We start from the raw sequence: 57,671 nt of genomic DNA, 5'->3' as shown, positions 1-57,671 counted from the left end.
GGGAAGCGAACTTAAGATTAATATTAGAAAAAAGCGTGGTACCAAACGGTCCTAAGGATGCAGCAAAAACTACCGGATAAGCGTCTGGTTGAATTTTGTGCACTGTTTGGTGATTGATGCAGGGCTCCTAGCTTGAACTTTTCCCGACTGGCCGGAACCTTTATAATCCAGACAGGTTCAGGGACAACGCCCTTTTCTTTCCGGAATCCAAGAAGGCATATCAGAAACTATTATCTCTCGGATGGACAGATGCAATAATAACCCTGTATCCCGATGAAATTATATATACCCTTTAAGATTATCTCCGGAATGCATTTGGAACAAATGCTGGTTTGAGATTGGACCATTTCTTACTGTCTACAGATTTAAAAGGAAGTTTGGTTGATGGCGGCGTTGAGGCATGCTAGAGGATGGAAAGGAGCCAGCGATCATTGCCCGGTTTGGATTGAAATCTAATCTATGTATATCAAAACATCAAATTGTATTTTGGTTAGTATTAGCAACTTCCAAAATTACTTTAACATCAAAATAGTTTTCATCTTTCTTACCATAAGTCATTGAAAACTTATCACCATAAGCCAAACCTAATCGCTTTTCAATATTCTCCATTCCTTTATTAAAACCTGAATGGTGGATCCTGGTGTTGATTAAATTAGAAGTACTTATTGACAATTCGTTATTACTCAATTTAATATCTAAAAATCCAGGTTGGTTTGGCTTTTGTAAATTTCCATGCTTAAGCATGTTTTCTAACAATGTAATTATGACCAATGGTATAAAGCGAAAATTCTTAACTTCTTCTGGGTAACAAAGATTGATATACTGTTCCTTGTCTTTCCTTATTTTATTAAGGGATATGAGGTTATCAATTTGACGGAGTTCCTCCTCCAGCTTGGGAAATTCTTCAGGGGATTCCTTCGTTTCAAGACTAAACCGCATCAATTCAGCCAAATTAAGAACAGCTTCTCCGGCGTCCTCATTAAATTTTCGAATGCTATCATATAAAAAGCTCAATGTGTTGAATAATAAATGTGGATTGATTTGGGCTCGCAAATAATCATACTTCGCAACATGCAATTCATTTTGCATCTCTTTATTTTTCAAATCGTTTAGATATTCCATTCTTTCTGAATGTTCTCTTTTTAAACGTTCCTCTTTGAAACGCAAGAATAAAAAGTAAAAGCAGGAAAGAACAATAAAAAATAAACCTCTCCAGAGCGATTTAAAAAAACTTTTATGGTTAGTGATAATTGTTGGGATGTTAAATCCTTTATGAGTTCCTTCCAGTAGGTAATTAAGATAAGACCTGAAAAAAATATATAAGCCGATTTGAATTATCATGAGGATGATTACCCTTGTCCAGGGTTTTGGCTTCGTAAAACTCTTCTTAAGCACAAAATGCGCATTCGTATAAAATAGAATAATATTAAGAATATAATGGAGGGCATAATTCAAAGCTTTTCCAAAAAAGCCCACTGAAAGTCCGATCAGTACGACCTCTAATGTTATGAATATCGCCCATCCAATTAGGTGCAAGCGCTGCACTTTTCCCCATTCGAAAATTTTCTTAGTCATGCTATAATTGCTCTTGGTGTAACCTCATTTTATCGCGGTGTAATAACTTTTTTTACGCTAAATAATGGCTCTAGTTTCAAAATAAAAACATGAAACAGAACCCTAAAAAACTGGTCAAAAAAACAGTATTTGTTTTTAGATCGCAGCAAACAATTCGAAGGTCCGAAACTGATCCGACTACTTCCAGCATCATCATTATTTCCAATGAAACGTTGATTAGCCATCGTTGAGTGTTGGTTTCAGATTTGAATCCTTAAGACTTCCGGCCGGATCTTAATGTTTTATTTTCAGAAAATTCAATAAAACCTTGCTTATAGTTGTTGCCCATCGGAATGATATGTGCTCCAAGCTTTAATGTGTTCCCAGCTATTTTTTCAACCCTTTCTTCATTTACGAAATAACTGCGGTGAACTCTGTAGAACAATGTGCCCCAAAACTCCTTTTCAACTTCCTTCATTGTCAAATAAACGGTGTAATCTTCATCCTCAGTGACAATTTTCATATAGTTTTTCAAGCTTTCGAAAAATAATATTTTAGATTTCTTTATCTTCAGTTTCTGTCCCCTTTCGCCGATGCTGACATAGAAATATTTTTTTTGGGCAATCCGTATCCCTTCAATTCTTTTTCTTTCCGCATCTAAAATGTCCCAAACGGTTTTAATGAATTTCGGTTTTGAGATTGGCTTAACCAGATACCGAGATGCATTTACTTCAAATGCTTCTATTGCATATTTTGTAAATGCTGTAGTGAAGACGATAAATCGAGACCGATTGACTAATTTTTTTGCAAGCTCAATGCCGGTAATTTCTGGCATGTCTATATCCAAAAAAATAAAGTCTATTTTGTCTCTGATACTGATTCCTGATAGTGCAATAAGAGGATCAAGAAAAGTCTTGACTAATTTTAGGTTGGGGTTCGTCTCAATGTAATCTGAGAGAATCGAGATTGAATGTTTTTCATCGTCGATTACGACGCAACGAAGTTGTTCCATATGTCAAAGTTTAGGGTAATCTCAAAAATGATCCCTCAATTACTTTGCATATCCAAATTAACTTTTTTCTTTTGGTTCGATTTTAATCACCTCAGTGGATTTCTTTTGGGATAGGGAACCATCCTTGTTAATTTTGTTTGTCCTCCTTAAAGTTAAAATAACCATGTCATATTTTGGTTGCTCTAAGGGGAGGATATCTTGTATTGTGCAATTGAGAGCGCTTGCTAACAAGTTAATATGTCTGATACTGTATTTTGCTCTTTCAGTATAAAGTTCAACTTTTCCTACAAAACCTTCCGACAAACCCATCTTTTGGGTTAGTGAAACCTGAGATAAACCAAACTTTGTCCTTAAGTTTCTTACATTAACGATAATCAAATAATCCAAATGAGAAATTTCTATGGTAACAATTTCATGGTCGGAATTTCGGCTCTGCATTATAATGCAAGGAACAATAAAATGAAATTTTTATCACAGGTGCATGTGGAAGTAAACTTTTTTATTTATATTTACGTAATAAAATTTATTGTTGGTTAAAAGACATTTAACCACAAGATTTGATTTTTTATTACCGAAAAACCTTGTGACGAAAAGTAGGACGTTTGAACACAAGCAGTAGGTGAAAACTCAAATCCTGTGCTATCTTTGCATAGCATAAGGACTTGGGTCGCCTGCTATTCTGTGTTCGGCCGCTGCGAAGCGGTTGGTGGTCCTACACCTTCGTCTCAGAAAAGCTAAGGGCGACCCTTTTTATTTTCTAAAGGTTTTTTGGTACAAACCAAAAAACGTGAGACATCAACTGAAATTTTTTTATTTATCTACACTTTTCCATAGGAGAGGTTTGGAGAAATATGTTCTAAATTTCAAGACGAACAAATTTGTTTATCATGGTTTTGCGTTAATAATTCTAATTAGCCTTGTCATCTGTTCTCCTGAATAGAAGGCCAGGCTAAGGCAGGTTACCCCCTACAGTTAATGATAGAAAATAGGTTCTTTAATAATGCGCCTGCCTTAGTTTTCTTCACTATTTGAGATTCCTCATTTAATTTTCCGATCAACTAACTTTAACCAACAAACAATGAAAAAAACGATATTTTTTATCGCTAGGGCACTGCCATGGCTTTTTTTTGGAATCGACCTTATCAAGAAACCCAAGATATATGATCCCTTTTTTTACGGAAATTCAAGCGTAAGCTGTTTTCAATTGGATGGTCAGACAACAAGGAATGTTGCTAAATTGGCCAATAGAGAGATAAATCTAGAAAGACTACTTAGAAAGAAAATCATTCGGTTAACCACGGTTTTATTTTTCTTCTCAACTACTCTATTCGCACAGGCGAAGGCAACGAGCTACCAACTCGCAATCAACGATAAAGTACCTAATCTTACCCTTTCTCAAATCCTAAATTTTAACCAAAAAAGCGCTGAATTTTCAAGCTTTAGAAATAAAGCACTCGTCCTTGATTTTTGGGCGACATACTGCTCGCCGTGCATAGCTGAATTTCCGAAAATGGATGCTATGCAAAAAAAATATGGTAAAAATATTCAGTTTTTACTAATGAATACTTATGCAAGTGATACTGTAGAAGTTCTAGAAAAATTTTTAGCTGTGCAAAGAGCAAAGATTAAAGACTTCGCTTTACCCATAGTGCTCAACAGCGCTGAAATAAAGAACGTTTTTCCAATCAATACGATGCCCCACTATATCTGGATTGGTGCGGATGGACGTATTAAAGCGATTACCCGTGCGGAACAACTTACAGAAGAAAACGTCTCGCGACTTATTGCGGGTTTGAATCCTAACCTAAAAACTAAAAAAGATTAATATGATGGCAAATCAGTTCAACACTAGAAAAGTGAAGTGGAATTTTCTACTGTTTTGTATGGCTCTGATAATCATTATCCTCTCTGCAATAACAGCTTTTGCTCAGGAAGCAAATGTGTTAAAAGGGAAGGTTACTGACTTTGATGGAAATGTAATCCCGGCCAGCGTTCGTTCCAGAAAGAATATGACAATAGTTGATGAGGCTGGAAATTTTACTTTAGGAAAAGTAAACCCTGGAGATACAATTCGTATTACTGCAACTGGATATAAAACAATTTTCAGGATTTATTCAATAAATGAAAAATTCATTTCAGTTAAAATGACGGATGAATCCCAGCAGTTAGAGGAGGTCACCGTTCAGACAGGTTACCAAACATTGAAACCCAATGAAGTTAATGGAACAATATCCTCGATTAGTGAGAAAGCGCTGGGAGAACGTACAGGGTCGAATATTTTAGAAAGGTTAATTGGTCAAAGTAGCGGATTAATGCTGCAGGCAGGAAAGAGTAATAACAATCCGCAAAATAAGACCAATATTTCGGTACGTGGTCTTGGAACAATCAATGGTCCGCTAGATCCGCTCATCGTATTGGATGGTTATATATATGAGGGGGATATCTCTAATATTAACCCCAATGATGTAGAAAATGTATCTGTATTGAAAGATGCAGCAGCTGCATCAATTTGGGGTGCAAGGGCTGGTAATGGTGTAATCGTGATTACAACCAAGAGAGGCAGGCAGAACCAGCCTATGCAAATTGCCTTTAGCGCAAATGTATTAGTACAGGATTTACCAAGATTTAATTCGATTAGGCAAATGAATAGCAGCGATTATATCGCTTTTGAAAAACAACTTTTCGAATCGGGCTACTTTAATGATCGGATATCAACCACACCATGGTTGGCACTAACCCCTGTGGTAGAAGTTCTTCTAGCAAGAAGAAACGGGCAGATCTCGCAGTCAACGGCTGATGATCGAATAAATTTATTAGCGGGAAATAATACACAACAATCCTACCTGGACAATTTCTACACTCATGGGATTCTCCAACAGTATAGTTTAAATCTTAAAGGCGGGAGTGACCGGAATACCTATTTGCTTTCGGCAGCTTACGATCAAAATAGGGGGGAAGTCTACAATACCTCGGGGAAATTAAACCTGCATTTTGCCAATGATTTTAAGGTGCTGGAAAAATTAAATCTAAGCACTAATGTTTATTATACAAATTTTACTGGAAAGACTGGCCGCCCGGCATATAGTTATCTTAGCTCTGGGGGAAGGTATCCGCCGTATCTGAATTTTGCACAAACTGGAGGACTTGCTACGGAGTTTCGTTCAGCATATACAGATACACTGGCGAAAGGTAAACTTTTAGACTGGAAATTTTATCCCACAGAAGATTATAAACATGACTATACCGATTCCCGCTCTCAGGACTTATATGCGAATGTCGGACTTAGGTATCAAATTGTAAAAGGGTTAAACTTCCAGGTAAATTATCAATATCAACGGCAGAGTTCCGATACTGAGCGTACTTCCGATGAACAAAGTTATGCAGCAAGAAATCTGATCAACTCTTTTAGCCAGGTAAACGCATCAACGGGTGTAATAACTTATCCTGTGCCAAGAGGCGGAATTCTGAATTCTTCTTCTTCAGTAGTAAATTCCCAAACTGGAAGAGCGCAATTGAACTATAACAATGTTTTTGGATTGCATAGTATCACTGCGATTTTGGGTGCTGAGGCAAGAAGTGCAAATACTTCTTCCCAAGGAAGTAGAAGATTAGGGTATCAATCTGACCCCCTATATTTTACGCCCGTCGACGAGGTGGGACTTTACCGACAATACCTTACGGGGTTCACAAGTCAGATTAGTAGCGTGAATACTTTAACTCAGACCGCATACCGTTTTATAAGTACATATGCCAATTTCGCCTATTCGTTTAAAGGACGTTACCTTTTATCGGGAAGCATAAGGCGTGACGGTTCAAATATTTTTGGTGCTGATATAAATGATAAATGGAAGCCCCTATGGTCGACAGGCCTTGGATGGAAAATTTCAGATGAATCTTTCTATAATTTAAAATGGCTGCCCGTTCTGCGGCTAACTACTACATTTGGCTATAGTGGCAATGTAGACCTGACGAAAACGGCGTCCCCAATCGCCACCTATGGCACGAATGCTTTAACTGGATTTCCAATCACTAGAATAAACGCGATAAACAATCCAGATTTGAAATGGGAACAGCTTTCCCAAGTCGATGTGAAATTGGATTTTGAACTTCCAAAGCAAGTTCTGACCGGATCATTTTCTTATTACGTCAAAAAAGGAACGGATTTATACGGTATAGCGGGCTATGATTATACTGCATGGGGTGCTCGCGATGTGATCACAAAAAATGTTGCTAATATGAAGGGACAGGGTATTGACGTAGATCTTCATAGCAAAAATATAAAAACCGAGAATTTCAGTTGGGGAACTGATCTATATTTTAGTTATAACACAAGTAAAACAACCAAATATAATAGCAGGAACAATTCATCTGCATTTTACAATTTGCTTACTGCTGGAAATGTAATCACTCCTATCCAGGATTATCCGCTTTATGCCATTGCAGCATACAAATGGGGAGGGTTGGATAATAAAGGAAACCCTCAGGGCTTTCTCAATGGCAAGCTCAGTACTGACTACGAGGCCATCGCAGATGAGTCTTTTAACACTGGGAATAATGTTACCTTACTGGGATCTGCCAGTCCAACTTACTTTGGCTCTTTGATTAATACCTTTTATCTTAAAGGTTTTAGCTTATCGATGAACATCAATTACAAATTGGGCTACAAGGTGAGAAAACCAGCACTCGGTTACTCAATGCTAATAGAGAGCGGACAGGGAAACTATGAATATGAGTCCAGATGGCAAAAGCCTGGTGATGAGAATTTTACCAATGTTCCCTCGTTCATCTATCCGGCGCCAAGTGTTCGGGATGCATTTTATAGTAAATCTGAAATTAATGTGATGTCGGGAGACCACATTCGCCTTGATTATATTCGATTAGGTTATACTTTAAATACTGTTCAGTGGAAATTTCCATTTCGGAATCTTGAAGTATACGCAGGTTTACAAAATGTCGGAATACTCTGGAGAGCAAATCGTTTCGGCTACGATCCAGATTATTTAAATGTATTGCCACCATCACGCCAGCTCTCATTTGGTATAAAGGGAGCATTCTAAAACCATGATATAAAAAAAACATTATGAAGAAAAATAATATTGCAATAAGCATTGTACTCTGTGCTGCAATGCTACTCATCTTGAGCTGTGAGAAATATCTTGAGGTTAAATCGAATGCCAAATTGGTAATTCCTCATACTTTATCTGATGTGCAGGGACTTCTAGACGACGCCAACCTGATGAACCTTAAATTGACCCCCTCGTTTGGCGAAGCATCAAGCGACGATTTTTTTCTCCCATTGGCCAGTTACAATGCGCTTAGCGTAAGGGCTCAAGAAGCTTATATATGGAAGCCAACTGCTTACAGGTATGCCAATGACTGGAGCCTGGCGTACACATCAGTGTTCAACAGTAACCTTTGCTTGGAATTGTTGGAAAATATAGACAGAACGTCAGTGAACAGTTCTCAATGGGACAATGCGAAAGGAAGTGCCTTATTCTTCAGGTCCTTTTATTTTTTGATGTTGACCAATCAACATGGACTGGCCTTCGATGAAAAAACCTCTGGCAGTGATCTGGGTATTGCCCTTAGAACATCATCTAACTTTAACATTCCCTCGGTACGCTCTTCGGTAAGCGATTGTTACCAAAAAGTAATTGATGATGCGACTTTGGCACTGGCGTTGTTGCCCGACTATCCTCAACATGTGCTCAGACCATCTAAAGGAGCCGCGGCGGCCTTACTGTCAAGGTGTTATCTCTACCATCATGAATATGAGCTTTCGTTAAAATACACTTTGGAAGCACTAAAATTCAACAGCAAGCTAATGGACTACAATGGTGATAGTGATCTCCTGGCGCTGAGCAGTACAGTACCCATTAAAAAGTTTAATAAGGAGACGATTTGGTATGCAGAACTCTCCAGCAATTTTGGGGTTAATAATACCACAAATTCCAGAGTCGATACTACCTTGTATGCTAGCTATAACATAAATGACTTAAGAAGAACTGCATTTTTCAGGGCCTCTGCTCCATATCAGCAGTTCAAGGGAAATTATACTGCAAGCGGGACGGTTTATTTTTCAGGCCTTGCAACCGATGAGCTCTACCTCACCAGTGCCGAATGTAAAGCGTGGTTAAATGACCTGCCCGGGGCGATGGAGGTATTGAATGTTTTATTAAAGTCACGTTGGAGAAATACAGTGCCATTCTCACCTGTAACTGCGACGGATAAGTCTGATGCCATTAGAAAAATCCGTGAGGAAAGAAGGAAGGAGTTGTTGATGAGAGGTCTACGTTTTGCTGACCTTAAAAGATATAACAAAGAAGGAGCAAATATCATCCTCCAACGGGTCCTTGGAAGTCAGGTATTCACCCTTGCGCCAGATTCACGATATTATGCTTTGCCGTTGCCCACTGATATTATTGAATCTACTGGCATGTCGCAAAATTAAACTATAAGGGGGGTGTTCATTTCCCCCTCATAGTTTACCCTTAGGTTATTGGGCAGTTCTGTTTTCAATGTCCATGTCTCCATCATCACTCGATGTAACATAGGCTTTGGTAGCTGTGTAAGGCGCCGCTAATAAATTTAGGGATGGATCCAATGTTGGAGTTCCGCTTGTATTTACAAAAGCCTGATCAACGTGGATGATACATGCTTCTTGCTGAACTTGATTGCAACCCGCTGAGCTAGGACTGTAAATCCAGTTGGATTCTTTTTCAACCTCAGCCTGAGACTTATCGGTACTGTTATACCTAAAAGTATATTGAACCCTTTTACTGTCTGCTTTAAAAGCAGAACCACCAAATACTAATACTAATCCTAAAGCGGCGGCCATTAGGCCTTTGCTTACATTTTTTATTGCTGTATACATAATTTAAGGATGCTTTTTACTTTGAAAAAACAAGCGAAAAAGTTTGTTTAAGGTTTGGGCACCATGCCCAGGTTGATTGCGTTAATTTTTTTATAATTTATATTTACTCTTTGCCGCTTAACCTCCTTTCCTGTCTGGTGATTTTAATAAGACAACCCATATTTATAAAAAACAAAAGCATATTGAAATAGAGATGGCTTTTCCAGCTCATCTTGGAGATGAAGCCACCGCAGCTGCATGGAGCATTAGGAAAAACATGGGTCAGGATCAGTGTGATGTATATCGTAAATCCCAATATCAGAGTTAAGGAAAGCCAAAGCCCCCATTTGTGTTTATTAAAAATCAGCAGCGTAGCAGCGGTTAGCTCAAGAATCGGGACAAGAAAAGTCAGTAACTGCTGTATTGAATAAGGAAAGGGTTGCTCCTTCATCTGGAGCTGGTAAAGTTTTAGATCAGCGAGCTTTGCAAAAACTGCGTAAGACCATAGCAATGTTAACAGGAATATTCCAATGGTATTTAGATTTGATACCAAGCTTTTATAGCTTATATGTGTCCGTTTATGTGAATAAATATTTTCCATGTTTTGTTCATTAAAAACCCATCTGATTGTAGATTAAAGTTCGAAACAACAGAAATAATATTTACTACCCGAATTCGGCAATTTTTACTCTTTTTGCACCCCTTTGTAAAAGAAATATTGGTATATCTATCTGTCTAATAATGCGCTTGGTTACTATGTCATCTGCGATATTTCCTTTTTATTTTGAAGAGATATTTTGATTCGATTGCGAGAAGGGAAGCCAGAATCTTATGAATGGGAAGATTAATTAATTCTGGATACCTCGCTTGAAAATATAAAAATCTTGTTTCCGCATGTCTTATCCTCAGCATCTGCTCTCTCTGCGTAATTTCCTGGTAATGTTCCTCATAGATTTCCAGAAGTGCCATTAAAAATTGGGGATTTGCTTTGGCAAGTTCACTCCATTGGGATAGACTTATTGAATATCCGGTACTGTCTTTTAAAAAATTTACGTACTCATTTGTGTGACTGACAGAAAAAAACGAAGTAGTCGGAAAAATAAACCCAGTCTGTAATATCCAGGATGTATTTTCCTGCCCCTCGAAAATAAAATACCCTCTTGCAAGACCTTCTTCGATAAAATAAAGTTCCGGGTATGAATGATCTGGTGTACTAATAAGTAAGCCCTTATTAAAAGTTTTAGCAACAAAGATTTCCGCCAGTTGGCTTACAACAGGTTCGCTTGCATTTTGATGACTTCGCAGTTTTTCGATGAGTCGTTTCATTTGAATATGATTTAGGGTAAACTTTAAGGTGTGTCAAATATGTAATTACACATCAGGAATTTTATTGTTGCCCAATAGAAGTTCCAACTGTATGTTCAAATGCCAGGCGGTATATGAAAGATTCAAAAGGTACGCATCAGGGAATAATTTCATAAGATTCGAATAATGCTTTTCGCTAAACGCTACCAAATAAGAATCCTCCAAAAACTCTACATAAAGTTTAAATCTTGACCTTGGCATAACGTTTGGAAAATGGTATAGGAATTCTTCAGCTTTATAAGTTCTGATAACAATTTTTTCGTCATTATCCTTATCGATTGCCATTAGCTGTAATGACCCGCTTTGAATCAGGGGATAAAAGTTATAATCTTCTCTAGTCAGGAACACCGTCTGGCCACCCTTGTATGCGGTTCCTTTGGCTATGGTTGAGATGTATGCTTTGAGTCCAGGCGAGAGTGAATGAAATGCGTTTAGTTTTTGTGAATATTTTTCGACGTCCATAATCTTTTTAGGGATAAAGAACGGCAATTTGAAAACTTTGTCAAGTTGCAGAAATTTTATGGTCTTGCAACCCCTCATCAATTTGCAAGATTCGCAGTATTCTCACAATTTCAATATCTTTCCTGAGCTAATGCTAGCATTTCACTGAGCTTTGCGATCACTTTCTTGATATCCTCACTAGCATGATTATAGTGGGCGTTTCTAGCACTTTTTTCAGATATTGAATCGCGTTCCACCGTGCTGAAGTGTCTGGCAATATATTGGTGCGCGAATTTTGCCCTTTGCCATATTATTATACCGGTCTCCATCTGAAGGTGGACGAAAAAGGCCAGCTGTTTAACTGAAAAGGAAACTTTATAGTTTGCGTTCATAATTCCCGCTTCCTCAACTTCATGATTCACAAATTCCATAGCCCGGAGTAAAAGGAGTTCTTCTCGAAGGAATTTTTTTATAGTGCGCCGAATATCGGGTTTTCTTGTAAACTGGAGCATTTGGGTTTCTCTGTATAACACTCTTATCTCTTTCCGATAGGAACAGACTGCAGAAATTTTTTCCCCTAATGTTGTCTTATGCTCAATCTCTTTTGAAATATGCCGTTTAGCATAAAAAAATAAGTCAGGATGATTTATTCCAAGCCCCATTAGAATTTTTATAATGCGAAATTCATCAATCGAATCAAGCAACATAAGATCTTGATGGATTTTGTAGCAGGATTCTCTCCAAAATTTCAGATCTTGAAAACTGATTATCTGACTTATATCCAATACCGATCTTGTGACCTGCATCAGTTTAGCATCCAATTTCTTCTTTTCAAATTCTCCAATGATTAAGTTCAAATCATTCTCAATTTCGGAAATTTCGGACTCAATCATTTTTATAGGGACCCTGCCTTTATAGTCGAAGATCTCCGGAAAGATTTGTTTCATCCAGATTAGTAATTCTTCCATTATGTCCAGCAATGCTTCCAGAGTACTTATGATAATCTTGTGCTCCGGATCTTTTTCCCTAAGCTTTTTTTCTGTGCTAGTCTTATCCATTAAAAGGGTTAAGTTCTGTTGGTGAAAATTGAAATATGCTTTTGACTTTTCATGATTATTTAGTTCAACGGCCATATCCCTGAAGGATCTGGTCAGTCGGGAATGCTCCCGTTCCAGATTTTTTTTTGATTCCATTGCAAAATTTTTTGCAAAAGTTTTTTTCGTCTGCAGGCTGGTGAGATGTTCCTCAAAAAAAATAAATTGGTAATTCATAGCTGATTTTTAGCACAATTTATGACTGAATTTACCTGTCAAAAAGTTTTTTACACCGAGGCCTTTGGTGGTTACACGAATAGTTTGATTAGGCTGACAAACATATTCTCAAAAGTAAAATTTAACGGATATTGTCCTTAGAATTTATCTGCAAATAATGTATTCAAAGGGGGTTGATCAATTATGCAACTGATAGTTAACTTGATTTAGAGTGCGAATTGGCGCAACTTGCGAAAGTTCCTGTAGGATTATCGCAGGTTCAGTCAACCAACTTTTTACCTAAATCCTTCTCTATGCTAATCCAAACTTCTGAACAGCTTTATTTAGAAATGACCGCAAAACTGCATGCTGTAAAACAAGAACCCATCAGTGACCTAACCAGATTTTCATCCTCACTAGACATTATCGAAAAGGATATCACTCGTTTGAACACGTTGGTAAACCAATTGGGTTTCTCTTCTGAAATGGAAGAGATATTATTCTTTAAAGAACACAAACCGAAATTCTATTGCTGTAAAATTTTGATCGTGGAGCAATTCAATATTCTATCAAATATTCCGATTGATACGGACGAGGCAATTAGGAGTTATTATGTTCTGGAAATAGATTTCCTGAGAAGATACTTTGAGCAAAATAAATTCCTTTACCAATATTACCTCAACAATCAAACTGCCCTGGACCAGGAATATTTTCTCAGAAAAAACAAGCAGGGGATTCTTCCGGCGTTGAAATACGACGAATTTGATACCAATATAGATTATACTTTTGCAAAGTTCTGTGCATACGAGCAGCTACGAGAATTTTTGCTGACTTGGATTCGTTTGATTTATACCAATCCCGATTCCTCTCTCTATCACCTTCTTGCGAAAAATTCGGAGCTGAAATGGACCAATGACAAAGTTAATCTGGTTGAACTCGCCTATGGCGTATACTTTTTGGGTTCTTTAAACAATGGAAAAGCTGACATTTCCCAAGTCTTGGATATTCTTCAGCGAAGCTTGAATATAGACCTGGGTGTTGCCTACCGAAAATTCATCTATATATCCAGAAGGAAGAGCAAAGGGTATACAGTTTATCTTGGTGGTATGAGAAGTGCAATCAACAATCATATTAACAGTAAACAGCGCTTCAGTTAAGATGATTCTTCTGGGATTTGTCCAATAAATTCAATGTTAAACTATGTGTCCGGGAAGAAATTTTCAAAATTGTTTAGTAGTGAAAGTATAACACAAGTTGGAAAAAGTGTTAAAATCTTATTGCCAGGATTTGTAGAGATTTTAGCAAGTTCTAAAGTTTTGTCAATAATTTACTCTAGTATTTGAGGATTTTACGGCAATATCGGTTAAGCTACAGCATCTCCATTCCGAAAACCGTTGCAATTAAGCTACGTTAAAAGAATTAAAAAATCGTAACCACATTTTGAAAAGTGTCAAATGCTCGCAGCATACTTCCTGAATTTTGAGCCAACAAAAAAGTTGGTCTTTGACACTCAGGAATGAAACATTACCTATAAACTATGGCAATTTTGTGAAGCTTTGAGATCACGTCAGAGGTGATGGCGCATTTGCAGACGAGAGTCCGTTTGTATAAACTGAGGTTAGTAGTTCCGAATTGTTTAATATAGAGACACTTCTTTAAGGAAGGAAACCTGTGCGGAGAAAGTAAAGTGTTCCGTGCAGTTTCCACTGGTCTGAGCAGCAGTTTACTGATGAAAAAGTGAATCTAAATGAGTTGGAGCATTCACCGGTTGTTTTTGATTGAGAACGGGAAGGTCTGAATCAAAGAGCTTTTTGAGCAGATGTGGAGGTGTATGAAATTGATCTTGGGATACCCAAACGAACGCACTGATATGTTATCATCTTTTTGAAAAGTAGAATTTTAATGTCAATTATTATTATCATTTATCTCACTGGCTAATGGAAAATCTCCTCAATGCTATTTTACCTAAGGCCGGTTTAACCTAACCTGTAATTATATGCTAAAACAAAGATGTCAAGACCTGTATAAGAAGATGGAAAAGGATTTAGAAATGCTAAAAAGAGATCGGCTTTCAAAATCAATGATGTTGAAACAAGCGATGCTCACCGTTCAGCAATATCTGGACGATTTAAGGGGATTTGTCGAACATTACCAATTCACTGATAAAGAAGAAGAAATCTGGTTTTTTAAAGTCGAAAAGCCAAGGTTCGCCCGCTGGCTGATATTTTATTCAGAACTGCTTAACATAGATACTACAAAGCCCTTGGGAATAAATAATAAACTTAAAGATCATTACAATGAGCAGATACGCTATATCAACCGTTTTTATAGGACGCACGAATTTCAATATCAATATTACAGGTTAGGCACTGACGAACTCGACCACCTGTTTTTTCTCCGGGGAGCATCTTCAAAAGATATCCGCTTGAGTTCAGTGCCAAGAGTCGACCCCTCATTTGGTACTGGACACGAGTATCTTTTCTCCAGATTTATGGCTTTTGAAATGTTACAAGGGCATTTGAATGATCTGATGGTTGACCAACATCATTCTCTTGGTTCCAGGCAACCTGCAAATTTTGACACTGGGAAATTAAAATGGACCGGAGAAAGCCTTAATCTGATAGAGATTGTTTATGGACTATATAGTACAGGTCAGATCAACAATGGGAAAACGGAACTTTCTGAAATTGCTGAGGTTTTTCAGCGTGTTTTTCAGGTAAACCTAAACAGATATTATAGGCGTTTTGTTGAAATCAAACAGCGTAAAGGAATGAGCAAAACCAGGTTTTTGGATGAAATGCGTGAAGCATTGCGGAAAAAAATTGATGATGCAAACGGATTTACCACCCGGGAAGGTTAGAATAAGTCTTAAGCTGAAATTTGTAACCTTATTTTACCGAATGATGTAGCGACTTTGACATTACTTGCGTTTATACTTCTGAATTAACACCAAATTACTAATGAAAAGATTATTGCCGATTTTACTCGTACTGTTCACGCTTGTGGCATGCAAAAAGGAAAAACAGGGAAACTATTCTGAATCCATAACAAAAGGGGAAAAATGGGGAATACGGATTGGCAGTTCGCATTCGGAAGTATTCGCCCAGCTGCAGAAGGCGGGGCCTACACTTGATTTTCAGTATGTGTCGATTTTTGGCCATAAGCCTTTCACTTCGCCAGAGGCACTAAATCCGCTGCTCCCTTATTATTACGCTTTGACTATTTACAATAATACCGGTACGCTGGACCGGGCAGTATTGCTTTTTAGCGGAAATAAAATTGAGCAAATCGCTGTTGGAGGGGGGCTTACCACAGGGGTAACCAGATGGCCCGCCAACGCCGCAGATGATACAGCAATCAAAGTGGATGATCCTGTTTCAGCATTGGCTGCAAAACTGATCAAAATCCATCAGTTACCAGTCTACTCATCTTACGGTTTTGTGCTTTCTGACAAACCCTTGAACAAGCCATATGATCCTGACATGGATAATCAGGATGAGTGGCAGTTTGGCTTTTCAGACTTTGTCAACGCGAGCGTCACCGGAGCCTCGACTGTAACCCTGCATTTCAAAGCAGGTAAGCTCGAACGCATTGATCACGACTACCGCGAGGGGCAGATATTCAATTAAATTCTGATAATTCCATGGTATAGTAGTTTCTTTAAATCATTTAATAAGAATAATGAATTCTTGCAAACTGATCCTCTCGTCAATTGATCCTTTAAAATTAGTTATCAGTATAACCAAGATTGGCATTGTTAATATATTTGTTTACATTTTTTGGTGGTAATTTGGAGCGAGCAGTATAGACGAAATCTCCGCTGCCAGCTGATTTTTAATTAAGCTTTCCGAGCGTTATTTTAATCCCATAGTCCTCGTTCTTTCGGCTAACGGTTGAAATGAAACTTTTTGAATTAATCATTTTCAGCTTAAAAGTTTAATTCATTTTTCGGATTAATCTTTATTGATTGTGTGGCGTTGTAATAATTATTATCATTGCTTTAAGGAAACTTAAACTGATTACTCTTAACATACATGATGCGATGGTAAAAATGACAATAGTCTTCGTTCTTTTGGTTTCTGTACTGATTGGTAGCTGTAAGAAAGATAAGGTTGAAAATAATTTTAAATGTAAGGTAAATGGTGTGATTTGGCGGCCCGGTAATTCCGATCTTAAATATGGTAAGGAGGCTGAAGCGCACCTGATCGATGGAGGAAAAACATTTTTTGTTTCAGCCTACCAGCAAGGCTCCAGGCAGACAATTTCTTTTGCAATATTTTTGGAAGGAAAGGTGGTATCTGGAAATTATAATTTAAATGGGGTCAAAAATATAGCTGATTACCAGGACAATAATGAAAACCTTAAATTTACTGCCCAGTCAGGGTATACCGGGACCTTACAGATATTAACCCTGGACGAGCAGGCAAAAATCGTTACTGGGAGATTTTCTTTCAAAGCTCTGGAAAACAATACCAAAGCAGTTGTAGATATCTCTGATGGGGAATTCGACCTGGTCTATAAAACCTATTAGTCAATTCAATAAATAAACATCCTATAACAAACTCAAAGAATCGATCCTTGAGCGCTCATCAAAATTAAATTGCTCCTTTCCGCAGGTAGGGGTCTACCTTTGTGTTTTTGTGGGTAAGCTTGCGGCACACACCTATGAACGAAGTGCTGATTCAACAACGCTTTACCCAAACAACGCCGTTTCGACGACAAAGGTGCTTTACGATCGACTATTACCACTTTACCCGTCTTTAGAATTATACCGGGCAGGATGGGCAGTGAGTTGACCAGTTCAGCCTAATTTTATTAGGCTTATTATGGGTTGTACAACAGTATGAGCTCAATGGCGCTTATCAGACACAGGAGGAATTTTAGTCCCATTTTGACGTCAGTAACACTGGAGATGGCTTTGCACATCGGGAAGAAGGTTTGAGATGTATTGATTTTTTACCTGCTTAAGGGATGAAACCCTTAATAAAAAGAGGTGGCCCCAAAATTTCCATCGATCTTTTGGGGCCACCTCAATAATTTGCTTTGCAGCAGATGCTGAATTGAATTATTTCGCTAGTGAAGCTGTCTGTATCATGGATTCAGGAGTGTTCATTTCTGTTTTTAGGGCAGCAAATTTATCAAGGTTCAGTTTTTGTGTTTTACCCATCACCAGGCTGTGGCTTTTGGTGTCGCCCGATAACTTAAGATCTGAATTGTCTTCGATCACAGTATATAAACTTTCAGAATGTGAGTTTATTTTGGCGACCGCGTTTCCTTTAAGAAAAACCTGAAGATATTTTACATCCAGTTTGCCATCTGTTTTTACAACGGCGTCATCTGAGGCCTGAACACGGTAGATGTTTTTTACATATACAGTTATTTTTGCCGTACTTTTATCTTCTGAGCTGATCTTTAAAGCATATCCATCCTGAATCACTTTAACCTTTCCGTTATTGTCATCATTGTAGCTGACCCCTTCTCTTCCATTCTGGATTAGTGTAACTTCTATGTTTCCACTTACGATAAGTTTGTTAAAGTTGCTGGGTGCAGATATTTTAGCGGGCTGTTTCTCATTTGCTGAAACGTTTGTCGAGAAGATTAAAGAAGTTAAAACGATTGCTGCCAATAAAGATTTTGTTAGGGTTTTGATTGAGGTTTTCATGATGCTGTTGTTTTATATTTTAAATATTTTGTTTCTGTTTTAATGATAAGACGCAGCAAAGGTGGAAACGTTGCAGCAGAAAATTGCTTAATATACCAACGCGGGGTAATTATCGACGAACAGCTTTTAAAATCGGGCGAACAACTGTAATAATTTTGGTTTACACCTCCAACATTTGATTTGATGAATTTCCCTCGCCGGTATATGTGTAGGTGTTGATATGCGAAGCAATAAATGCTAAAGATTTGAAAAGACCTGTTATCAAAATCATAGTTGTGCAGCTCAAGGTTCCGGAATGACTTTGATTTAGAGTCTTTTATAAACAGAAAAACGGGAACTATCCAGTGGATAAGTTCCCGTTTATATAAAATATAAATTAAATTTTTGTTGATGAAGCGTGATTTCAAGGTTGCTCTTCACAATCCACGCTACCTAGCAGCTGGCTTTTTATAGCTGATGGCGGTTGAAATTTGCCCGGTCAATCTCTACAATTTCATCTTCAATCCTCAAGGCTGCCGGACTTCCGATAACGCGCCTGATTTCATCCTCGATCTGCGGGGTTACCTCGCCGATGATATATCTTGGCATTGCCCTGAACTGATCATGGTGAATATCGGGTAGAACAACCTCTTTTTTGTCTTCGGCTAAATTTGCAAGAGCGATCGGGATCAGCACAGCTTTCTCTTCAAGATCTTCACCCATATCTGCAAGTTCTACAATAACATACCTTACCGCGTTCTGCTCGGGATCAAACAGCAGATCGCGTACATTTCCAACCGCATCTCCGGCTTCGTTCCGCACCGGCCAACCTTTAATGTCAGCCTCGCCATCTGTTAACTGATAAATACTTTTTGAGAGTTCTTCTAAATTGCTGTATACAATAGTTCCTGAATCCATAAGTCGCTTTTTTTAAAAGGGCAATTAAATATTGCTCCTGTTTTTACAACAAGTTTATGGTAAGATGGTTTTCATACAATTCTCAGCTTCAATGAATTTATGAGTGATAAATGGGCTGTCATAGAGTATTATTTTTTGTCATAAATGACTCTCTTTTAGTCATTTGTTAAAGTTTTGGACTTTCTGCTAAAGAAATGGAATATGAGTGGAATTTTTTTTTTTTGAGATGTTTTTGACACTGTTTTTATTCTTTCTCGAACCCGTTCCATATGGTCATTTACGAAAATTCAGGCTTTGGGTTACCAACTGTAACTGACGAGATTTCTTTTAAAACTTTTGCGCTAAAAGGATGTTTGCCGATCAGCCATCTTTTGATCTCATCGGGATTGATGTCCAGCATGGCAGCTAAATCATCTTCGGACAGCCCCTTTTCAGACAGGATTTCTGCAGTTTGAGCTGCAAGTTGATGATTCATTTGCGTTAATTTCTCGATGGCCGGGTTTCCGGTTTCTCGAAGCCATATGGAGACAAAGTCGTTTTCTTCCATTTTATGGATGTATTGATTGGGTCAAGGATCTGTTGAAACCATGCTATGGCTCAACTTTAATTATTGGCGCAAATTTAAACATTAGCCCTGTTTTTGCAAATCAGCCTCTAAAATGTTTCCTGCGATAAGCTTTCCCTGATTGTACTGTAAACAAATATATCGGGCTATTCTAGTACTTTGAAAATCCGATTGATGAAAGTTGGGTAAGGGTTAGTCGCCCGCACGTCCACAAAAAAGATTCAGTACAGCCCCATTTTTAGAACGCTGATTTATTGCGGTGTTGATTTTCATCTGCCATTTTACGCAACTTGGTATTTCGAAGGATTCTTTAGAAAAGTACCCATCAATTATTTTGAAAAAACAAGCTATCCAATGTTAAATTTGTACGGGTAACATTTACGTATGCCAAAAATCTTGATATGATGAAACATTTCCAAAATTTACTGATTATTTTCTTCTTGTTGTTGTGCGGACAGGCTTTGGCGCAGGATAATGCGATCATAGTAGCCATCCGAAAGGAATATAATAGGATAAACGGGCTTAAGCTGAGCAAGCAGAATTATAAATATGAAAAGGAAGGGTGCGTGGAAGATGGAAGGGTGAATTATTTTTTTGAAGGTAAAAGCATTGTTAAAATAACCGAAGCAGGATCAATCGGTGATGGTTCATGGACGGCCAATTATTTCTACCATGCAGGAAAACCCATATTCTGTTATGAGTTGATTGAAGGCGGGCCGGCTGCGGGACCCGATATCAAAACCGAACACCGGATCTATATCAAAGATGGCCGGGCATACCGCGTAATGGAAGGGAAGAAGGTGATGAAAAGTGAGAATATATCAAAAGAACAGATCCAGCGCGCAAATAACATTTATAAGGCATATGCAACCAAAAAGTTTGCAGATGCACTTTGCTTTTAATACATAATTAGTAGTTAGCGGCATATGACAGCGCAGAACAATTATCTTTTTGAACCCGAGCCTGCCAGGTGGGGGCTAAGAGGAGACCCTTATTTATGGCAGGAGCTGAAAGAGGCAGCAGGGCAAATCGAAAAGATCATATCTTGTGAAGAGCTTGCTCATTTTTTATCATCAACTGTCGATAGAATTGTTGAGGATAAGTTAAAAAGTAAGGAAACGCATTACCTGGCGCGTTATGATCCCGGTAGTGGTATCTCAGGAGGAATGATCAGCTCGGAGTTTTGGCTTCATACCGCTTTCCCGTTGATCATGAGCCGGTTTCAATATAGGCAGAGAAGTGATTCGATCTGAAAAAATGATGAAGAATATACGATGAAACCCCTGCTGCCCGGTCAGCGGAACGCATCAAAGGATGAGGAAAGGATCTGTGCCACAGCTCGAGGGCAGGCTCTCTGGCGGTTTACATTTTCGGTCCTTTTTATATCTTTGCCTTAGATATGAAAACAGTTCAGAACCTGCTCGAAACCTTTGGGGATATTGATATCTACTTATTTGACCAATTGTTGAAAGGTACTTATTCCAACTGTGATACGGTGTTGGATGCGGGATGTGGTACGGGGAGAAACCTGATGTACTTCTTGAAAAACGGGTATCAGGTCTATGGAATCGATAGTAGTGCTGATGCCATAGCCCAGCTGCAGGTAAGTGCGGAACAGTTTTCAGCTACAGTTGGAAAAGACCGTTTTCAGGTATCACAGGTTGAAAACATGCCCTTTGAAAATGAAAAGTTTGATCTGGTTATCAGTAGCGCAGTGCTGCATTTCGCCGAAAGTCTGAAGCATTTTGAGGCCATGCTTGAGGAAATGTGGCGAGTGCTGAAGCCAGGAGGTTACTTTTTTTGCAGGTTATCTTCCGATATCGGTATTGAATCCTCAGTCCATTTTATCGGTAATGGAAGGTATATCATTCCCGATGGTTCCGAACGCTTTCTGGTCAATCAGGAAATGCTGATCAGGATGACCAATAAGCTGGGGGCCGCACTCCACGAGCCCCTCAAGACCACCAATGTACAGAATATGCGCAGCATGACCACCTGGTGCATCAAAAAATAAAAATTAGCTTAACTCGTTTATCGCATTTACCTAAAAAAATATCATAAATTTTAATTGCTATGGCCAGCATTACGCCCAACGAACTTGCACAGGTGGCAGAAAAACTGGAAAGTCTGTTAAAGAACTTTAATATTTCCCTCAAAGTCGGCCTTCCAAACATCATTGCCCTCCACTTGCCCGTTGATCTTACTTTTAAAGATGAAACTGCTATGGTAGAATTCGGTTACCAATCCCTTAAAGCCGCCGGGGTTCATCTGCATACCCAGCTTGAAATGGTTTTTATCGGCGCTGCTCAAAGCCCTGTCAGTATTCTTCTAAAGGGTACGCCCAAAATAGATATCAACTAGAAGCTATTTAAAGTTACGTGCAGGCGGAAAAACTGTGCCATCAGCCTGTTCTCTTTTCTGCGTACGTTTGTTTTCTGCAGGGAATGGCGAGCGTTCGTCTGCCCGCGAAAGTGTCAGCAGCGGCAGTTCTTCCTGTCCGGCATCGGTCAGCCCTTTCAGCATCCCAGTGAGATCAAAACACCGCTTGACAATTATATGCACTACCTCGCCCTCACGTTGCAGTTTTCCCTCAACCATCAACAGTCTTGCGCCTAAAATTTCCTTTCTGTACTTTTCAAAAAGCTGTTGAAAAACCACCAGATTGGCTACACCTGATTCATCCTCAATGGTAATAAAACATACCCCTCCGGCCGTTCCCGGACGCTGGCGCACCAGGACCAGCCCGGCGACTTTCACCAGCCTTCCGTCCCAGGATTCTGCTGATTCTTTGGTGGAAAGAATCTTCAGCAGACTTAGCTTTTCCCGCACAAAACTCACCGGATGTGCTTTGAGTGATAGCGCTGTTGTGGCATAATCCTGCACCACATGCTCCGAATCGCTCATTAACGGCAGTGACAGCTGTGGTTCCTTTTCGCTTTCAGAGGCCTGCTTTTCAAAAACGCCAGCGGGGCGGTCTGCCAGCGCCGAAACTTCCCAAAGTGCCTGCCGCCTGTCCATTCCCAATGAACGGAACGCATCTGCATCAGCCAGCCTTTCCAGCGTATTCTGGGATGCCCCGGCATCCATGATCTCATGTATGGTGCGGTATGGCTGCTTTCTTGCCTTGACAAGCAGTTCCATTTCCGCTGTAGCAATCCCCTTGATCTGCCTGAAGCCCAGGCGCAAGGCATGGTAGGTTCCGCTTTTTTCCTCTAGCAGGTTGTCCCAGGAAGAATAATTGACATCAATCGCCCTTACTTCAACCCCATGGTTCCTGGCATCGATCACGATCTGTGCCGGTTGGTAAAATCCCATGGGCATGCTGTTGAGCAGCGCTGCTGCAAATACATCGGGGTAATAACATTTCAGCCAGCAGGAGACATAAACCAATAATGCAAAGCTTGCTGCGTGGCTTTCTGGAAAGCCGTAACTTCCAAAACCCTCGAGCTGCCTGAAGATCCTCTTGGCGAAATCCTCGCTATAACCCCTTTCGAGCATCCCGTTGATGAGCTTTTTTTCAAACTGGTTAACCAGTCCCTTGAACTTGAAAGTGGCCATGCTCCGCCGTAGCGCATCAGCCTCGGCCGGGGTAAATCCCGCGGCTACAATGGCTATTTTCATGGCCTGTTCCTGGAACAGGGGTACGCCGAGTGTTCTTCCCAATATCTCTTTAAGCTCGGGTGAGGGGTATTCAATATTCTCCTCACCGTTCCGCCGCCTTAGGTAAGGGTGCACCATATCGCCCTGTATCGGCCCGGGACGCACAATGGCCACCTCGATCACCAGGTCATAAAAGCAGTTTGGCCGCAAGCGTGGCAGCATGGACTGCTGTGCCCGGCTCTCTATCTGGAAAACCCCAATGGTGTCGGCTTGAGTGATCATCTCGTACACCTTGGGATCATCCTCCTGGTTGATCCTGGCAAGGGTCAGGTCCAGATCATAATGTTTTTTGGCCAGATCAAATCCCTTCCTGATGCAGGTAAGCATACCCAGGGCCAGCACATCGATCTTAAGAAAGCCCAGCGCATCGATATCATCCTTGTTCCATTCAATGTTGGTACGGTGCGCCATACGGGCATTCAGGATAGGGCAAAGGTCGGTCAGTTTTCCACGGGTAATGACAAATCCGCCGGTATGCTGACCGAGTTGGCGGGGAAAACCCATCATCTGGCCGGTAAGCTGCAGCACTTTTTTCAGCAGCGGATCCTTTGGGTTGAGGCCGGCTTCCAGTATACGCGCCTCCTCGAACCATTCATCGGTAAATTCCCAGATTGCCCCTGATAATTTACTTACCGTGTCCACCGAAAGCCCCATTGCCTTGCCCACATCGCGGATCGCCCCTTTTTGATGCTGCTGGGTGACCGTAGCGACGATGGCAGCGCGGTCACGGCCGTATTTGCCGTAAATGTACTGGATCACTTCCTCCCTTCGCTCATGTTCAAAATCCACATCAATATCAGGAGGCTCGTTACGGGCCGAGGAAATAAAGCGTTCAAAGAGCAGGTCAAACTTGGTGGGGTTGACCGAGGTAATGCCAAGGCAATAACATACCGTGGAATTGGCAGCAGAACCCCGGCCCTGACAAAGGATGCCCTTTGAACGGGCAAACTTGACAATATCATATACGGTGAGAAAATAGGAAGCATAATTCATTTCCTCCATAAAGGCCAGCTCATAATTGATATTGGCCGAAATTTTCTCCGGTATCTCATCCCCGAACATCTCTCTGGCCCCTTTCCAGCTCAAGTAAGTGAGCTCCTGCTGGGGCGTACGGCTACCGGAGGTGATCTCCTCTGGATAAACATACTCCAGGCTGTCCAGAGAAAACCGGCAGGATTCTGCCAGCAGTACGCTGTTGGTGATTGCATCAGGATACTGCCTGAAGAGCCTGGTCATCTCTGCCTTGTCCTTTAAATGCCGCTCTGCATTTTGGTGGAGCAGAAAACCTGCGTTCTGGACCGTGCATTTTTCCCGGGTACAGGTCAGTATATCCTGTAGTTCCCTGCGCTGTGGATGATGATAATGCACATCATTGGTGGCAATAAGGGGAATGCCCAGCCCTTTGGACAACTGGTCGAGCCTGAAGAGCCTTTTATGGTCATCCCCTGTATACCCCCGGGTTGCAGCCAAAAAAAGATTATCCCCGAGTTTTGACCTGAAATCTGCCAATTGCGATTTAAATGCTGCTTCATAATCAAAAAGCGAATTTAATCCCTCCGGTGGGATCACAATAAACTTCATTCCCTGGCAATAATCAAATACATCGGCCTGATAAAGGTGGCAGCTGCCTTTTTCCGCGCGCATATTTCCCAGGCTCAATAACGCAGAAAGACGTCCATAGGCTGCCCTGTCTGTTGGATAGGCAAGCAGCGAAGGTGCGTCAAGCAGATCAAGCCTGCAGGCTGGGATCAGTTGGATGTCATGATTCCTGGCGGCCACATGCGCACGCACAATCCCCGCCAGGGTATTGCGGTCGGTAATGGCCAGTTTCTGATAACCCATCTGAGCTGCCTGATCGATGAGTTCCTCGGGATGAGAGGCGCCGCGCAAAAAACTAAAATTACTGGTGACCTGAAGCTCTATATATTCCATCCTTATTTAAGCAAAAAAACCATGTATAAACCATCCCGAGGTTTTCTCTGAGCTGTAGTGCCCGGACCTGAACAGCCAGTAGCGTTTTCCCTCAGCGTCCTCCAATTGATAATAATCCCGGTGCTCGCCTTCTTCCAGCCACCATTCCCGCTCAATGCGCTCAGGGCCGTCCGCCTTTTTCACCTGGTGGGTGATGCCCTGATAGCGGAAGAGCATTGGCGGATAATCAGGAATGGGCGCAGAAACCTGGACCGGTTCGGGTATGTTCAGCAGCTGTACCGGCCTGGGGCGGTCCGTCCGCCAGGGCAAAGAAAGCGGCTCAAGGAGCGAATCCACTTTTTTGATCGATCGTTCCGGCCAGTGATGGGGCTGGGGCAGGTAACGCTGAATGGCCTGGGGACCGACTTTTCCGGCAAGCCTATCCAAGAGTTCACACACCTTCTGATCTTCCATACCTTTTTCTGCCATCCATAAAGCTTCCTGCCGTGGATCCAGTGTCTCTACCTTTGCAGCATCCATGGTGAAAAGCTCAATCCCCATTTTAGGCTCAATCTGATCGATCTTCAATGAAAAAAGCTTGAAAAGGTGGCTGATATTTGCGCTTGGGCCATTGGTGCCGATCACGGTCCTGATCAGCTTTCCATCGATCCGGTAGCTTTGCAGCAAAGCGGACCGGATGCCCATGCCATCCTTTTTAAGATGGGCACAAAGCTGGGTCAGTAGTTTTTCAATGGCCAGCTCAATGCCTTTGCGCGTGCGGATCGGCTCCATGCTTTCCAGGCGGGCACTGTACACTTCGGGCAGGGCGATTGGGGAAAACCGCTCTTGCTTTTGCCCGAGAACCTGTTCGATCCTTTCCATGCTTTCCTCTCCGATACGTCTGCGCAGCACCGACCGGGGCATAGAGATAAAGCTCTCCACGGTCTTCAGCCCAAGCTTGATCAGCTTTTGACTGGCAAGGGGTGAAAGCCGGAGCGCCATCGGGGGCAGGGATAAAAGTGCGCTGAGTTCTTCACCGCTTTTAACAATGGGAGTGGTTTTACCGTAACGCGACACCGCCCATGCAGTTCCCATGGTATCCGATACAGCAGCCCTGACATAATAACCGAGCCCCCGCAGACGGTTCACAATCTCACGCAGGTATTCCCTTTCTCCTCCCCAGAGGTGAGCGCAGCCGCTGATGTCCAGGGTCAGGCCCTGGTCTTCCTCTATGGCGACCAATGGCGAGTACCGTATGCACCATTCCCCAATTGCCTTCAAGAGTTTTTCTGATTTATGGCTCTGGTTTTCGATCACTTCCAGACCGGGAACAATAGCCCTGGCGTCAGCCAGCGGCATGCCCTGATGAATACCGAGCAAAGCAGCCTCATGACTCACAGCGGTAATAATCATGCGGTTAGCAGCCTTGTCCGAAAAGACAAGCGGCAAAGCTTTAAGCGCTGGCCGTTTGATGCGGATCCAGTCCGTGAGCAGCGTAGAAAACCATATGGACATATATCTTTTCTGCATCATACCGCCTTTCTGATTTCTCCGGTATGGATAACCGTTTGGTTTAAAATATTAAAACTTCCCCCGCAGTATTCAACCGTCCAGTTGCCCGGCAACCCGTTCTTGATTTTTAGCAGCTCGACATTCCACTTTGGAAAGCCGAGTCCGGGCATGCCGTCAATTGCCCCGCTCGGCAGAGCTGAGATCTTCCACCTGGCCGCCGCCAGTGTGGAACTGAGTTTCTCCGCGTTTTTCCGGATGATAAAAGAAGTTACACGGCTTTTTTCAATCACCAGTTGCAGTCTTCTGCTTTGGGCAAAATTGAGCTCATCCAGTTCGGTGACCACTGCAGCAAGGCTTTCGCACTTTAAAGCCTCCTCGCTGGCCCACAATACATCCCTTTCACTTGAGAGGTCAATAAAGACGATGCGTTCCGGGGACAGCCCAAAAGTGATCATCGATGGGGGAAAGATTTTTCTCTGGGTACTGATCCACAGGCACAGGCCTCCCTTTTGCATCAGAGTGGAGAGCAGTGCAGAAATAAATCCGCCACTTGCCGCAGCATCCTCAAGGTTTGTGCTCAGGAATTCATGGATGGCAGCAAGGGGAAATACCTTGCCGGGAAAAGAGGCACTGATCTGGCCAAGGCCAAAGTCCATGGCAGGGCCATCTCCAATAGGCTTACAGCCCTGAAGGCTCAGGATCTGTTCCTGAAGCTTGCTAATGATATCCCTTTTAACTGCTGTCATTGCTTATCTCCCATTGCGCTGATAAAATGCCCATGCAACAGATGCAAAATTAAAACTAAAAATATTAGTAATTATAATTGTTAACAAAAATAACCTGAAACGGTTTAAAAGTCCTTTAAAGCCAATAAAGTTGTTGTAAAAATGTGGATAAATGCTAATTTAATTAGTAAAAAGAATTATATTTGTACTTTGAAAAGAAGAAAACATCCTGATTATGATCGAGCTGGAATATTTTTTTTGTGGTGAAAATGGTGAAGTGGAGGTTTATCAGCTGATCCGGTTTGGAGCAGGTGAGCCCTGGAGGATTGTGCTGGATGGGGAACTTCTTGGCAGTCTGGAAAATCTGAATGGCATATGGAGACAGCTGAGCGGTGATGAGCTCACGGCAGAGCTTTTTAAAGCACTGACCGGGCACATTGAGCATGGGTACTTCAACCGGTTGCCTGAAGAAATCTGCTCAAGATGGCCAGACCTGGTTGAAAAGGTGGTATTAAGGTGTGATGCAGATTATATGGTGATATGTAAGGAAGGTATCAGCTTTAAAAGCTTTGAACAGGTATTTTCAAAATTCATACCTGGCCTGCTCAAAGATGAATGGGCAGTAAAATTCCAGGTCTTCAGCCATGATTTTTGTGATGATTTCCTTTTAGAGGCCAGACCACTGGTGTATAAAAAACAAAAATTTGGCTGGCAAAAGGTGATCAGGTAATGGAACAGTTGAGCTTTTTTGGATATAGCGGGCAGACCCCGGGATTGCCTGCAGATGTGCTGGACTACCGACCGGGGTTTATTCATCAGTACAAAAGCGATTTTTTGCTTGAAACCCTTATTGATCGCACACCATGGCAACAGAAGCTGGTGAAGATGTATGACCGTGAGGTGCTTACCCCAAGGCTGACTGCCTGGTATGGGGACATGCAAGGGATAGATTATGATTCCCTTGGAAAATCCACCCCACTAGAATGGACACCAGAACTTTTGGAACTTAAAAAAATGGTTGAGCCCGTCTCGGGCATAACTTTTAATAGCGTACTGCTCAATTATTACCGTGACGGGCTGGACTCGGTCGCCTGGCACAGCGATAAGGAAACGGTCATGGGATCACACCCCATCATCGCCTCAGTTTCCTTTGGCTCGGTCAGGAGTTTTGATATCAGGAAAAAACAGGATCACCGGGAAAAGCATTCGGTCCGCTTGGAGCATGGCTCTTTATTGATCATGAAGGGGGATCTGCAAGCTCGCTGGGAGCACCGGATTGCCAAGACCACCCAAAAAACCGGTCCTAGGATAAACCTCACCTTTAGGAAGATTGTTGGCTGATGCTAAATCTGCCATCTTATCAGTATATCACCGGAACCGGGCAAATAAGCCTTTTATTGAAAGGCGATGCTATCGATGTAACGAATCTGATCGGATTTGATTTTCTTGAGCAGAATTTGGGAATTTTTGGATAAGTTTATCTATTCAAAATAGCGCCATTCTGTGATAAGGTGATATCATCAATGGAGCATGATATAAATTTGGAAAAATATGGTAGAGTTAGCTGGATTTGAGTTTTCACAAAGTGATGAGGATAAGCGGTTGAATACGGTGGAGCGTTATAAAACAGCAAGCAGTCCCTCTGAACATAGTTTAAAGGATTTCGCGGAGCTTGCTTGCCAGATTTTTGATCTGGATGGCTGTCTAATTGCTCTCATCGGTCAGAAAGAGATAATTTTCAGGGCCAATATCGGGTTCAGTAAGGAGAATTCAGAACCTAGATCGAATTCCCTGATCGGCCGGCTCCTGCCTGCAGAGACTGTAAGCATTATCGTCCAGGACAGTCAGGACATCAACTTTTCCCAGCTTGATACCAGCCACATCAGGTTTTTTGCAGGTGTTCCGCTGATTTCTCCGGACGGTGATAATATTGGGACACTCTGGATGATAAACCATGCCCCGGTCAGATTCAATCAGAAAAAACAGGGGTTGCTCGCCAAATTTGCTAAGGTGGTGATGGACAGGATGGGTTTATGGCTGGTTGCAGCAGAGGAGATTTCTTTAAAGGAGAACAATAAAAAGCTGGCCTCTGCTCACGAAAAGGCCGTTGAAAAAATGTCCCACCTTATTGCCTACCAGGAAGAGATTGCGCATGCCAACGTGGTGCTTGAGAAGGTGCTGGACAGTTTTGAAATGATATTTCTTAAGGCGCCGATGGCAATGGGGATATGCGCTGCAGCCCATAAGAATCTTTGGCAGGCCAATGAGGCATTAACCAGGCTGTTTGGAACAGAGACCATGGTTTTGGGTGAGCGGCTGGATAATCTGATACAGGATATAGACGGCCAGGATTTTATGAGGCTTTTGGAAGAGGTACGTCTTCAAAGGAAACCCTATCAGGCAAAGGAGGCCAAGCTGCTCATTCGGCATGGCGACGGGCAAAGACACATCTTTGCCAATCTTTCCCTGCAGCCCGTCGGCAGAATGGGGGATGAGCATGAGAATATCATGTTTATTATTGACGATGTCTCTGATCAGGTATTCCTTAGGCAGGTAGCCCAAGAGGCTAATGAAGTGCTCATCAACGCCATTGGTGATGCCGATCTGGGCTACACTGTAGTTGAATTCTCCACCGGGAAGATGAGCTCGAATGCCAGGCTTAAACGGAATTACGGATTTCTTGCTGACCAAGAATTCACTTATCCGGATCTGTTCGAGGCGATGTTGCCACAATACCGGGATCCCATTAAGCAAGCTGTGCAAAAGGCCATTTCCAATAAAAGTATCTATCAGGCAGAATACCAGGTGAGGTGGCCCGATGGTTCAGTGCACTGGGTTAGGGGCTACGGCAAACCAATGTATGATGCCAATGGAAATGCGACACATATTATCGGCTTAAACAAGCTCATCGATTCCACGCATCACAGTTAAGGATAAGCTTGGCTTAGAAGTTTTTGTTTCGATCATTATCATGCATTAGCCCTGTTTGTCAGGCTCGTAAAGCTGGATCATCGGGACGCAAAAGATCTCTGCAATTCGTGTTTTAAGATTTATCATCTCAGCACAACACCTCAACCAGGGATCTGATCCCCAATGGAACCACCAACAAAATCCCTGTCGCTATAAATGCAATTGCACTTATCCTCATTCTTGGGATAACTTACACTTCGGATTCTGGTCTGCTGGAATGAAAACGCCATGAATGTGATTTCTGAACTTCACCTCAATTCCTCCACACCGGCCGGTCATGCCTTTTTCAATCCGGGAGCGGATTTACCTTGGTTTTATGCGCTCGGTTTTCCAGGCGATCTCCGGAAGAAAACAGGCTCATGTTAAATCAATTCTCAGCGGATTTATGAATATATATATTCCGGTCCATTTCCTTTTTGGGGCAGCAAACCCCGGTCAGGAAAAGACTGCTCAATCATTTAAGCGCCGGATACTGTTGCGCCCTTTATTTTATTTCACCGGCATTTGGAAGGATGGCGGCAAGGAAGTATCCTCAGATGCCCAAAGTTTGTTCGGACGTTTTCCCATTACAAGTTCCAATTTTCCACCTTTCATTAAATCCTCATGGGAAAACCACGACTTGTTCCATACCTGCCCGTTCAATTTTGCCGATTGGATATATTTGTTTTCAGGCGCATAATTCAGGCAGTTCAGCTCGAATTTTTTACCATTCCCCAGATCAAGCGTGACATTTGCAAATGTGGGGCTGCCGATCACATACATGGGAAGGCCTGGGGTAATCGGGTAGAAACCCATCTGCGAGAACACCACAAAAGAAGTCAGGCCCCCACCGTCCTCATCACCAGGGATACCCATTAAATCATTACGGAACCATTGTGCAAGTAAACTTCGGACCCTTTTCTGCGTGCGCCAGGGCTGTCCCGCATAATTGTACAGGTAAGGGATATGCATAGCCGGTTCATTACCCATGGAAAACTGCCCTACATTGCCGGTATGATCGGGCAGCTGTGAATAAAAATCAAACCTGCTTTTGCCAAGCGGGGTATTGTACATTTTTTCAAGTTCATCGACAAAGGCCTGTTTGCCTCCGATCATATTCACCAAATCGCCCAGATTGTGCAGCACATCCCATCTGTATAGCCACCCGTTATTTTCATCATACGTTTCCCTTGCACCAAGCCCGCCGGAGAAACGGTAATCCAAAGGCTTAATAAAATTGCCCTGGGCATCCTTTGGATGAAAAAATCTTGTTTCGCTATTGAATACGGTGTGGTAGCTAGAGCTTTTATTCAGAAAATATTCTGCCTCATCGTTTTTGCCCAGTTGGCGGGCGATATTGCCCAGGCACCATTCATCGTAGACCGTACCGAGGGTTACCGCGATAGGCTGGCGTTTTTCAAAACCGTGGACTTCCGGAGCGGTTTCTTTTTGCCCCTGTGGCAAAGCCGGGAAATAGCCTTTATCCTTAAAGAACTGATCGAGAACCCCTGCTTTTTTTGATGACCATGGGGCAAGGGTTTTTTCGGTAATACCAGCTTTGCAATACTGGTAGGCCTCCTCCAGGTTAAAACTTCTCAATCCCTTGCTGTAGGCATCAATAATGGTCGCCACACCATGGTTACTGTTCATCCTGCGGCTGTCCCCGGTTACCTCGGGAAAGGTCGGCATCCAGTGGTCGCTCATCTGCTGGGCCATCCGCAGATAAGAATTGATCATATTGCCTTCCATTTTAGGCTCGATGATCACTCTCAGCGGGTGAGTTGCCCTATAGGTATCCCAAATCCAGTCGTCGGTAAAAAAAGGTATTCCGTTATCGGCATGTACTTTCCCGTCAAATGCACTGAAATATTTTCCGTCCTCGGATAAACTGATCATGCGTTCATAGGTACGGTAAAGGGAGGTATAAAATATGGTTTTGGCCGTTTCATCCGTTCCGCTTATCTGGATTTTTCCAAGGGTCGTATTCCAGATTGTCTTTCCGGTCTGTGCCACCTGATCCAAATTGTAATCCCTGATTTCCCGGCGCAGATTGTTTTTAGCCTGCTCTACACTGATAAAAGAGATGCCGTAACGTGCTTTGACCTGTCTGGTCTGAACCGGATATTTTAAAATCAGGTAAGCATCCCCTCCAGATGTGGACTGCTGCTTTAAGTCGATTGAGGAACCTTTCTGTGTGCCCGATTCAACAGGAGCCAGGTCGGTTTCGAAATAAAGGTAAACTTTGGTGTTATTGTCCAGTTTCTGAAAACCGCTCACCACATTCCCTTTAACTTCAAGTTCGCCGTCTCTGGTATTTACTACCAGATAGGCCGGAAGCGAACCTTGCGAAAAGTTGATCGCGTAAATCCCCGACTGGTGGGAAGGGGCAAACTGTACGTTTATGCCATAATCATCCAGGTCGACCTGGTAGTAGTAAGGCTTGATCACCTCGTTGTCATATCCGTAAGAGATAACATTCCGGGAATTTTTCAGATCGCCCTGGAAGGGACTGAGGTTAAAAGCAGAACTTCCCCTGTGGCTGGTGATCACAATGGGCAGGCCATCGATGGTGTTGCTTGTGAAATTATCGCGTTCGGGATAAACCCTTAACAGACTGTTTGGTAAATGAACGGTAGGATAGGTAGGAACAAGCAGATGGCTGATGTTTCCAATATATGGATTGACATAATCCACAGGTTGTTTTTTCCCCTGTGCGTGTGCGGAATTGATACTGATGGTGAGCAGGATGATCCCGCTCAGTAAGGAATTTATATATTTTTTCATGTCGGCAGTTCCATCGGATGTGGCAAACATAACATTTTTTGAAAAAGATTTGCAGTCACCGGCAAATTCTGAATGTATTATTCGTGATGTAGTCTGTTTACAGGTATAGAAAATCACTAAATCGATTTATCCTAAAATATTACAAGCAAAAAAAAGAGCGGTGGGAACAAGTCTCACCGCTCTTGAAAATTTATTTTTTATTGACTACTTTGCTAAAGAGGCAGTTTGTACGGTGCCGGTTGCAGGTGCGGTCATTTCTGTTTTTAATGCAGCAAATTTATCCAGGTTTAATTTTGGCGTGTTTCCCATTACTACGATGTGGTTTGCTGTTTTACCGGTTAATTTCAGGTCTGCGCGTTCTTCCATTACAGTATACAGGCTTTCTGTATTTGAGTTGATTTTTGCAGCCGCATTTCCTTTTAAAAATACCTGAAGATATTTAACATCAAGTTTACCATCTGTTTTTACCACAGCATCATCAGATGCCTGTATGCGGTAAATGTTTTTTACATTGATGGTGATCTTTGCAGGGCTGTCATCTGCAGAGGTGATTTTTAAGGTTGATCCGTCCTGGATCACTTTCACTTTTCCGTTGTTGTCATCGTTATAGCTGACGCCTTCTCTTCCGTTCTGGACCAAGGTCACCTCTACGTTTCCACTTACCATTACTTTGTCGAAGTTTTTCGGAGCGGAGATTTTAACCGGTTGTTTTTCTTCTGCTGATACGCTGGTAGAAAAGATTGAAGCGCTTAATACTACAGCTGCCAATAATGATTTTGTTAGGGTTGTAATTGAAGTTTTCATAATGCTTTTATTTATATGTTTATAAAATGTTTTTGTGATTGTTTTGATAATGAGACGCAAGTAAAGGCAAAACGTTGCAGCGGTATTTTGCGCATTATACCAACGCGGTGTATTTCTCGACCAACTGCTTTTAATATTCGTCCAAAAACGGTTCATTTTTGATTAAATGTTTTCTTTGGCATTCGCTATGCAAAGTTAATGGGCGGATTCTTATTGCATCTAGCATTATTATTATCAATGCGTTAACAAATGATCAGATCCTGCATAGCGTTCTGTTGCCTTTGGCCGGATCGCGGACATTTAATTAACATTGAGTAAACAACTGCTTAAAGCATGTTTGATACCTTTGAGCCGACAGGCTTTTTGGTCTGACTGATCCATTATGAAAAACCATTACCGCATACCTTGCAATATATTGTTGCTCTTATTCTTTACTTCTGCCTGTTTTGCGCAGTCCCCGGCCGGAAAGCTTAAGGCTGTTTTCCAACAAAAATCCAAAACAATACTTGTGGCCTCGCATAGGGGCGACTGGAGAAATGCACCTGAAAATTCCATGCAGGCACTCTCCAACAGTATTGAAAAAGGATTTGACCTGATGGAGCTTGATGTAAAAATGAGCCGGGATAGCGTAATGGTTGTCATGCATGACAATACCATAGACAGGAGTACCAACGGTAAAGGGAAGGTAGGGGATTATACCCTGGAAGAGTTGAAAAAGTTCAGGCTTAAAAACGGTCTGGGACGCGTGACCGGACACCAGATCCCTACCTTAAGCGAGATGATGCTGGCCGCCAAAGGCAGGATACTGATCAATGTGGACAAAGGAAATGATCACCTTGATCTGGTATTCAAAGTGCTCGGTGAAACTTCAACGCTCGATCAGGCAATCGTTAATGTTGGTGATGATATGCCTTACGCAGCACTGAGGGCAAAAAATAACATTCCCAAAGATGCTTACCTGATGGTGGTGGTGAATGCAAAAAATAAAGACATGCAAGCCCTGATCAATTCCTATGCATCAAATAAAAAAACGGTCATCCAGCCCATTTTTGACACGGATACTTTGGCCAATCTTAAATATTTCAAAGAAAGCAAACATAACCACCTGATCTGGTTGAACAGCTTATGGCCCTCGCTAAATGGAGGCCATGATGATGACCGTGCCGTAGAAAAGAACGAGAAGGAAGAAAGTTGGGGGTGGCTTATTGCCTACAAGCCTGTTTTTCTGCAGACGGACAGACCGGCTGAACTGCTGATCTATCTGAAAAAAAAAGGGCTTCACCACTAATTATCCCATAGCCTCTACCTGTACGTTGACCGCTAAATCTAGGGCGGTAATGAAGCCGCTGATCAAAGGAAATCACGGTTACAGTTATACCGGAATTGGAAAATGCACCAATAAGGCTTGATATCCCTGCTTATCGAAATGATTTTTCAGGATCTGACTGCTAGCAAAAATAACCGGCTTTATAGGTTCCGGTAATGATGGCCTGTTTATCCGTGCCGTGGAAAAAAAGATACTGTATTAAACTTGTGGAAGCATCAGCAGAAATGGATTTTAAAAAAGTATATCCCTTTGCTGAAAGTCAGCAGGTCCTGTTGCGGGGGGAAATGGAAGGGGAATCCCCGGCCGAAGGAGCTGCCTTTTACCCAGCGGAATGATCCAACAGCCGCGGAGGAAAAATATTGATTACCATTCTTTCAATTGAATGTAAAATACAATGGGCAGTGAAACAATTCTGTCCCTTTGCAGGTAATACCTGGTATTAATTTAAAATCAAAAGAACGTCCATATGGAATATAGAAGATTGGGAAAATCAGGTTTGCAGGTGAGTGCACTGGGGCTGGGAAGCTGGCTTACCTTTGGTGCACAGATCAGTGATAAGGTTGCTGATGAGCTGATGGGGATAGCATATGATGCAGGTGTCAACTTTTTTGATAACGCAGAAGGCTATGCAGAGGGTAGGTCAGAAACCGTTATGGGAAAGATCCTAAAGTCTCAAGGGTGGGACAGGGAGTCATTTGTGGTATCCAGTAAAGTGTTCTTCGGAGCTGAAAACAAAGGCGTCAATCAGACGGGACTTTCACGTAAGCACGTTACTGAAGCCTGCCATGGAGCATTGAAACGCCTTCAGGTAGATTATCTGGATTTATACTTTTGTCACCGACCGGATAAAAATACACCCATTGAGGAAACTGTCCTTGCGATGAATACTTTGATCCAACAGGGAAAGATCTTGTACTGGGGAACTTCGGAATGGAGTGCTGCTGAAATTACCGAGGCCATCGCCATTGCGAAAGATTACCGCATTGCAGGTCCGACAATGGAGCAGCCTCAGTATAATCTTTTTGAAAGGAAGAAGCTAGAGGATGACTTTTTGTTGCTTTTCAGGGATCACGGTTTGGGAACAACCATATGGTCGCCCTTAGCATCCGGTTTGCTATCAGGAAAGTATACCAAGGGAGATGTGAAGGACACCCGTCTGGCAGATGCGAAACTGGGCTGGCTAAAGGATAATGTGCTGCAGGCAGACAGGCTCGAGAAAGTGGAAAAACTGCAGGAAGTTGCCGATAAACTAAATGTATCACTGGCCAAGTTTTCGCTCGCCTGGTGCCTGAAAAACCCGAATGTAAGTTCTGTGATTTTGGGGGCTTCAAAAGCAGAGCAGCTGAAGGAAAATCTGACCGCTCTGGAAGTTGTACCGCTTTTGAATGATGAAATTTTGGAGCAGGTTGAACAGATTATGGATACAAAACCCAAACTGCCACAGTTTTAAGCAGGGGTCAACACCAGGATTTTGCCGGATAAGCACAATAGCAACTATTTCTATTGTGCTTTTTTCTTTATACGTCAAAGTCAATATCCCGCCTTATTGAACTCTAAGGCTGTTTCGAAAAAAAATCGTTGGGTATTGTTATGGGTATTGTCAAAGAAAGAATTACAGATGTCAAACCTTTGTACTGTCCGCGCCGGCAAACACTTTGCTGCTGGCAGCGTACCAAAGGTCTTTGACATGCGGGAACGAAACATTATCCTTGCTGCGGCAGGAAATTTTGCGAAGCCTTGAGATGACGTCAAAAAGGTGAAAGCGCATTGGCAGGCCCATGGGGCCCGGTCCGTAGGGGCCGACGCGGGTAGTTCCGGAACAAAATAAGCAATTCGGGTAAGTCCCGGAGATATAGTGGGCAGGCGCATGGCGTTATGCCCATTTTTTTTCCCCCCTTCCGGCGTCGCGCGGGCATTTATCCTTCCGTTACTGCTTTCTATGAATAGTAGGTGCAAATGATTTCACCAGCTAAATCACAGAAGATGGAAGTGAACCGCTTTGACCTTAAGGAGATCAGGGAGCATACCGATCTGGTCTCGCTGCTTTCAAAACTCGGCCATGAGCCCATCAGACGCTCTGGCGGAGAACTTTTCTATCTTTCCATGCTCAGGGAAAGCGATACAACCCCTTCATTCTGCGTCAATGAAAAGCTCGGCCTGTGGTATGATCACGGACTGGCCAAAGGAGGGACGGTAATTGATTTTGCAATTGCTTACTGGAGCGGCTGCAGTTTCCGGGAAGCCATTGAAAAGCTGTCCGGGGTTACCCTGGGCATCAGCTCACCTCCCCGCCAGGGAAAGCGCAGCCAGACTGAGCTGCCCCTGCGGCAACCCTCTTACCAGATCCGTGAAGTCAGGGAAAAAATCACAAATCCATCAATCAGTGCTTATCTGGCACAGCGCGGTGTGCTGGAGGTGGCAACCCCTTATATTAAAGAGGTTTATTACAGCATAAAAAAAGAGGATGGTAAACGCATGGAACGCTTTGCTGCGGGATGGGAGAATGATCGTGGCGGCTGGGAGGTGAGAAACAGTTATTTCAAGGGATGCCTTGGAAAAAAATCAATGCAGTTCATTTCAGGGGATGACCGCCTGGCGGTATTCGAGGGAATGATGGATTTTTTGAGCTGGAAACTTGAGCACCCCGGCGACCGCGCCAGTGTGCTGATCTTGAACTCGGTTGCTTTTTTAAAACCGGCAATGCAGTTTGCCAAAGACTTTTCAGGTATTGAACTTTTTTTTGACCATGACCCGTCGGGAGAAAAAGCCACCGCGGAATTTCTCAAAACCTTGGCCCGGGCCACCGACCGCTCCGATTTATATCTGGGATATAACGATTACAATGAAAAAATCCAGCAACTGATCATCAGCAGGAAGGCAGCGGAGTTTCCTGCTCAGCAAAGCAAGCCTCCGCTAAGGCGCTGGTGAGCAATCCTTTTGCCTGCCGTATTAGGCTTTCATGCCTAAGGGCTGGGTTATAGGCTGTTTTCCCCCGGTCGGAGATACCGCATCATAAAATCCAAAAAACGATCAATTATGGCAAAAAGAAAAGAAGGCGGCCGCAGGGCCAATCTGATCCGTTGCTATCTGACGGATGGAGAATATAGCAAACTCTTATCCTATACCACCTCGATGAACATTTCGGTTTCCGATCTGATCAGGGCAAAACTCCTTTACAGCGGCATGCTCGATGTGGATCCTGCCAAGCTGCTGGAGGTCTTTATCCAGATCGCAAAGGATATCGCCCGGATCAGGTCCGATGTATCGGGTATCTACGAAATACTTGGCCAAGAGAAAGGGGCAGTATCAGTGGAATATCTTCTCATAGAATTAAGGGGCGCTCTGATGGAATCCCAGGCGGATACCGCCTGTCTGGAAAAGGCCATCAGGATGATGCTCATCAGGATGGACCGTAAAGAAAAAATGTTGTGATGCCATGATTGTAAAGCTTTTTACCACCTCGTTGCGTTTCTCTGCCATCCGTTATAACATGGATAAAGTCCATGCGGGGGATGCAGAGCTTTTGTGCAAGAGAAACCTGGAGCTGCTGGATTTTTATAGCAGGGTCAGCATTTCCGATTTGGAGCATTATTTTGGTGCAATGGCCTCTTTAAACCCGGTCAGCCGTTTTGATCAGTTTCATGCGGTCATATCCACCCGTGGGACAGCGGCAGATAAGCACGCCCTGCTCGGCATTGCAGAAAAATGGCTCACTGAGATGGGTTACGCGCAGCAGCCCTACCTGATTTTTTTTCATACCGATACCGCTAACCGGCACTTGCACATCGTCTCTACAGATGTCCGCACCGATGGCACAAAGATTTCCGATTCTTTTGACCGCGTCCGCGCAATTTCCCAGCTGAACAGACTTTGCGGCATCGATGAGGCAGCAGCATTTAAAAGGGATATCCAGCGGTTGCTTGACTTTCGCTGCAGCAGCATCGCCCAGCTAAAGGTGCTTTTTGAAAAAAGCGGTTACCGTTTCTTTTTGTACAGGCATGATTTTTTGGTGCGCAGGTATGGAAAGACCCTGATGCGCATCAATTCAGCTGAACTGATCTCTGGACTGCAGCGCGGAGAGCGCGAAAGAAAAAGAGCAGCGGAAATCCGTGAGCTGATTTTGGGGGCGATGCAGCTGCACAGCGGGAAGACAATGGCGGTCTATCAAAAAGGAGCGGGGCACGGCTCGAAAAAGCTTAAGGCCTTCCGCTCGGATCTGGCCGATTTTCTTTCCAGGGCCGCAGGCATTGAAATCTGTTATCTTTTTTCATCGGGCTCAGTCAAGGGTATCGTGCTGATCGACCACGCTCATCACCAGCTGTTTGACGGTGAGGAGATTATGGCGCTTTCTAAGTTTATTTCCTCACCTGTTACTGATAGGGGCATGGTGCCCGCTGCCAGCTCTAAACGCTGACCAAAAGCTTTTCTAATCCGCACATTTTCTTAATCTTATACACGCATCTATGGTTATCGCAATGGGAAATACCAAAGCCGGTACGGGCAAGAGTGCCCTGCTGCTGCTTTTGGCGCACTACCTCTGTTCAAAAAAGGAAAATGTTTTTCTTATAGCGCTAAAGGAAAACGGTTCGCTGGACCAGTTTTACGAGCGCTCAAAAATCCTGGAGCATCAGTTGCCCTTTGAATATTTTACCTGCGCGCCCGTTCAGTTGCCGCTACTGGTCTCGAAGCTGAATGAGGAGGGTGAAGCGTATATCCTTGTAGAGTTTCCTCCTGAAGGGTATGATGAGCATATCGTGCCTTTGTTCCTGGCGATAGACCTGCTGATGATTCCTTTCTGCTATGATGGGCCGACACTGCATTCGAGCATTTATTTCGCCTGTCTGGCCCTGCGCATCAAAAAAGAGATATCCCTGCTCTTCCTTCCCAACAGAGTCATGACCGGCGGGAACTATCCTTTCAGAGCAGAAACCGATCGGGTACTCCGCCAGATCGGTCCGGTCAGCCCGGGGGTTGCCGAGCACATCGGCTTTCAGCGCGTCAGCTCAATGGGACTGGACAAGGGACTGATTAAAAGATGCTCAGCGGTGCTGGATGTGATCTATTCCAACTATCTCCTTGCAAAGCGGTAAATAGCTGATTTATAAACTTTAAACATTAATCAAAATGAACAACTGGACCCAATTTCTCTATGGCCTTAGTGCGGCCTATCTCATTTATTATCTGCTCAACCTGGCCTTTGACCTGTTGACTACAGGCAAAGCGCGAAGTTCCGGGGCAAAAGGGATCCTTACCCTGGACCTGGCAGATCTGGACAGTCCCATTGATGCGGCGCTGGATGAAGATTTATCTTCCTTTGCAACCGGAGTTTCCCAGGACGGGCTTTTAAGTTCGGGACCGCTCAGCTCAACAGGCGCCCTGAAGCTGAATGAAATAATTGGCGGCGCGTTAAAAGACGCCGTTTCTTTCTCCTCTCAGATCCCTTCTTAATTTTTTTTCAGATGGGAAGGGCGGTCCAATATCTTATGCTGGCCGCTTTGACGGCGGTGGCCGGCATCAGTGCCCGGGCGCAGGATCCCCCGGGCATTTCGGAACTCTATCAGGCCTCGGGTACGATGAAAGGTTATTACCATGGCTTTTCTGACCTGGTTTTTTTGCTAGGTGCGATCGTGGGCCTGCTGGGCGGGCTACGGGTTTTTGCCAACTGGCAGTCGGGAAGGCACCACATTGATGCACAGGTGAGCGGATGGTTTTTTTCCTGTCTTTTTTTATTGCTTTCGGGCACTTTTCTGCGCGGGGTATTCGGCCTGTAACTCATTTATTCACTTATTAAAATACAGTTTTATGAAAATTTTCAAATCAAAGGCCTTTTTTGTGCCTGTAATGCTGCTTTTCTCAGCCAGCGCTTTTGCGCAGGGCGGTGGAACAACTGGCATCAATGCCGCTACCTCCTCACTTGCCGCCTATGTCGATCCCGTGGGGAACCTCATCCTTGGCATCGGCGCAGTTGTAGGACTTATCGGCGGTGTCATGGTTTACATCAAGTGGAACTCAGGGGACCGCGACATCAGTAAAGAGGTGATGAGCTGGGGCGGATCCTGTATTTTTCTGGTACTGGTCTCGGTGGTGATCAAGGCTTTTTTTGGCGTATAGCGATGAAGAGCTATCCGATCTACAAAGGGCTCCAGAAGCCGCTGAGCTATAAAGGCCTACATGGAAAATTTATAGGCTGGGGCGCCGCTTCGCTTGTGCTGGGACTTTTACTTGGCGGGCTCAGCGGCGCACTGATCAATATTTACCTGGGCAGCGTGGTCACTGTGGTAAGCATCGTGGCCCTGTTTGTTTTCATCTTTTACCGTCAGCGGCAGGGCCTGCACAAAAGGCAGCGGGACCGCGGCATTTTTATTCAGCCTTCAAGATTAAAATTAAACTATGAAAACAGAAAAAAAGACATTTGATCTGCCCTATGCAGGGATCATTGCCCATAGCGGCACAGATCTGCTGTATTCTGAACGCGGTGATTTTTCGGTCATCATCAAAATGGTCAATCCGGTGATGCAATATGCTGCCGACAGTTCTGCCTACAGCGCCTTCCATCAGCTGATGATCAACATGATCAAAATTCTGGGTGAGGGGCATATGTTCCAGAAACAGGATGTTTTCTCCATGGAGCACTATGCTGAGAACAGCCCCGGCGGGTTTTTACAGCAAAGTTATCAGGATCATTTCTTAGGCAGGCCATATGCCAGGATCCATACTTATCTCACCCTGACCAGACTGATCAAAAAGGGCAGGTTTTATGTTTACCAGCCCGGCGCTGAAGACGATTTTTTATCACGGGTAAACAAAGTGATCGAGCTGCTGGATGAGCGTTCGTTATCGCCGCGCTTACTCAACTGCCGGGATATCCAGCTTTATGCCCGCAGGATACTGGCCATGGATTTCTCTTCAGGCCATGTAGCGCTGGATAATATGCGCTGTGGTGATAAGGGGATTGAGATGGGGGATAAGGCCATACAGAATATTTCCCTGGTCGATACCGATTCGATTGATCTTCCCTCAAAGCTCAGCCCTTATCAGCTCAGAAGCGATGGGAAAGCATTCACCGATTTTCCCATGGACAATCTCTCTTTCCTTCACCATGTGCCAGGCTTTAAATGCATGATCTACAATCAGCTCATCGAAATCCCCTCCCAGGGCGCTACCTTAAGCAGGCTCGCACTCAAACGCAGAAGGCATGCGGGGCTCGCTGATGCCGCCAACCGGATGTGTGCAGAGGATATCGATCAGCTCCTGGATGAGGTAGCAAGGGAAAACCAGCTCCTGGTGAATGCCCATTATAACATTGTGCTCTGCGCAAGGCCCGGACTGCTTGCCATGGCGGTAAACTTCGTGGAATCCTCGCTTTTTCAATTGGGGATCATCCCCTCAAAAAATGCCTACAACCAGCTGGAACTTTTTTCCTCCGTCCTTCCGGGAAACGGGATTGCATTGAAAGTATACGACTGGTACCTGCTGAGCTGCCAGGCGGCAGCCTGCCTTACTTTTAAAGAGCGGCTGCAGGAAAGTGAAGCATCGGATTTTCTGATCCGTTTTACCGATAGAAGGGGTATTCCAGTGGGCATTGATCCGGCAGATCTCCCCATGCGCAGCGGCCGGATCTCCAACCGCTCAAAATTTGTGCTCGGGGGATCCGGGTCGGGAAAATCCTTTTTCATGAACGCACTCATCGAGCAGTATATGAACTATAACATGGATGTGGTGATCGTGGATACCGGGCACTCCTACAGCGGATTATGTGCTTATTTCAACGGCAGGTACATTACCTATTCCCAGCAGCATCCCATCACCATGAACCCTTTTCATATGAGCGCGGAAGAATACAATATCGAAAAAAAGGATTTCATCAAGACCCTGGTTTCCCTGCTGTTAAGGGGAGCGGAGGGGAGTGTTTCCCAGATTGAGGATACGGTGATCTCGAACGTGATCTCCGATTACTACGCTGAACACTTTGCTTTGGAAAATCCCGGAATCTTTTTATGTTTTGATTCTTTTTACCATTATTCCTGTTCCTGGATCCAAAAAGTCAAACATAGCGAGCGGATCGCTTTTGATCTGGATGAATACCGGTATGTGCTCAAAAAATTCTGTACCGGCGGGGAATTCGGGGAACTGCTCAACAAGCAGGTGGATGCATCACTTTTCGCCGAGCGGTTCATCGTTTTTGAAATCGATGCCATCCGGGAACATAAGACGCTGTTTCCCATAGTGACCCTGATCATCATGGATGTCTTTCTGCAGAAAATGAGACACCGCAACCACCAGCGCAAGGCCATCATTTTAGAGGAAGCCTGGAAAGCGGTCGCATCTCCGCTGATGGCCGCTTATCTGGTCTATATGTACAAGACCGTCCGCAAGTTCTGGGGGGAGGCCATCGTGGTGACCCAGGAACTCGGTGATATCATCGGGAATGAAATCATCAAGGACAGTATCATCAGTAACTCGGATACCGTCTGCCTGCTCGACCAGGGAAAGTTCAAAGACAATTACGCACAGATTGCCTCGCTGCTGTCCTTGAGTGAAACCGAGCAGAAGAAAATTTTCACCATCAACCGCCTGGATAACCGGTCTGACCGGTCCAGGTTCAAAGAAGTCTATATCCGAAGGGGAATGATGGGAGAAGTTTACGGTGTAGAGGTCTCCCTGCGCCAGTATCTGACCTTTTCCACAGAAAAACCCGAAAAGCAGGCACTTGAGCATTATATATCCAGAGCGGGATCTTACCGCGAAGGACTCGATGCTTTTATATCAGAACTCCATTCTTCCGGTCTTTCCCTGGAGCGTTTTGTCTCCAGGGTGAACCAGCAAACCAATTAAACCCCTTGCGTTATGAAAACACACACTTTTATTTTGCTTTTATCCTTTGGCATGCCCATGGTCTGCTTTGCCCAGATTTATGTCGATCCCGCAGTTTCGGCGGCTGTTGCAGCGGGCTCGGGGGCAATGAATTCGCAGCTTAAGGGAACAAACGAGCGGCTGACGCTCATTCAAAAATCACAGCTTGCCCTCACCGGCCAGCTTGCCATTGCAAATGATCTTCAGTCAGCACTCTACCGGGGCCTGAGTGAGGTTTCCGGGGTAATGCGCTCGCTGCTTTCGGTAAAGGATATCTATGAGATATCAGAAGATATCTTAAGGGATGCTGCCCTAGCGGTCAAACTGGCCGAAAACAATCCTGCCTTGCTCGTTTTTGCTGAAAGCGGTGCCAGGGAATTCAAATCCCGGGCTGAATTGCTTGCTGCTGAAGTGTCCGGCTTCGTGCTCAAGGGCGGGAAGGACGGGCTGATGGATTCAGGGGAAAGGGCAAAACTGCTGGGAAGCATTTCCCGGCAGCTGAACATCCTGCGCGGGGTGGTTTACGGACTCTACCGCTCGATGTACTGGGCAAAGCAGCGCGGTTTCTGGAATTCCCTTAATCCATACAGCGGCTTTATCAATGTGGACAGGAGAATAGCCGAAGATATCCTGCTCAACGCCAAAATGCTCAAACCATGAAAAGGGCGGTTTTTTTGCTGTTGTTGACCATCAGCTGGCAACTCGCGGTTGCCCAGATCAATATTGCCCTATTGCACCAGCTCATCGCAGAAAGCAAATCCGAGCATGAACTTCAGGGCATTGCCAGAGATAAGCAGACGCTCAATTCCCTTGGCAGCGAAGTCAACAGTTCCTCAATGGGCAGCCTTAAAACAACTTACCGGCAGCTCAGGTCGCGGTTTTCCCTGCTCGCAAATGCTGCCGGTTTTCTTCAGGTCGGCCTGGAGTCAGCTCCTGTGATCTCAGAAATCTATCAGTCGGAGTCCCGGATGCTTTCGCTCTGCAAAGAGGACCCATTGCTCATTCCCCTTGCTGCCACAGCGCAGCTTGAACTCTCCGGCCGCTCAGAGATGCTGCTGAGGTTTCTCTATGGGATCATACTCAGCGCCGGGGATCTGGGACAGATGAGCCCCAGCGGACGCAAGCTGCTTTTCTCCCACATCATCTCAGAGCTGCGCTCGATCAACGGGGCGCTAAAGGGACTGTGCCTGGTAATGGGCGCGGCAAAGAAAAAAAACCGGCTTAAAAGTAATCCTTTCAGCGGTTTCATCAACCGTGACCGCTCGCTGAGCGAAGACATACTGCGCAGGGTTGAAATACTAAAAAACTGATTATGAAAACCATTCTTTTTGTTTTGCTTCTGCTTTGCCACAACGGGTTTTCGCAGCGGATCGTTCTTGACCGCGGCCACTTAAAGTCTGTGGTCGAAAATAATGCCGTCAGGATCTCCTCGGAGCTTATCCATGGGGAACGCCTGGAACAAATCAACAGCGGGCTTGGCCAGATCAAGCTCAACATGGGCGCAGTCATCCTCACCGAAGAACTCATTTTCCGCTCCCTCACCCAGGTCGACCAGGGACTGAAAAGCGCAATGGCCGTCAAACAGATCGGAGAGATCAGCCTGGAGATTTTCAGTGAAAGCAGGGCGGTGCTCAAAGCGGCTTCCAAGGCCCCTCATCTGTTGCTTTTTGCCCAGGCGACCTGTCAGCAGATGGCTGACCGGGGCGTAAAACTGGCCGGGGAGGTCTCGTCAGTTGTGCTCAAAGAGCGTTCAGATCTGTTTATGGACTTTTCCAAACGCGATGCGCTACTGGGTAAAATATCCCTGGAGCTCAAAACCATCCGGGCACTGCTTTACAGCATTAAAAAATGTATGTACTGGGCCAGAATAAACGGCCTTCTGCATACAGTAAACCCCTTTGGGGGATTTATCAATACCGATAAGCGGATGGTAGAAAATCTGCTGCTAAACCTTAAATCACTTAAAGAAAAATGAAAAAGCTACTGATCGTCCTGCTGATCATTCTCCCCTTTATCCGCTGCGTTGCCCAACGTCTCATCAGTGATGAGGCGGTGACCAACCAGCAGCAGCGCATGGTGTTCAAACAATGGGACAGGGATAAATTCACGCCCAAGCCCGGGTTTCTAGGACTTAATCCCAATTATTGGCTGACCTGGGCACTTCACCCCAATTATCCTAAAACTGATCTGCGGCCACTTGGCCCCTTGGGGCCTCAGACCCAGCGCTTGGGGCTGGTACTGGCCATGGCCTCCAGTACTTCGCGGCAGCGGCTCCACAGCGATACGCTGAAAACGCAGGCGCTCATCAAAGCATCAGCCTACTCCGGGCTGCTCAGCGATCTCGACCCGCTATGGCAACTTTACTACAGGCAGGAATTTGCTTCATTGCTAAACGGTAATCAACAAGAAGACCTCACAGGTATCCACGGCAGGGAAAAGCAGTACCTGATTTCCTCTGGGATATATGAGTGGTACCGCTCAGAAACCGGCAACCTGTCCCAGCGCCTGGAAATCACCAGGAAAACCACACTGGAACGGGGCGAACGCCTGCTGGCCTATCAGCGGCTTTTGATGGAGTACCGCGCTGTGGAATCGGCCTGGTCGGAGAAAAAACGGCTGGCCTGGAAATACCTTTCCATCTCAGATGCCAGACCCGGGGCAGGGCAAAGTGGAGTAGGGATGAGAACAAAAGGGGAAGGGGACATTGAAATTGCCGACAGGATTTTAAAACATTCAAAACTATAACTATGCAGACAATAAGCTTTTTGACCGGCACTGCCGGTTTTTTTGTGCAGTCCACCCCGGTCCAGGTTCCGGATTCTTTTAAAGATACCTTTAATTTCCTTCAGGGGAACGGCGTTTACGAGGAAGGGATGATGCACTTTTTAAAACAGATGAAATCCACCATCTGGACCCATTACGATGCTTTCATCGCTGATGCCCAGGCACTGAGTGCGATTTTTATGCTGATTTTTTTTGCCATCAAAAGTTATGAGATGATCTCGGGTGATAAAAGGCTGGAAATTATGCCCCTGCTCAGGCCCTTCGGCCTTGCCATGATTATTCTCTGGTGGCCGGTTTTCACCAGGGTGGTCGCTTATCCCGAGGAGATCGTAGAGGTGCGCACTGCTGCGCTTTTTGAGGGCAGTCAGCAGAATATCAATGCCCTGCGCATGCAGCGGGCAAAACTGATGGTGGAAGTGGCCGATGAGCTGCTCAAGGTTCAGGCCGAAACCGAGGTGGCCAGCAAGGAAGCCGACAGCTGGTATGAACATGCCTGGGAATCGGTGAAAAGTTCGGTGAAGGAAGGTTTTTCGCAGGTCTGGAACCCCGTGGTTGAAATGCGGAACAGGCTTCAGATCGGCCTGCAGTTACTGGCAACCTCATTGCTTGAAACTTTGGCGATATGGATCCTGCGCATCAGTGTATACGTGATTTTTATCATGCAGATCATCTTTTCAACCATACTGATCATTCTTGGGCCCTTTTCAGTTGCAGCAAGTATATTGCCCATGTTCAGGGATTCCTTTTCAAGCTGGATTGCTAGGTTTGTTTCTGTCAACCTGTATTCCGGGATCGGTTTTCTGGTGATGTATGTGGCCTCGCTTTTTCAAAACTATGCCCTGGAAGCCGAGATCACCCGGTACCAGGAACTCCTCGGCAGTGGCGGGGCGAGTATGGAAAAACTCAGCTGGTTTGCCGCAAACGGTGTGCTTTCCTTTGGGATGGTGATCATCACCTTTATAATCGGGGCCCTGACGATGTTTACCGTACCGAGCATTTCTACCTGGATCGTCTCCACTTCGGGAGTGAGTTCGGCAGCAAGTGCAATGGGATCGGGTGCGAGCAGGATGGGCAGTATGGCCACTTCAGCATTGGGAGGATAAGGCTATGCTCATCAGGAACATTGAAAGCAAGGTACGCCTTGCTACCGTGCTTTCCATAGGGAGCTTTTTGCTGAGTTTATGCATATCCTGCGTGGTTTCTTTTTTTGCCTACCGCCAGGTAAGCGATGCCAGGAAAAGTATTTATCTGCTCGACAACGGCAATATCCCGCTGGCAGCAAAAAGGGTGGATGTACAGGTCAACCGCGCGGCGGAATACCGGGCGCACATTGCCCGTTTCCATAGTCTTTTCTTTTCGCTCATACCCGATGAAAAATATATTGAATCCCAGATGCGGCAGGCCATGTACCTGATCGATGAAAGTGGTGCCCAGCAGTACAACAACCTTAAAGAGCGCAGCTTCTTTTCTTCGGTACTTTCCTCCTCGGCCGTGCTCACCATCCAGGCGGACTCTATTTTTTTAGATGAAAAAAACAGGTATTTCCGCTACTACGGTACCCAGCGGATAGACCGCAGAAGTTCGGTTATCACGCGTTCACTGCTCACCGAAGGGCACCTTAGCGATCTTTCCGCGCGCTCAGAAAACAATCCGCATGCGGTAATCATCACCGGATGGAAGACCCTGGAAAACAGGGACCTGTCCAATACGGCCAAAAACCCGCTTTAAACAAAACCATAAAATATGAAAACCAATACTTTCTTTTCCCTTCCCTCCAGCAAGCTCTCCGGGATAGCCATCAGGATCAGGGCGGTAGTGGACGCTTTTTTTAAACAGCGCCCTGCAACTGTTTATTTTCTCATGCTCGCCCTGCTTGGCTGTTCAGGGCTGCTTTGTTTCACCCTGTTAAGGTCCCCGGCTGAAAAGGGGCAGTCCATTGCCGGTTTTCCAGGCCAGGCCACCCAACAGGTGAGCGGGGTATACCAGGCGGCAGGCCAGCTCTCCCAGGTGCTTTCCATGCAGGCTGAGCTAAAGGGAATGCTGGGAAAAAAGTCCTTAGATCATACTGACAGTCTGCGCATCCATCAGATGATCGAGAAAATCAAAAGCCTTCAGATTAAAAATTACCGACATGAAAAAAATCAACCTTAAAAGCCCCAGGTATGTTATCCCGCTGATCTGCCTGCCCTTTATCCTCATCTTTTACAGCATTTACCGCAACGGGGCCGCTTCCGGTCAGGCAGATCACAAGGCTTCCGCAGATTCCCTCCGCAGCGATGTTGCCGGGGTATCTGCGCAGATCCAGGCTGAAAAGCTCCAGGATAAGCTGGCCGCTTTTCAGCAGCGTTACCGCAAAGGCGACGGCTACACCGCTGTTGGAAGCCTCGCAGATGAGCAGCAGGATTCCCCGCTGAGCATCTCGGATTATTCAGAGAAAGAAAAGCATATGCTCGACTCGATCGAATCTTTGGTCAAGTCCCGCTATGCCGGCTATCCGGGCAGCCCTAAAGCGCCCGCCCGCGCTCAGGGTTCAGCCCTTCGGAGCAACAGCAGCGCTTCCTCCGGCCTATCCCAGGACCGGGCATTGGCTGCAGCCCTGGAGGAGATGCGCAAACCCTTGCATCGCGCTCCGGCGCCAGAGAAGGCTGACCAGGGAGATGCTATGGCAGTATTCAAGGCGCAGATGGCCATTGTGGACAGCATCGGCAAGGCAAACGATCCCGCCTACCGCTCACAGTTGCTTGAGCAAAAAAAGCGTGCAGCAAAAGACAGCTCCTCTCCGCAGATCAAGCCCTTGAGCGTATCGCTGGACAAGCCTGAAGGCAATGCCTTCAATACTGTCAGGGCAGCTGAGGCCAAAGCGGTATATATCCCTGCAATGCTTGATCAGGAAATTACCGGTTATAGCGGATCAAGGGTCCGTCTGCGGCTTTTGGAGAATATCCGGGCAGGGGACCGTACCATTGAAAAAGGGAGCCACCTTTATGGGACGGTATCTTCATTTTCATCCCAGCGCATCCAGATCACAGTTTCTTCTTTGCTTAGCAGCGCAGGCATTCTGCCGGTGCACCTTGAGCTTTATGATCTTGACGGGCTAAAGGGACTTTATGTGCCATCTTCTGCTTTCAGAGAGCTTACCCGTGAACTTGGGAGTTCCCCGCTCCAGGGGATCTCGGCCGATGGGCAGGGGGAAGAAAACAAACAGCTCATGAGTATCCTTGGAAGAGTCTTCCAGTCAAGCTCCGGCGCGCTCACGCGCCTGGTACGGCAGAACAAAGCAAAAATCAAATATGCAACCATGGTGTACCTGATCGATCCTGCCCAGCTTTCAACCATCAATAAACCCAACACATTTTAACATGAAAACATTATTTCTTACTGCATTTTTGCTGCTCAGACTAGGATTTGCATCTGCGCAGCCCTTAGCGGTCAGGGCCTCATCCGATCTGCCCTGCATTGCCATATCTCCCGGATCTTCTGTTCACTTCCGCTCTCCCGAGCCCATTGCCTATGCTGATATTTCCGATCCGCGGATCAAAGGGGACCTTCCGGTAAAAAATGTGCTCCGCATTAAAATCCCAACCGATTCCGTGCAGAACATAGATCCGGGCACTGACCTGGGAACTCTTACCGTTATAGGAGAAACCTTTATGGCCCAGTACCGGCTGATCAGCGCATCACCCGGTGCCTGTGGTGCTGCCGCGGACATTGAAATACTTCCCGAGGCAACGGTCGCCCTTGATCTGCAGCCCCAGCGCATGTCCGAAGCCGATATGCGCGCGCATGCAATGGACATGCTTTTACTGCGAGGAAAAAAGCCTTTGCTGAAAACCTCATCCCAGGGCATTACCGTCAGCCTGAACCGGGTATTGTGCGTGGGTGAACTCATCTTTATGGATTTAAGTTTTGAAAATTCCACTGCTTTAGCCTATGAGCCTTCCTCGCTGAGCTTTACCTTGGAAGATAGAAAGATCAATAAAGCGACAACTTCCCAGTCGGTAGCTATCAAACCGTTGTTCTCCCTTTATCCTGCCAAGCGTTTTTCCAAAGTATTCCGCAACATTTATGTGATCGGAAAGCTCACTTATCCACCCTCAAAGCGTCTTGAGGTTACCCTGGATGAAAAGCAGCTGTCCGCAAGGAAGCTGAGCTTATCGGTAAAATACCGGGATCTGCTCACAGCGGATACTTTTTAAATCAAATGTTCATCCGGTACTATAACAAATGGAAGAAAGTAAAGAACAGCAGATGCTGCACCGTTTTATGCAGTTCTGCATTTATCTCTGCGTCAGCCTGGATATTTTCGTATTCATCTATGCGCCCAAACTCATCGATTTTCCCTGGTTTTACAGGTTTGGCCTAAGCAGGATATATGCTGTGATAACCAAACTGGCCATTTATTCCCAGCCCCTGTATTCCAGGGCTTTTATCCTTTCCCTGATAATTCTGGTTGCTATCGGTACGCTGAGCAAAAAGGAGAAAGACCTGGACTACCGCGCTGCGATCCTTTATCCGCTCAGTGCTGGCCTGATAATCCTTCTCGGCGGGCTCTGGTTTTACCCCGGGCCGGCAAACACTTCTTTGCTGAGCCCTAATTGGAGGGATACAGGCTACTGCATAACACTGTTTTTAGGGACGCTGCTGGTGCATATCGCCATGGGCAATATTTCCAAGATCATCAGCTCCTCGCTGGGAAAGGACCGCTGGAATATTGAGCAGGAATCTTTTATGCAGGCCACCAGGGAAATCAAAGGACCTTACCAGGTAAGCGTACCGAGTCTTTTTTATTACCGCAAAAAAGTACACAAAGGCTTTATCAATATCTGTAACGTTTTCAGGGGAACCCTCTTGATCGGTACGCCCGGATCAGGTAAAAGTTTCGGGATCGTTATGCCCTTTATCCGCCAGCTGATCGAAAAGCAGTTCTGTATATGCGTTTATGACTTTAAGTTCGTGCGAAACGAGGCTGTGTAAGTAATTGTTCAACGGAGATTGAACCTATTGTGTCGTCAATAGTAGCCTAAGGGCACATGCATTACAAGTAATTGTTTTGTGTGNGTGCGAAACGAGGCTGTGTAAGTAATTGTTCAACGGAGATTGAACCTATTGTGTCGTCAATAGTAGCCTAAGGGCACATGCATTACAAGTAATTGTTTTGTGTGAAGCTGCCCTGACAAAGTAACCCTTTCACCGGCAGGTGAAGAAGTTGAAGCCGTGAGGTGGAAACAACGACGGTAAGCATTATGCTGTCTGGGGGCGAGGCTGAAGGTATGGTCAACGAAAGTGAACTATCATTAAAAGGTCGTTAAGTCGAACAAGCCAAACAATGCTGATAGGCTTGAACCAAAAGGTGACGCAGTTGGATAATCTCTGGAATTTTGGGATTACACGAACAACAGAACTGCCGGCGTAGAGATAGGACCTAACCCTTCGTTGTTACTTACACGGAACGTTGTAAGCCCGTATCATTCCTGCGGATGCAGGAAAGCCGACTGTAAGGAAGGCCGATAGTGGTGCGGGTATGGGATTACAGAGAAAGCGAATGCTATTTTGTAATGAAATGGATAGGAGTTTAAACGTCACTCCACACGAAAGTGGGCAGACTTCTGTATATGGTAATTATTTTACAAGAAACTTTTAGAACTTTTTAAAGGAGGAAAGCAAATGAACGTAAGTAAAACAGCGTGTGCGCCTACTGACAAAGAGCTCAGCAATTGGAACAACATTGATTGGGACAAATGCAAGAATGGAGTTGGAAAGCTACAAGCACGTATTGTAAAAGCTCAGAAAGAAGGTAAACATGGTAAGGTAAAATCCTTACAATGGGTACTAACACACTCTTATTACGCCAAAGCTTTGGCTGTGAAAAGAGTAACCTCTAACAAGGGGAAGAACACAGCAGGTGTTGACAAGGTAACTTGGGATTCACCTGTTGAAAGATTAAAGGCGATTGCTGATCTGAAAAGAAAAGGGTACAATCCACAGCCTTTAAGACGGGTACATATTGAAAAAAGCAATGGGAAATTACGCCCTTTGGGTATCCCAACGATGAAGGATAGAGCAATGCAGGCTTTATATCTCATGGCATTGGAGCCGGTAGCAGAAACTAAGGCAGATAAACACTCTTATGGTTTCAGAAGAGAACGCTGCACGATGGATGCTATTACCCAGTGTCACACACTTTTGGGTAAAGAGAAACTCTCCCCAAAATGGGTTATGGAAGGAGATATTAAAGGTTGYTTTGATCACATCAGCCACCAATGGCTATTGGAGAACATCCCAATGGACAAAACCATGTTAAAAAAGTGGCTTAAATGTGGTTTCATCTTCAAGGATGAACTGTTTCCAACAGAGGAAGGAACCCCACAGGGAGGTATAATATCACCAACGCTGGCCAACATGACTCTTGATGGTTTAGAAACAGTGTTGTTGGAAAAATTCCAACGGACTACAGTAAGTGGCAAATCATATTACCCAGCCGTAAGGTTGGTAAGGTATGCTGATGATTTTATTATCACAGGAAAAACGCAGGAAGCACTGGAAAAAGAGGTTAAGCCTGTGGTTGTTGAATTCTTAAAACAAAGAGGATTAATCCTTTCTGAAGAAAAGACCAAGAYAACCCATATAGACGAAGGCTTTGATTTCCTGGGTTTCAATGTCCGCAGATTTAAACATGTGGTACTTACAAGACCATCAAAGAGTGGCATGAAGAAATTCCTATTAAAGATAAAGGACATTATTAAGTCCAATCAATCTACGAGACAGGATTCACTTATACGCATGCTAAACCCTGTTATTAMTGGCTGGGGCAACTACTATAAACATAGCGTTGCCTCGGATATATTTCAGAACTGCGATCACTTGATCTTTCAAAAAATATGGTCATGGTGTAATCGTCGCCATTCCGCTAACAAGGGAAGGAAATGGGTTAAACAAAAGTACTTTCAAAAGATCGGCAATCGAGAYTGGTGTTTTACTTGGAAGGAGAATGAAAATGAGGATAAAAACTATCTGACATTGAAACATCTTTCCAATATAAACATAACCAGGAATGTCAAGATCCATGGAAGTGCAAACCYCTTCGACCCTACATGGAAGTACTATTTTGAAAAGCGTGAAACGTACAAAATGTTACAGACATTAAAAGGAAAGACGACTCTCCTTAAGTTATGGGAGAAACAGAAACGCACATGCCCTATCTGCGGCAACAAAATTGACAGGGAATTACCGTGGGGCACTACCAAAAGTATTGTCAACAACAAGGCAATTCACGAACTTGTACATGATGGTTGTCGCAGAAGTKTTTACCTTAAAAAGAGGGCTTCTCGATGAGGTCGTCTATGTAAATAGATGGCAATTACTTGAGCCGTATGAGCTGGAAACTCTCACGTACGGTTCTTAGAGGAGAAGGCGGGAGCAATTCCGCTGACTTACTCGACNGTCTATGTAAATAGATGGCAATTACTTGAGCCGTATGAGCTGGAAACTCTCACGTACGGTTCTTAGAGGAGAAGGCGGGAGCAATTCCGCTGACTTACTCGACGATGACCTTTCAGTCATTGCATACAATTGCCTTTTAAAATACCATGACCGGTTTAAGGTCAGGCCAAGGTTTTATGTGATCAACTTCGATGATCTCAACCGTACACATCGGTGCAATCCATTAGACCCCTCGGCCATGACTGACATTACTGATGCCACCGAGGCCAGTCGAACCATCATGATGGGCCTCAATAGGGATTGGATTAAAAAGCAGGGCGATTTCTTTGTTGAAAGTCCCATTAACTTTTTGACGGCGGTCATCTGGTATCTTAAAAAATATAAGGACGGCAAGTACTGTACCTTGCCGCACGTGATTGAGCTGATGCAGGCAGACTATGACCAGCTATTTAACGTGCTGCAGCAGGAAGAAGAAATCAAGGTGCTCATCAATCCCTTCATTAGCGCCTATCAAAACGAAGCGATGGCGCAGCTCGAAGGTCAGATCGCCTCAGCCAAGATTGGCTTGGCACGCCTGTCTTCACCCCAGCTTTATTATGTGCTCAGCGGAAATGATTTTACTTTGGATGTGAATAATCCGCAAGAGCCAAAAATTATTTGTGTAGGAAACAATCCCCAAAAGCTCCAGGTGTATGGCGCAGTCCTTTCTCTTTATATCTCGCGCATGATTAAATTGGTCAACCAAAAAGGCAAGCTCAAAAGTGCGCTCATTTTTGATGAATTCCCGACAATATTCTTTAATAATATGGACAGTCTAATTGCTACGGCAAGAAGTAATAAGGTCGCCACTGCGCTCGCCGTTCAGGATTTCAGTCAGCTCAAAAAGGATTATGGGGCAGAACAATCCGAGGTAATTACCGGTATTGTCGGTAATATCATTTCGGGCCAGGTGACCGGAAATACGGCCAAAACGCTCAGCGAAACATTTGGGAAAATAATGCAGGACCGCCAGTCCAAAAGCATCAACAGCAGCGATATTTCCATATCCCAAAGTACCCAGCTTGATTATGCTATTCCCGCCTCCAAAATCGCATCACTTTCGTCAGGGGAATTTGTCGGTATCGTTGCCGATAATCCCGATGAGAAGATTTCACTCAAAATGTTCCATGCAGAAATCCAGAACGACCACGAAGCTATTGCAAAAGAGGAGCAGGGATATCGGCCAATTCCGCTACTCAGGCGTGTAGACGAAGCGGAGGTCAGGGAGAATTATGAGCATATCAAGTACCAGATTTCAGCACTTTTAAAAGAGGAATGCGGTAAAAATCCTCCGGCAGAACCACAGCCTGGGCCAGTAGCAAAGAAAAAAAGACATGGGAAAAAGAATGCTCAAAGGCAAAATGAAAAGCGCAATGAGAAAGGTTCGGGTACTCGAAGTTCAGCCGTTTCGATGTAGCTACAGCTGGTATAAAAAAACTTGGGCAAACAGGCAGTAACCCTTTCAGAAATGTTTAGTGCTATAAGGGTTGTTGCGGCGTCAATAAGGCATAAATATTGGGCATCCCTGATTTGAACCATTCCGGAAGGTCTTCATCCGATAGCGGAGTATACGCCCTACCGTCAAGCAGACTGCACACCGGTATAATCTGGTTGTTAGAGGTGTCGATGATCTCTTTACTGTCAAATATAGCGAATTGCTTATTGAGCATCTCCATATTGCCATGGAAGTTATTGCCGATATCAAGGGGAGGTACATGGAAGCCACCCTTTTTAAATCGGATATCCACTCGCTGAATGGACTTGGTAACATTGGTCAGTCCACAAAATATCAAATGTGTTTCAAACCCCGCTTCTTTAAAGCGCTGCGGCACTGTCCAGGCACCGGAGCCTATAAAATGACCTTTAGGCAAAATGTTTTTTCCCACCGATGTGCGTATCAATGAGTTTTAGAAAGTGTTCTTACAAGGCTTCTTGTGCCAGACGTTTGGTTTCCTTGCTGACCTTGATTTTCTTATAGATCCCTACACTCTTCTTGGTGTAAAACTATCGCCATCGAAGATGTCAAGGTCCGCGAATTCCTCATGTTATAAGGCCTGCTTCAGCGTAGATTTGCCTGCGCTATTACTCCCGGTAACGATAAAAAGCTGTGGTTTATTCGAAGATGGCATGTTTTTTCCTCACTGCGTGGACCTCAGCTTTGTTAAGTTCACGAACGATTATCCTTGGTACCTCAATGCTGCGCTTATCAACCTGTTCTATTAATATGCGTCCATCGGGGTATTCGTAATACGCCTGATCCTCTGGAAGGTTGACATCGAAAACCATAAAACAATGCCCCTGGCTCAGATCATCACGTCGAAGTTTTTTGATGACAGCTTGGATGGCATCTAGTCTGGAATAAAAATGAGTGGTGAATTTGGCGGCTTTTAAACCTTTTCCAACCACACGCGTAGGTTGAAAGGAAGTAAAAAGACTGCCCTGAACATACTGGTTTTTCTTGCTTGACATATTATTCTAATATAACGATTTTTATCGCATTTTGGTGCCTAAAATCCACGTAGTTTTTGGCAGTCCTTGGCATTGCGTTAACGCTATTCACTGTTAGGCTGGTTTCTTCTTCCCATTTCATAGCTTTAAAGGCTTAGTTTAATCTGTGTTCGCTAATTGTTAATCCTCGGCTTGAAATCATTAGTTATGGCCTTATTCAAAAGGTTCTTAAGTTGCAATTTATTGCGGCTAGACCAAAGTATAAATCCTTGCATCAGTTGAAATTATGGGAGGTTTCTTCCAGTAAAAAATTATCTATTCAAGATATATAGAACATTTATATCGATGTAGGCTCATCTGATTGGCTATTTTTATCTTCAAAATAGACAAAGGTTCCTTCATACCAAAAATATATATTGCCATATTTTTTATCCTCAATTAAAATTTTTTTTCCCACTCGCAGACCTATTGTTTTAAAAGTGGAAATCAATTTTCTTTGAATGCCGAGTAAATCACTGGGTAGCTGACCGATTCGGTCGGAAAACTTCTTGATTTTTAAATAGTGATTAGCGGCGTCCTGGATTTCTGATATATTAAGATTTTTTTGATCACTAATCTTAACCTTGGACTCTTTTAGCGTCTTTACTTTTAATCTTGCTTTTTTAAGCTTGAGTGATTTTTTATAGAAAAGGAGCAGGTTTTTTTGAATGTCCATAGTTTTTGAGTTATAAGGCTTCATTGTAAGCTCCCCTGTTTTTCAGACCATTCAAAAGTATAATTTTGTCCTCAAATTTCCTGTAATAAATCTACAGGAGATTTGAAGTTCAATGCTTGAT

General features: G+C 44.1%; 56 protein-coding genes and 1 pseudogene (1 of these 57 running past the window's edge). 38 read left to right on the top strand and 19 right to left on the bottom strand.

Annotated features, from left to right (window positions below; translation table 11 throughout):
* Positions 1–55, top strand: partial view of a hypothetical protein gene (locus tag ASE74_RS15710; RefSeq protein ID WP_055911043.1) — the final stretch only. The gene continues 326 nt to the left of window position 1, outside the view; 55 of the gene's 381 nt are visible here — the last part of the coding sequence; its start codon lies beyond the left edge, outside the window; the stop codon is at positions 53–55.
* A gap of 419 nt (positions 56–474) precedes the next feature.
* On the opposite strand, the gene ASE74_RS15705 is transcribed toward ASE74_RS15710, so the two are convergent.
* The 3 genes from ASE74_RS15705 to ASE74_RS25490 all read right to left on the bottom strand — a co-directional run bounded on the left by ASE74_RS15705 (position 475) and on the right by ASE74_RS25490 (position 3,004).
* Complete coding sequence (locus ASE74_RS15705) at positions 475–1,575, bottom strand: sensor histidine kinase (protein ID WP_055911041.1); 1,101 nt, start codon at positions 1,573–1,575, stop codon at positions 475–477.
* Positions 1,576–1,828: 253 nt separating this feature from the next.
* On the bottom strand, positions 1,829–2,566 hold the full coding sequence (locus tag ASE74_RS15700) for a LytTR family DNA-binding domain-containing protein (protein ID WP_055911039.1): 738 nt from the start codon (positions 2,564–2,566) through the stop codon (positions 1,829–1,831).
* Between the two features lie 57 nt (positions 2,567–2,623).
* Positions 2,624–3,004, bottom strand: a complete 381-nt coding sequence (locus ASE74_RS25490; protein ID WP_055911037.1) for a helix-turn-helix domain-containing protein — start codon at positions 3,002–3,004, stop codon at positions 2,624–2,626.
* 640 nt (positions 3,005–3,644) lie between these two features.
* Between ASE74_RS25490 and ASE74_RS15690 the strand changes: the two genes are divergently transcribed.
* Genes ASE74_RS15690 through ASE74_RS15680 form a run of 3 tightly spaced genes read left to right on the top strand, consistent with a single transcriptional unit; the run spans position 3,645 to position 9,017 of the window.
* Positions 3,645–4,391 carry a TlpA disulfide reductase family protein gene (locus ASE74_RS15690; RefSeq protein WP_055911035.1) on the top strand — a complete coding sequence of 249 codons (747 nt, stop codon included), beginning with the start codon at positions 3,645–3,647 and terminating at the stop codon, positions 4,389–4,391.
* A gap of 1 nt (position 4,392) precedes the next feature.
* Entirely contained in the window at positions 4,393–7,623 is a 3,231-nt protein-coding gene (locus ASE74_RS15685) for a SusC/RagA family TonB-linked outer membrane protein (RefSeq protein ID WP_082458801.1), read from the top strand.
* 23 nt (positions 7,624–7,646) lie between these two features.
* Positions 7,647–9,017, top strand: a complete 1,371-nt coding sequence (locus tag ASE74_RS15680; RefSeq protein ID WP_082458800.1) for a RagB/SusD family nutrient uptake outer membrane protein — start codon at positions 7,647–7,649, stop codon at positions 9,015–9,017.
* Between the two features lie 45 nt (positions 9,018–9,062).
* Here ASE74_RS15680 and ASE74_RS15675 read toward each other — a convergent pair whose 3' ends face one another.
* From ASE74_RS15675 to ASE74_RS15655, 5 genes are all read right to left on the bottom strand, one after another.
* Positions 9,063–9,440 (bottom strand): hypothetical protein, encoded by a 378-nt coding sequence (locus tag ASE74_RS15675; protein WP_055911030.1) that lies wholly within the window; start codon positions 9,438–9,440, stop codon positions 9,063–9,065.
* Positions 9,441–9,543: 103 nt separating this feature from the next.
* The gene (locus tag ASE74_RS15670) at positions 9,544–10,020 is read right to left on the bottom strand and encodes a MauE/DoxX family redox-associated membrane protein (protein WP_055911028.1); all 477 of its coding nucleotides are present in this window, start codon (positions 10,018–10,020) and stop codon (positions 9,544–9,546) included.
* A 158-nt stretch (positions 10,021–10,178) separates the two neighbouring features.
* Entirely contained in the window at positions 10,179–10,745 is a 567-nt protein-coding gene (locus ASE74_RS15665) for a Crp/Fnr family transcriptional regulator (RefSeq protein ID WP_055911026.1), read from the bottom strand.
* 45 nt (positions 10,746–10,790) lie between these two features.
* Positions 10,791–11,246 carry a hypothetical protein gene (locus ASE74_RS15660; protein WP_157255449.1) on the bottom strand — a complete coding sequence of 152 codons (456 nt, stop codon included), beginning with the start codon at positions 11,244–11,246 and terminating at the stop codon, positions 10,791–10,793.
* 110 nt (positions 11,247–11,356) lie between these two features.
* On the bottom strand, positions 11,357–12,496 hold the full coding sequence (locus tag ASE74_RS15655) for a hypothetical protein (RefSeq protein WP_055911022.1): 1,140 nt from the start codon (positions 12,494–12,496) through the stop codon (positions 11,357–11,359).
* A gap of 218 nt (positions 12,497–12,714) precedes the next feature.
* On the opposite strand from ASE74_RS15655, the gene ASE74_RS15650 reads away from it, so the two are divergent.
* The 4 genes from ASE74_RS15650 (at position 12,715) to ASE74_RS15635 (ending at position 17,006) form a co-directional block, all read left to right on the top strand.
* Positions 12,715–13,632: an RteC domain-containing protein gene (locus ASE74_RS15650; RefSeq protein ID WP_235526115.1), complete on the top strand. Its 918-nt coding sequence runs from the start codon at positions 12,715–12,717 to the stop codon at positions 13,630–13,632.
* Between the two features lie 875 nt (positions 13,633–14,507).
* Positions 14,508–15,335 (top strand): RteC domain-containing protein, encoded by an 828-nt coding sequence (locus ASE74_RS15645; RefSeq protein WP_235526114.1) that lies wholly within the window; start codon positions 14,508–14,510, stop codon positions 15,333–15,335.
* Between the two features lie 100 nt (positions 15,336–15,435).
* Entirely contained in the window at positions 15,436–16,104 is a 669-nt protein-coding gene (locus ASE74_RS15640; RefSeq protein ID WP_055911016.1) for a hypothetical protein, read from the top strand.
* A 422-nt stretch (positions 16,105–16,526) separates the two neighbouring features.
* Positions 16,527–17,006, top strand: coding sequence for a DUF6252 family protein (locus ASE74_RS15635; protein ID WP_157255448.1), 480 nt, complete (start codon positions 16,527–16,529; stop codon positions 17,004–17,006).
* Between the two features lie 534 nt (positions 17,007–17,540).
* On the opposite strand, the gene ASE74_RS15630 is transcribed toward ASE74_RS15635, so the two are convergent.
* The 3 genes from ASE74_RS15630 to ASE74_RS15620 form a co-directional block, all read right to left on the bottom strand.
* Positions 17,541–18,137, bottom strand: coding sequence for a GIN domain-containing protein (locus ASE74_RS15630; RefSeq protein ID WP_055911012.1), 597 nt, complete (start codon positions 18,135–18,137; stop codon positions 17,541–17,543).
* A 447-nt stretch (positions 18,138–18,584) separates the two neighbouring features.
* Positions 18,585–19,034, bottom strand: coding sequence for a PRC-barrel domain-containing protein (locus ASE74_RS15625; RefSeq protein WP_055911011.1), 450 nt, complete (start codon positions 19,032–19,034; stop codon positions 18,585–18,587).
* A gap of 277 nt (positions 19,035–19,311) precedes the next feature.
* Positions 19,312–19,581 (bottom strand): helix-turn-helix transcriptional regulator, encoded by a 270-nt coding sequence (locus ASE74_RS15620; RefSeq protein WP_055911009.1) that lies wholly within the window; start codon positions 19,579–19,581, stop codon positions 19,312–19,314.
* A gap of 419 nt (positions 19,582–20,000) precedes the next feature.
* On the opposite strand from ASE74_RS15620, the gene ASE74_RS15615 reads away from it, so the two are divergent.
* The 4 genes from ASE74_RS15615 (at position 20,001) to ASE74_RS15600 (ending at position 21,960) form a co-directional block, all read left to right on the top strand.
* On the top strand, positions 20,001–20,501 hold the full coding sequence (locus tag ASE74_RS15615) for a hypothetical protein (RefSeq protein WP_157255447.1): 501 nt from the start codon (positions 20,001–20,003) through the stop codon (positions 20,499–20,501).
* Between the two features lie 24 nt (positions 20,502–20,525).
* Complete coding sequence (locus ASE74_RS15610; protein ID WP_055911004.1) at positions 20,526–20,852, top strand: hypothetical protein; 327 nt, start codon at positions 20,526–20,528, stop codon at positions 20,850–20,852.
* A 146-nt stretch (positions 20,853–20,998) separates the two neighbouring features.
* Positions 20,999–21,613 (top strand): class I SAM-dependent methyltransferase, encoded by a 615-nt coding sequence (locus ASE74_RS15605; protein WP_055911002.1) that lies wholly within the window; start codon positions 20,999–21,001, stop codon positions 21,611–21,613.
* A gap of 59 nt (positions 21,614–21,672) precedes the next feature.
* Positions 21,673–21,960 (top strand): hypothetical protein, encoded by a 288-nt coding sequence (locus ASE74_RS15600; RefSeq protein ID WP_055911000.1) that lies wholly within the window; start codon positions 21,673–21,675, stop codon positions 21,958–21,960.
* A gap of 3 nt (positions 21,961–21,963) precedes the next feature.
* On the opposite strand, the gene ASE74_RS15595 is transcribed toward ASE74_RS15600, so the two are convergent.
* Genes ASE74_RS15595 through ASE74_RS15585 form a run of 3 tightly spaced genes read right to left on the bottom strand, consistent with a single transcriptional unit; the run spans position 21,964 to position 27,428 of the window.
* Positions 21,964–25,191 carry an error-prone DNA polymerase gene (locus tag ASE74_RS15595; protein WP_055910997.1) on the bottom strand — a complete coding sequence of 1,076 codons (3,228 nt, stop codon included), beginning with the start codon at positions 25,189–25,191 and terminating at the stop codon, positions 21,964–21,966.
* 6 nt (positions 25,192–25,197) lie between these two features.
* Positions 25,198–26,703 carry a DNA polymerase Y family protein gene (locus ASE74_RS15590; RefSeq protein ID WP_235526113.1) on the bottom strand — a complete coding sequence of 502 codons (1,506 nt, stop codon included), beginning with the start codon at positions 26,701–26,703 and terminating at the stop codon, positions 25,198–25,200.
* The gene (locus tag ASE74_RS15585) at positions 26,700–27,428 is read right to left on the bottom strand and encodes an ImuA family protein (RefSeq protein ID WP_055910995.1); all 729 of its coding nucleotides are present in this window, start codon (positions 27,426–27,428) and stop codon (positions 26,700–26,702) included. Before ASE74_RS15585 ends, ASE74_RS15590 begins: the two co-directional genes overlap by 4 nt.
* 214 nt (positions 27,429–27,642) lie before the next feature.
* On the opposite strand from ASE74_RS15585, the gene ASE74_RS15580 reads away from it, so the two are divergent.
* From ASE74_RS15580 to ASE74_RS15570, 3 genes are all read left to right on the top strand, one after another.
* The gene (locus ASE74_RS15580) at positions 27,643–28,137 is read left to right on the top strand and encodes a hypothetical protein (RefSeq protein WP_055910993.1); all 495 of its coding nucleotides are present in this window, start codon (positions 27,643–27,645) and stop codon (positions 28,135–28,137) included.
* On the top strand, positions 28,137–28,748 hold the full coding sequence (locus ASE74_RS15575; protein WP_055910991.1) for an alpha-ketoglutarate-dependent dioxygenase AlkB: 612 nt from the start codon (positions 28,137–28,139) through the stop codon (positions 28,746–28,748). Before ASE74_RS15580 ends, ASE74_RS15575 begins: the two co-directional genes overlap by 1 nt.
* A 210-nt stretch (positions 28,749–28,958) precedes the next feature.
* A complete protein-coding gene (locus ASE74_RS15570; protein ID WP_055910989.1) occupies positions 28,959–30,338 on the top strand; it encodes a PAS domain-containing protein in 1,380 nt (459 codons plus the stop codon).
* Between the two features lie 528 nt (positions 30,339–30,866).
* Here ASE74_RS15570 and ASE74_RS15565 read toward each other — a convergent pair.
* On the bottom strand, positions 30,867–33,170 hold the full coding sequence (locus ASE74_RS15565) for a GH92 family glycosyl hydrolase (RefSeq protein WP_235526112.1): 2,304 nt from the start codon (positions 33,168–33,170) through the stop codon (positions 30,867–30,869).
* Between the two features lie 174 nt (positions 33,171–33,344).
* On the bottom strand, positions 33,345–33,944 hold the full coding sequence (locus tag ASE74_RS15560) for a GIN domain-containing protein (RefSeq protein WP_157255446.1): 600 nt from the start codon (positions 33,942–33,944) through the stop codon (positions 33,345–33,347).
* Positions 33,945–34,326: 382 nt separating this feature from the next.
* On the opposite strand from ASE74_RS15560, the gene ASE74_RS15555 reads away from it, so the two are divergent.
* From ASE74_RS15555 to ASE74_RS15435, 23 genes and pseudogenes are all read left to right on the top strand, one after another.
* Complete coding sequence (locus ASE74_RS15555; protein ID WP_055910985.1) at positions 34,327–35,232, top strand: glycerophosphodiester phosphodiesterase family protein; 906 nt, start codon at positions 34,327–34,329, stop codon at positions 35,230–35,232.
* A 505-nt stretch (positions 35,233–35,737) separates the two neighbouring features.
* The gene (locus ASE74_RS15545; RefSeq protein WP_055910982.1) at positions 35,738–36,721 is read left to right on the top strand and encodes an aldo/keto reductase; all 984 of its coding nucleotides are present in this window, start codon (positions 35,738–35,740) and stop codon (positions 36,719–36,721) included.
* A gap of 533 nt (positions 36,722–37,254) precedes the next feature.
* Entirely contained in the window at positions 37,255–38,199 is a 945-nt protein-coding gene (locus ASE74_RS15535) for a toprim domain-containing protein (protein ID WP_162235817.1), read from the top strand.
* Positions 38,200–38,307: 108 nt separating this feature from the next.
* Positions 38,308–38,703 carry a hypothetical protein gene (locus ASE74_RS15530; protein ID WP_055910975.1) on the top strand — a complete coding sequence of 132 codons (396 nt, stop codon included), beginning with the start codon at positions 38,308–38,310 and terminating at the stop codon, positions 38,701–38,703.
* Positions 38,704–38,707: 4 nt separating this feature from the next.
* Complete coding sequence (locus ASE74_RS15525) at positions 38,708–39,685, top strand: relaxase/mobilization nuclease domain-containing protein (protein WP_055910973.1); 978 nt, start codon at positions 38,708–38,710, stop codon at positions 39,683–39,685.
* A 61-nt stretch (positions 39,686–39,746) separates the two neighbouring features.
* Complete coding sequence (locus ASE74_RS15520) at positions 39,747–40,361, top strand: hypothetical protein (protein WP_157255445.1); 615 nt, start codon at positions 39,747–39,749, stop codon at positions 40,359–40,361.
* Positions 40,362–40,395: 34 nt separating this feature from the next.
* Positions 40,396–40,719, top strand: a complete 324-nt coding sequence (locus tag ASE74_RS15515; protein ID WP_055910968.1) for a hypothetical protein — start codon at positions 40,396–40,398, stop codon at positions 40,717–40,719.
* An 11-nt stretch (positions 40,720–40,730) separates the two neighbouring features.
* Complete coding sequence (locus ASE74_RS15510) at positions 40,731–41,042, top strand: DUF4134 family protein (protein ID WP_055910966.1); 312 nt, start codon at positions 40,731–40,733, stop codon at positions 41,040–41,042.
* A 31-nt stretch (positions 41,043–41,073) separates the two neighbouring features.
* Complete coding sequence (locus tag ASE74_RS15505; protein WP_055910964.1) at positions 41,074–41,382, top strand: DUF4134 domain-containing protein; 309 nt, start codon at positions 41,074–41,076, stop codon at positions 41,380–41,382.
* A gap of 2 nt (positions 41,383–41,384) precedes the next feature.
* Positions 41,385–41,687: a hypothetical protein gene (locus ASE74_RS15500; protein ID WP_055910963.1), complete on the top strand. Its 303-nt coding sequence runs from the start codon at positions 41,385–41,387 to the stop codon at positions 41,685–41,687.
* Positions 41,662–44,106 (top strand): TraG family conjugative transposon ATPase, encoded by a 2,445-nt coding sequence (locus tag ASE74_RS15495; RefSeq protein WP_055910961.1) that lies wholly within the window; start codon positions 41,662–41,664, stop codon positions 44,104–44,106. Before ASE74_RS15500 ends, ASE74_RS15495 begins: the two co-directional genes overlap by 26 nt.
* Positions 44,107–44,118: 12 nt before the next feature.
* Positions 44,119–44,784 carry a hypothetical protein gene (locus tag ASE74_RS15490; protein ID WP_055910958.1) on the top strand — a complete coding sequence of 222 codons (666 nt, stop codon included), beginning with the start codon at positions 44,119–44,121 and terminating at the stop codon, positions 44,782–44,784.
* Positions 44,781–45,434 (top strand): hypothetical protein, encoded by a 654-nt coding sequence (locus ASE74_RS15485; protein ID WP_055910956.1) that lies wholly within the window; start codon positions 44,781–44,783, stop codon positions 45,432–45,434. The genes ASE74_RS15490 and ASE74_RS15485 overlap by 4 nt, the downstream gene beginning before the upstream one ends.
* 2 nt (positions 45,435–45,436) lie before the next feature.
* A complete protein-coding gene (locus ASE74_RS15480; protein WP_055910954.1) occupies positions 45,437–46,099 on the top strand; it encodes a hypothetical protein in 663 nt (220 codons plus the stop codon).
* Complete coding sequence (locus ASE74_RS15475; protein ID WP_055910952.1) at positions 46,096–46,869, top strand: hypothetical protein; 774 nt, start codon at positions 46,096–46,098, stop codon at positions 46,867–46,869. Before ASE74_RS15480 ends, ASE74_RS15475 begins: the two co-directional genes overlap by 4 nt.
* Positions 46,870–46,871: 2 nt before the next feature.
* Positions 46,872–48,011 carry a plasmid transfer protein gene (locus tag ASE74_RS15470; protein WP_055910950.1) on the top strand — a complete coding sequence of 380 codons (1,140 nt, stop codon included), beginning with the start codon at positions 46,872–46,874 and terminating at the stop codon, positions 48,009–48,011.
* Between the two features lie 4 nt (positions 48,012–48,015).
* Positions 48,016–48,636 (top strand): conjugative transposon protein TraK, encoded by a 621-nt coding sequence (gene traK, locus ASE74_RS15465; RefSeq protein ID WP_055910948.1) that lies wholly within the window; start codon positions 48,016–48,018, stop codon positions 48,634–48,636.
* 15 nt (positions 48,637–48,651) lie between these two features.
* Positions 48,652–49,059: a hypothetical protein gene (locus tag ASE74_RS15460; RefSeq protein WP_055910946.1), complete on the top strand. Its 408-nt coding sequence runs from the start codon at positions 48,652–48,654 to the stop codon at positions 49,057–49,059.
* On the top strand, positions 49,040–50,266 hold the full coding sequence (gene traM, locus ASE74_RS15455) for a conjugative transposon protein TraM (protein WP_055910944.1): 1,227 nt from the start codon (positions 49,040–49,042) through the stop codon (positions 50,264–50,266). Before ASE74_RS15460 ends, traM begins: the two co-directional genes overlap by 20 nt.
* Before the next feature lies 1 nt (position 50,267).
* Positions 50,268–51,104 carry a DUF4138 domain-containing protein gene (locus ASE74_RS15450; protein WP_055910942.1) on the top strand — a complete coding sequence of 279 codons (837 nt, stop codon included), beginning with the start codon at positions 50,268–50,270 and terminating at the stop codon, positions 51,102–51,104.
* Between the two features lie 28 nt (positions 51,105–51,132).
* Positions 51,133–51,882, top strand: a complete 750-nt coding sequence (locus ASE74_RS15445; RefSeq protein WP_055910939.1) for a YWFCY domain-containing protein — start codon at positions 51,133–51,135, stop codon at positions 51,880–51,882.
* Positions 51,883–52,572: 690 nt separating this feature from the next.
* A complete protein-coding gene (ltrA, locus tag ASE74_RS15440; protein ID WP_055910937.1) occupies positions 52,573–54,240 on the top strand; it encodes a group II intron reverse transcriptase/maturase in 1,668 nt (555 codons plus the stop codon).
* A 199-nt stretch (positions 54,241–54,439) separates the two neighbouring features.
* Positions 54,440–55,804, top strand: a pseudogene (locus ASE74_RS15435) (type IV secretory system conjugative DNA transfer family protein); the annotation flags it as partial.
* Positions 55,805–55,865: 61 nt separating this feature from the next.
* Here the strand turns inward: ASE74_RS15435 and ASE74_RS15430 are convergent.
* From ASE74_RS15430 to ASE74_RS15420, 3 genes are all read right to left on the bottom strand, one after another.
* A complete protein-coding gene (locus tag ASE74_RS15430) occupies positions 55,866–56,273 on the bottom strand; it encodes a hypothetical protein (RefSeq protein WP_055910934.1) in 408 nt (135 codons plus the stop codon).
* A gap of 226 nt (positions 56,274–56,499) precedes the next feature.
* Entirely contained in the window at positions 56,500–56,856 is a 357-nt protein-coding gene (locus tag ASE74_RS15425) for a hypothetical protein (protein ID WP_055910932.1), read from the bottom strand.
* 316 nt (positions 56,857–57,172) lie between these two features.
* A complete protein-coding gene (locus ASE74_RS15420; protein WP_157255442.1) occupies positions 57,173–57,550 on the bottom strand; it encodes a hypothetical protein in 378 nt (125 codons plus the stop codon).
* Between the last annotated feature and the right edge of the window lie 121 nt (positions 57,551–57,671).

This window comes from Pedobacter sp. Leaf216 (genome assembly GCF_001421515.1).
In the GTDB taxonomy this organism is placed as follows: domain Bacteria; phylum Bacteroidota; class Bacteroidia; order Sphingobacteriales; family Sphingobacteriaceae; genus Pedobacter.
This window is presented reverse-complemented; position numbering and strand designations above follow the sequence as displayed.

What these genes read in the sequence shown, in the direction of transcription:
- ASE74_RS15705 (WP_055911041.1), bottom strand. Translation starts at nt 1,575, where the DNA reads ATGACTAAGAAAATTTTCGAATGGGGAAAAGTGCAGCGCTTGCACCTA.
- ASE74_RS15700 (WP_055911039.1), bottom strand. Translation starts at nt 2,566, where the DNA reads ATGGAACAACTTCGTTGCGTCGTAATCGACGATGAAAAACATTCAATC.
- ASE74_RS25490 (WP_055911037.1), bottom strand. Translation starts at nt 3,004, where the DNA reads ATGCAGAGCCGAAATTCCGACCATGAAATTGTTACCATAGAAATTTCT.
- ASE74_RS15690 (WP_055911035.1), top strand. Translation starts at nt 3,645, where the DNA reads ATGAAAAAAACGATATTTTTTATCGCTAGGGCACTGCCATGGCTTTTT.
- ASE74_RS15685 (WP_082458801.1), top strand. Translation starts at nt 4,393, where the DNA reads ATGATGGCAAATCAGTTCAACACTAGAAAAGTGAAGTGGAATTTTCTA.
- ASE74_RS15680 (WP_082458800.1), top strand. Translation starts at nt 7,647, where the DNA reads ATGAAGAAAAATAATATTGCAATAAGCATTGTACTCTGTGCTGCAATG.
- ASE74_RS15675 (WP_055911030.1), bottom strand. Translation starts at nt 9,440, where the DNA reads ATGTATACAGCAATAAAAAATGTAAGCAAAGGCCTAATGGCCGCCGCT.
- ASE74_RS15670 (WP_055911028.1), bottom strand. Translation starts at nt 10,020, where the DNA reads ATGGAAAATATTTATTCACATAAACGGACACATATAAGCTATAAAAGC.
- ASE74_RS15665 (WP_055911026.1), bottom strand. Translation starts at nt 10,745, where the DNA reads ATGAAACGACTCATCGAAAAACTGCGAAGTCATCAAAATGCAAGCGAA.
- ASE74_RS15660 (WP_157255449.1), bottom strand. Translation starts at nt 11,246, where the DNA reads ATGGACGTCGAAAAATATTCACAAAAACTAAACGCATTTCATTCACTC.
- ASE74_RS15655 (WP_055911022.1), bottom strand. Translation starts at nt 12,496, where the DNA reads ATGAATTACCAATTTATTTTTTTTGAGGAACATCTCACCAGCCTGCAG.
- ASE74_RS15645 (WP_235526114.1), top strand. Translation starts at nt 14,508, where the DNA reads ATGGAAAAGGATTTAGAAATGCTAAAAAGAGATCGGCTTTCAAAATCA.
- ASE74_RS15640 (WP_055911016.1), top strand. Translation starts at nt 15,436, where the DNA reads ATGAAAAGATTATTGCCGATTTTACTCGTACTGTTCACGCTTGTGGCA.
- ASE74_RS15635 (WP_157255448.1), top strand. Translation starts at nt 16,527, where the DNA reads ATGACAATAGTCTTCGTTCTTTTGGTTTCTGTACTGATTGGTAGCTGT.
- ASE74_RS15630 (WP_055911012.1), bottom strand. Translation starts at nt 18,137, where the DNA reads ATGAAAACCTCAATCAAAACCCTAACAAAATCTTTATTGGCAGCAATC.
- ASE74_RS15625 (WP_055911011.1), bottom strand. Translation starts at nt 19,034, where the DNA reads ATGGATTCAGGAACTATTGTATACAGCAATTTAGAAGAACTCTCAAAA.
- ASE74_RS15620 (WP_055911009.1), bottom strand. Translation starts at nt 19,581, where the DNA reads ATGGAAGAAAACGACTTTGTCTCCATATGGCTTCGAGAAACCGGAAAC.
- ASE74_RS15615 (WP_157255447.1), top strand. Translation starts at nt 20,001, where the DNA reads ATGATGAAACATTTCCAAAATTTACTGATTATTTTCTTCTTGTTGTTG.
- ASE74_RS15610 (WP_055911004.1), top strand. Translation starts at nt 20,526, where the DNA reads ATGACAGCGCAGAACAATTATCTTTTTGAACCCGAGCCTGCCAGGTGG.
- ASE74_RS15605 (WP_055911002.1), top strand. Translation starts at nt 20,999, where the DNA reads ATGAAAACAGTTCAGAACCTGCTCGAAACCTTTGGGGATATTGATATC.
- ASE74_RS15600 (WP_055911000.1), top strand. Translation starts at nt 21,673, where the DNA reads ATGGCCAGCATTACGCCCAACGAACTTGCACAGGTGGCAGAAAAACTG.
- ASE74_RS15595 (WP_055910997.1), bottom strand. Translation starts at nt 25,191, where the DNA reads ATGGAATATATAGAGCTTCAGGTCACCAGTAATTTTAGTTTTTTGCGC.
- ASE74_RS15590 (WP_235526113.1), bottom strand. Translation starts at nt 26,703, where the DNA reads ATGATGCAGAAAAGATATATGTCCATATGGTTTTCTACGCTGCTCACG.
- ASE74_RS15585 (WP_055910995.1), bottom strand. Translation starts at nt 27,428, where the DNA reads ATGACAGCAGTTAAAAGGGATATCATTAGCAAGCTTCAGGAACAGATC.
- ASE74_RS15580 (WP_055910993.1), top strand. Translation starts at nt 27,643, where the DNA reads ATGATCGAGCTGGAATATTTTTTTTGTGGTGAAAATGGTGAAGTGGAG.
- ASE74_RS15575 (WP_055910991.1), top strand. Translation starts at nt 28,137, where the DNA reads ATGGAACAGTTGAGCTTTTTTGGATATAGCGGGCAGACCCCGGGATTG.
- ASE74_RS15570 (WP_055910989.1), top strand. Translation starts at nt 28,959, where the DNA reads ATGGTAGAGTTAGCTGGATTTGAGTTTTCACAAAGTGATGAGGATAAG.
- ASE74_RS15565 (WP_235526112.1), bottom strand. Translation starts at nt 33,170, where the DNA reads ATGTTTGCCACATCCGATGGAACTGCCGACATGAAAAAATATATAAAT.
- ASE74_RS15560 (WP_157255446.1), bottom strand. Translation starts at nt 33,944, where the DNA reads ATGAAAACTTCAATTACAACCCTAACAAAATCATTATTGGCAGCTGTA.
- ASE74_RS15555 (WP_055910985.1), top strand. Translation starts at nt 34,327, where the DNA reads ATGAAAAACCATTACCGCATACCTTGCAATATATTGTTGCTCTTATTC.
- ASE74_RS15545 (WP_055910982.1), top strand. Translation starts at nt 35,738, where the DNA reads ATGGAATATAGAAGATTGGGAAAATCAGGTTTGCAGGTGAGTGCACTG.
- ASE74_RS15535 (WP_162235817.1), top strand. Translation starts at nt 37,255, where the DNA reads ATGGAAGTGAACCGCTTTGACCTTAAGGAGATCAGGGAGCATACCGAT.
- ASE74_RS15530 (WP_055910975.1), top strand. Translation starts at nt 38,308, where the DNA reads ATGGCAAAAAGAAAAGAAGGCGGCCGCAGGGCCAATCTGATCCGTTGC.
- ASE74_RS15525 (WP_055910973.1), top strand. Translation starts at nt 38,708, where the DNA reads ATGATTGTAAAGCTTTTTACCACCTCGTTGCGTTTCTCTGCCATCCGT.
- ASE74_RS15520 (WP_157255445.1), top strand. Translation starts at nt 39,747, where the DNA reads ATGGGAAATACCAAAGCCGGTACGGGCAAGAGTGCCCTGCTGCTGCTT.
- ASE74_RS15515 (WP_055910968.1), top strand. Translation starts at nt 40,396, where the DNA reads ATGAACAACTGGACCCAATTTCTCTATGGCCTTAGTGCGGCCTATCTC.
- ASE74_RS15510 (WP_055910966.1), top strand. Translation starts at nt 40,731, where the DNA reads ATGGGAAGGGCGGTCCAATATCTTATGCTGGCCGCTTTGACGGCGGTG.
- ASE74_RS15505 (WP_055910964.1), top strand. Translation starts at nt 41,074, where the DNA reads ATGAAAATTTTCAAATCAAAGGCCTTTTTTGTGCCTGTAATGCTGCTT.
- ASE74_RS15500 (WP_055910963.1), top strand. Translation starts at nt 41,385, where the DNA reads ATGAAGAGCTATCCGATCTACAAAGGGCTCCAGAAGCCGCTGAGCTAT.
- ASE74_RS15495 (WP_055910961.1), top strand. Translation starts at nt 41,662, where the DNA reads ATGAAAACAGAAAAAAAGACATTTGATCTGCCCTATGCAGGGATCATT.
- ASE74_RS15490 (WP_055910958.1), top strand. Translation starts at nt 44,119, where the DNA reads ATGAAAACACACACTTTTATTTTGCTTTTATCCTTTGGCATGCCCATG.
- ASE74_RS15485 (WP_055910956.1), top strand. Translation starts at nt 44,781, where the DNA reads ATGAAAAGGGCGGTTTTTTTGCTGTTGTTGACCATCAGCTGGCAACTC.
- ASE74_RS15480 (WP_055910954.1), top strand. Translation starts at nt 45,437, where the DNA reads ATGAAAACCATTCTTTTTGTTTTGCTTCTGCTTTGCCACAACGGGTTT.
- ASE74_RS15475 (WP_055910952.1), top strand. Translation starts at nt 46,096, where the DNA reads ATGAAAAAGCTACTGATCGTCCTGCTGATCATTCTCCCCTTTATCCGC.
- ASE74_RS15470 (WP_055910950.1), top strand. Translation starts at nt 46,872, where the DNA reads ATGCAGACAATAAGCTTTTTGACCGGCACTGCCGGTTTTTTTGTGCAG.
- traK (WP_055910948.1), top strand. Translation starts at nt 48,016, where the DNA reads ATGCTCATCAGGAACATTGAAAGCAAGGTACGCCTTGCTACCGTGCTT.
- ASE74_RS15460 (WP_055910946.1), top strand. Translation starts at nt 48,652, where the DNA reads ATGAAAACCAATACTTTCTTTTCCCTTCCCTCCAGCAAGCTCTCCGGG.
- traM (WP_055910944.1), top strand. Translation starts at nt 49,040, where the DNA reads ATGAAAAAAATCAACCTTAAAAGCCCCAGGTATGTTATCCCGCTGATC.
- ASE74_RS15450 (WP_055910942.1), top strand. Translation starts at nt 50,268, where the DNA reads ATGAAAACATTATTTCTTACTGCATTTTTGCTGCTCAGACTAGGATTT.
- ASE74_RS15445 (WP_055910939.1), top strand. Translation starts at nt 51,133, where the DNA reads ATGGAAGAAAGTAAAGAACAGCAGATGCTGCACCGTTTTATGCAGTTC.
- ASE74_RS15425 (WP_055910932.1), bottom strand. Translation starts at nt 56,856, where the DNA reads ATGTCAAGCAAGAAAAACCAGTATGTTCAGGGCAGTCTTTTTACTTCC.
- ASE74_RS15420 (WP_157255442.1), bottom strand. Translation starts at nt 57,550, where the DNA reads ATGGACATTCAAAAAAACCTGCTCCTTTTCTATAAAAAATCACTCAAG.